57 protein-coding genes and 1 pseudogene (2 of these 58 running past the window's edge) are annotated in these 55980 nt (G+C 67.3%); 24 read left to right on the top strand and 34 right to left on the bottom strand.

Annotated features, from left to right (window positions below; all coding sequences use genetic code 11):
• Window positions 1-387 carry the start of a thiamine pyrophosphate-dependent dehydrogenase E1 component subunit alpha gene (locus WS49_RS15145; RefSeq protein ID WP_059529873.1) on the bottom strand. It extends 597 nt beyond the left edge of the window, so the window shows 387 of its 984 coding nt (coding positions 1-387); its start codon is at window positions 385-387; its stop codon lies off the left edge, out of view.
• A gap of 100 nt (window positions 388-487) precedes the next feature.
• Window positions 488-1546: an ATP-NAD kinase family protein gene (locus WS49_RS15140; RefSeq protein WP_059529870.1), complete on the bottom strand. Its 1059-nt coding sequence runs from the start codon at window positions 1544-1546 to the stop codon at window positions 488-490.
• A 522-nt stretch (window positions 1547-2068) separates the two neighbouring features.
• Here WS49_RS15140 and WS49_RS15135 point away from each other — a divergent pair.
• Window positions 2069-3985 carry a sigma-54-dependent Fis family transcriptional regulator gene (locus WS49_RS15135; protein WP_059529867.1) on the top strand — a complete coding sequence of 639 codons (1917 nt, stop codon included), beginning with the start codon at window positions 2069-2071 and terminating at the stop codon, window positions 3983-3985.
• A 19-nt stretch (window positions 3986-4004) separates the two neighbouring features.
• On the opposite strand, the gene WS49_RS15130 is transcribed toward WS49_RS15135, so the two are convergent.
• Window positions 4005-4439 (bottom strand): carboxymuconolactone decarboxylase family protein, encoded by a 435-nt coding sequence (locus WS49_RS15130; protein WP_059529864.1) that lies wholly within the window; start codon window positions 4437-4439, stop codon window positions 4005-4007.
• Complete coding sequence (locus WS49_RS15125) at window positions 4423-4884, bottom strand: MerR family transcriptional regulator (RefSeq protein WP_059529861.1); 462 nt, start codon at window positions 4882-4884, stop codon at window positions 4423-4425. Before WS49_RS15125 ends, WS49_RS15130 begins: the two co-directional genes overlap by 17 nt.
• Window positions 4885-5170: 286 nt before the next feature.
• Here WS49_RS15125 and WS49_RS15120 point away from each other — a divergent pair, with 286 nt between their 5' ends.
• Complete coding sequence (locus WS49_RS15120) at window positions 5171-5773, top strand: ComEA family DNA-binding protein (protein ID WP_059529859.1); 603 nt, start codon at window positions 5171-5173, stop codon at window positions 5771-5773.
• 88 nt (window positions 5774-5861) lie between these two features.
• A complete protein-coding gene (locus WS49_RS15115; protein WP_059529856.1) occupies window positions 5862-6290 on the top strand; it encodes a YidB family protein in 429 nt (142 codons plus the stop codon).
• Window positions 6291-6418: 128 nt separating this feature from the next.
• On the opposite strand, the gene clpB is transcribed toward WS49_RS15115, so the two are convergent.
• Together clpB and WS49_RS15105 are read right to left on the bottom strand one after the other, a co-directional pair.
• Window positions 6419-9016, bottom strand: coding sequence for an ATP-dependent chaperone ClpB (gene clpB / locus WS49_RS15110; RefSeq protein ID WP_059529853.1), 2598 nt, complete (start codon window positions 9014-9016; stop codon window positions 6419-6421).
• A gap of 156 nt (window positions 9017-9172) precedes the next feature.
• Window positions 9173-9691: an Rrf2 family transcriptional regulator gene (locus WS49_RS15105; RefSeq protein ID WP_059529849.1), complete on the bottom strand. Its 519-nt coding sequence runs from the start codon at window positions 9689-9691 to the stop codon at window positions 9173-9175.
• A gap of 264 nt (window positions 9692-9955) precedes the next feature.
• Between WS49_RS15105 and WS49_RS15100 the strand changes: the two genes are divergently transcribed.
• Window positions 9956-10516: a group III truncated hemoglobin gene (locus tag WS49_RS15100; protein WP_059529846.1), complete on the top strand. Its 561-nt coding sequence runs from the start codon at window positions 9956-9958 to the stop codon at window positions 10514-10516.
• Between the two features lie 69 nt (window positions 10517-10585).
• Here the strand turns inward: WS49_RS15100 and WS49_RS15095 are convergent, their stop codons facing one another.
• From WS49_RS15095 to WS49_RS15070, 6 genes are all read right to left on the bottom strand, one after another.
• On the bottom strand, window positions 10586-11062 hold the full coding sequence (locus tag WS49_RS15095; RefSeq protein ID WP_059529842.1) for a molybdenum cofactor biosynthesis protein MoaE: 477 nt from the start codon (window positions 11060-11062) through the stop codon (window positions 10586-10588).
• 110 nt (window positions 11063-11172) lie between these two features.
• Window positions 11173-11430 (bottom strand): molybdopterin converting factor subunit 1, encoded by a 258-nt coding sequence (gene moaD, locus WS49_RS15090; protein WP_006758354.1) that lies wholly within the window; start codon window positions 11428-11430, stop codon window positions 11173-11175.
• 19 nt (window positions 11431-11449) lie between these two features.
• Window positions 11450-12697: a molybdopterin molybdotransferase MoeA gene (locus WS49_RS15085; protein ID WP_059529840.1), complete on the bottom strand. Its 1248-nt coding sequence runs from the start codon at window positions 12695-12697 to the stop codon at window positions 11450-11452.
• A 267-nt stretch (window positions 12698-12964) separates the two neighbouring features.
• A complete protein-coding gene (gene thrC / locus WS49_RS15080) occupies window positions 12965-14416 on the bottom strand; it encodes a threonine synthase (protein WP_059529837.1) in 1452 nt (483 codons plus the stop codon).
• A gap of 14 nt (window positions 14417-14430) precedes the next feature.
• Window positions 14431-15759, bottom strand: coding sequence for a homoserine dehydrogenase (locus WS49_RS15075; RefSeq protein WP_059529834.1), 1329 nt, complete (start codon window positions 15757-15759; stop codon window positions 14431-14433).
• A 52-nt stretch (window positions 15760-15811) separates the two neighbouring features.
• Window positions 15812-17050 (bottom strand): pyridoxal phosphate-dependent aminotransferase, encoded by a 1239-nt coding sequence (locus WS49_RS15070; protein ID WP_059529831.1) that lies wholly within the window; start codon window positions 17048-17050, stop codon window positions 15812-15814.
• 316 nt (window positions 17051-17366) lie between these two features.
• Here WS49_RS15070 and WS49_RS15065 point away from each other — a divergent pair, with 316 nt between their 5' ends.
• The 9 genes from WS49_RS15065 to WS49_RS15025 all read left to right on the top strand — a co-directional run bounded on the left by WS49_RS15065 (window position 17367) and on the right by WS49_RS15025 (window position 25729).
• Window positions 17367-17741 (top strand): Mth938-like domain-containing protein, encoded by a 375-nt coding sequence (locus WS49_RS15065; protein WP_059529828.1) that lies wholly within the window; start codon window positions 17367-17369, stop codon window positions 17739-17741.
• Between the two features lie 134 nt (window positions 17742-17875).
• Complete coding sequence (locus WS49_RS15060) at window positions 17876-19552, top strand: glycosyltransferase family 39 protein (RefSeq protein WP_059529825.1); 1677 nt, start codon at window positions 17876-17878, stop codon at window positions 19550-19552.
• Between the two features lie 13 nt (window positions 19553-19565).
• Window positions 19566-19937 (top strand): EamA family transporter, encoded by a 372-nt coding sequence (locus WS49_RS15055; protein WP_014896865.1) that lies wholly within the window; start codon window positions 19566-19568, stop codon window positions 19935-19937.
• A 136-nt stretch (window positions 19938-20073) separates the two neighbouring features.
• Entirely contained in the window at window positions 20074-21225 is a 1152-nt protein-coding gene (locus WS49_RS15050) for a DegT/DnrJ/EryC1/StrS family aminotransferase (protein ID WP_059529822.1), read from the top strand.
• A 6-nt stretch (window positions 21226-21231) separates the two neighbouring features.
• Window positions 21232-22254: a glycosyltransferase gene (locus WS49_RS15045; protein WP_059529818.1), complete on the top strand. Its 1023-nt coding sequence runs from the start codon at window positions 21232-21234 to the stop codon at window positions 22252-22254.
• Window positions 22251-23198, top strand: a complete 948-nt coding sequence (locus WS49_RS15040; protein WP_059529815.1) for a formyltransferase — start codon at window positions 22251-22253, stop codon at window positions 23196-23198. Before WS49_RS15045 ends, WS49_RS15040 begins: the two co-directional genes overlap by 4 nt.
• Complete coding sequence (locus WS49_RS15035) at window positions 23195-24250, top strand: bifunctional UDP-4-keto-pentose/UDP-xylose synthase (protein ID WP_059529811.1); 1056 nt, start codon at window positions 23195-23197, stop codon at window positions 24248-24250. Before WS49_RS15040 ends, WS49_RS15035 begins: the two co-directional genes overlap by 4 nt.
• A 12-nt stretch (window positions 24251-24262) precedes the next feature.
• Window positions 24263-25159 (top strand): polysaccharide deacetylase family protein, encoded by an 897-nt coding sequence (locus WS49_RS15030; protein ID WP_059529808.1) that lies wholly within the window; start codon window positions 24263-24265, stop codon window positions 25157-25159.
• A 108-nt stretch (window positions 25160-25267) separates the two neighbouring features.
• Complete coding sequence (locus tag WS49_RS15025) at window positions 25268-25729, top strand: peroxiredoxin (RefSeq protein ID WP_006756046.1); 462 nt, start codon at window positions 25268-25270, stop codon at window positions 25727-25729.
• Between the two features lie 192 nt (window positions 25730-25921).
• Here the strand turns inward: WS49_RS15025 and WS49_RS36495 are convergent.
• Window positions 25922-26166: pseudogene (locus tag WS49_RS36495) on the bottom strand (hypothetical protein); the annotation flags it as partial.
• Between WS49_RS36495 and WS49_RS15020 the strand changes: the two are divergent.
• Both WS49_RS15020 and WS49_RS15015 read left to right on the top strand, forming a co-directional pair.
• On the top strand, window positions 26062-27870 hold the full coding sequence (locus tag WS49_RS15020) for a PhoH family protein (protein WP_059529806.1): 1809 nt from the start codon (window positions 26062-26064) through the stop codon (window positions 27868-27870). The pseudogene WS49_RS36495 and the gene WS49_RS15020 overlap by 105 nt on opposite strands.
• A 236-nt stretch (window positions 27871-28106) precedes the next feature.
• Window positions 28107-29165: a C40 family peptidase gene (locus WS49_RS15015; RefSeq protein WP_059529803.1), complete on the top strand. Its 1059-nt coding sequence runs from the start codon at window positions 28107-28109 to the stop codon at window positions 29163-29165.
• Window positions 29166-29289: 124 nt separating this feature from the next.
• On the opposite strand, the gene WS49_RS15010 is transcribed toward WS49_RS15015, so the two are convergent.
• From WS49_RS15010 to WS49_RS14965, 10 genes are all read right to left on the bottom strand, one after another.
• Window positions 29290-30300, bottom strand: coding sequence for an inorganic phosphate transporter (locus tag WS49_RS15010; RefSeq protein ID WP_059449911.1), 1011 nt, complete (start codon window positions 30298-30300; stop codon window positions 29290-29292).
• Between the two features lie 10 nt (window positions 30301-30310).
• A complete protein-coding gene (locus WS49_RS15005; protein WP_044847234.1) occupies window positions 30311-30937 on the bottom strand; it encodes a DUF47 domain-containing protein in 627 nt (208 codons plus the stop codon).
• A gap of 146 nt (window positions 30938-31083) precedes the next feature.
• On the bottom strand, window positions 31084-32466 hold the full coding sequence (locus tag WS49_RS15000; protein ID WP_044847233.1) for a replicative DNA helicase: 1383 nt from the start codon (window positions 32464-32466) through the stop codon (window positions 31084-31086).
• Window positions 32467-32601: 135 nt separating this feature from the next.
• Complete coding sequence (rplI, locus tag WS49_RS14995) at window positions 32602-33054, bottom strand: 50S ribosomal protein L9 (protein WP_047900882.1); 453 nt, start codon at window positions 33052-33054, stop codon at window positions 32602-32604.
• Window positions 33055-33081: 27 nt separating this feature from the next.
• Complete coding sequence (gene rpsR / locus WS49_RS14990) at window positions 33082-33357, bottom strand: 30S ribosomal protein S18 (RefSeq protein ID WP_004193360.1); 276 nt, start codon at window positions 33355-33357, stop codon at window positions 33082-33084.
• Between the two features lie 4 nt (window positions 33358-33361).
• Window positions 33362-33661, bottom strand: a complete 300-nt coding sequence (gene priB, locus WS49_RS14985) for a primosomal replication protein N (protein WP_006486250.1) — start codon at window positions 33659-33661, stop codon at window positions 33362-33364.
• Window positions 33662-33701: 40 nt separating this feature from the next.
• Entirely contained in the window at window positions 33702-34076 is a 375-nt protein-coding gene (rpsF, locus tag WS49_RS14980) for a 30S ribosomal protein S6 (protein ID WP_006755436.1), read from the bottom strand.
• 243 nt (window positions 34077-34319) lie between these two features.
• Complete coding sequence (locus WS49_RS14975) at window positions 34320-35219, bottom strand: zf-HC2 domain-containing protein (RefSeq protein WP_059529800.1); 900 nt, start codon at window positions 35217-35219, stop codon at window positions 34320-34322.
• Window positions 35209-35856: an RNA polymerase sigma factor gene (locus tag WS49_RS14970; protein WP_059529797.1), complete on the bottom strand. Its 648-nt coding sequence runs from the start codon at window positions 35854-35856 to the stop codon at window positions 35209-35211. Before WS49_RS14970 ends, WS49_RS14975 begins: the two co-directional genes overlap by 11 nt.
• Before the next feature lie 162 nt (window positions 35857-36018).
• Entirely contained in the window at window positions 36019-36930 is a 912-nt protein-coding gene (locus WS49_RS14965) for a LysR family transcriptional regulator (protein WP_059529794.1), read from the bottom strand.
• A gap of 172 nt (window positions 36931-37102) precedes the next feature.
• On the opposite strand from WS49_RS14965, the gene gcl reads away from it, so the two are divergent.
• The 4 genes from gcl (at window position 37103) to lysM (ending at window position 41593) form a co-directional block, all read left to right on the top strand.
• Window positions 37103-38878 carry a glyoxylate carboligase gene (gene gcl, locus WS49_RS14960; protein WP_059529790.1) on the top strand — a complete coding sequence of 592 codons (1776 nt, stop codon included), beginning with the start codon at window positions 37103-37105 and terminating at the stop codon, window positions 38876-38878.
• Between the two features lie 44 nt (window positions 38879-38922).
• Window positions 38923-39732 carry a hydroxypyruvate isomerase gene (gene hyi / locus WS49_RS14955; protein WP_059529787.1) on the top strand — a complete coding sequence of 270 codons (810 nt, stop codon included), beginning with the start codon at window positions 38923-38925 and terminating at the stop codon, window positions 39730-39732.
• 34 nt (window positions 39733-39766) lie between these two features.
• Window positions 39767-40666: a 2-hydroxy-3-oxopropionate reductase gene (locus WS49_RS14950; RefSeq protein WP_257127667.1), complete on the top strand. Its 900-nt coding sequence runs from the start codon at window positions 39767-39769 to the stop codon at window positions 40664-40666.
• 456 nt (window positions 40667-41122) lie between these two features.
• A complete protein-coding gene (gene lysM / locus WS49_RS14945; protein ID WP_021162125.1) occupies window positions 41123-41593 on the top strand; it encodes a peptidoglycan-binding protein LysM in 471 nt (156 codons plus the stop codon).
• An 83-nt stretch (window positions 41594-41676) separates the two neighbouring features.
• Here lysM and WS49_RS14940 read toward each other — a convergent pair whose 3' ends face one another.
• The gene (locus WS49_RS14940) at window positions 41677-42699 is read right to left on the bottom strand and encodes an asparaginase (RefSeq protein ID WP_059529782.1); all 1023 of its coding nucleotides are present in this window, start codon (window positions 42697-42699) and stop codon (window positions 41677-41679) included.
• A gap of 271 nt (window positions 42700-42970) precedes the next feature.
• Here WS49_RS14940 and WS49_RS14935 point away from each other — a divergent pair, with 271 nt between their 5' ends.
• From WS49_RS14935 to WS49_RS14925, 3 genes are all read left to right on the top strand, one after another.
• The gene (locus tag WS49_RS14935; protein WP_044843641.1) at window positions 42971-43261 is read left to right on the top strand and encodes a PsiF family protein; all 291 of its coding nucleotides are present in this window, start codon (window positions 42971-42973) and stop codon (window positions 43259-43261) included.
• A 311-nt stretch (window positions 43262-43572) separates the two neighbouring features.
• Window positions 43573-44034, top strand: coding sequence for a hypothetical protein (locus tag WS49_RS14930; RefSeq protein ID WP_059529779.1), 462 nt, complete (start codon window positions 43573-43575; stop codon window positions 44032-44034).
• 227 nt (window positions 44035-44261) lie between these two features.
• On the top strand, window positions 44262-44849 hold the full coding sequence (locus WS49_RS14925; protein ID WP_059449922.1) for a BPSL1445 family SYLF domain-containing lipoprotein: 588 nt from the start codon (window positions 44262-44264) through the stop codon (window positions 44847-44849).
• Window positions 44850-44948: 99 nt separating this feature from the next.
• Here WS49_RS14925 and WS49_RS14920 read toward each other — a convergent pair whose 3' ends face one another.
• From WS49_RS14920 to mltG, 9 genes are all read right to left on the bottom strand, one after another.
• Window positions 44949-46013, bottom strand: coding sequence for a glycosyltransferase family 4 protein (locus tag WS49_RS14920; RefSeq protein WP_059529776.1), 1065 nt, complete (start codon window positions 46011-46013; stop codon window positions 44949-44951).
• Between the two features lie 299 nt (window positions 46014-46312).
• Window positions 46313-47488, bottom strand: coding sequence for an AAA family ATPase (locus tag WS49_RS14915; RefSeq protein WP_059529773.1), 1176 nt, complete (start codon window positions 47486-47488; stop codon window positions 46313-46315).
• A gap of 33 nt (window positions 47489-47521) precedes the next feature.
• A complete protein-coding gene (locus WS49_RS14910) occupies window positions 47522-48694 on the bottom strand; it encodes a mechanosensitive ion channel family protein (protein ID WP_059529770.1) in 1173 nt (390 codons plus the stop codon).
• A gap of 96 nt (window positions 48695-48790) precedes the next feature.
• The gene (locus WS49_RS14905; protein ID WP_006755340.1) at window positions 48791-49147 is read right to left on the bottom strand and encodes a Rap1a/Tai family immunity protein; all 357 of its coding nucleotides are present in this window, start codon (window positions 49145-49147) and stop codon (window positions 48791-48793) included.
• 120 nt (window positions 49148-49267) lie between these two features.
• A complete protein-coding gene (locus WS49_RS14900) occupies window positions 49268-49978 on the bottom strand; it encodes an ankyrin repeat domain-containing protein (protein ID WP_059529767.1) in 711 nt (236 codons plus the stop codon).
• A gap of 43 nt (window positions 49979-50021) precedes the next feature.
• Window positions 50022-50801: a TatD family hydrolase gene (locus WS49_RS14895; RefSeq protein WP_059529764.1), complete on the bottom strand. Its 780-nt coding sequence runs from the start codon at window positions 50799-50801 to the stop codon at window positions 50022-50024.
• A 79-nt stretch (window positions 50802-50880) separates the two neighbouring features.
• Window positions 50881-51909: a DNA polymerase III subunit delta' gene (locus WS49_RS14890; RefSeq protein WP_059529761.1), complete on the bottom strand. Its 1029-nt coding sequence runs from the start codon at window positions 51907-51909 to the stop codon at window positions 50881-50883.
• Window positions 51910-51927: 18 nt separating this feature from the next.
• Window positions 51928-52548 (bottom strand): dTMP kinase, encoded by a 621-nt coding sequence (tmk, locus tag WS49_RS14885; RefSeq protein ID WP_059529758.1) that lies wholly within the window; start codon window positions 52546-52548, stop codon window positions 51928-51930.
• Window positions 52548-53567, bottom strand: coding sequence for an endolytic transglycosylase MltG (gene mltG / locus WS49_RS14880; RefSeq protein ID WP_059529755.1), 1020 nt, complete (start codon window positions 53565-53567; stop codon window positions 52548-52550). The genes tmk and mltG overlap by 1 nt, the downstream gene beginning before the upstream one ends.
• A 77-nt stretch (window positions 53568-53644) precedes the next feature.
• On the opposite strand from mltG, the gene ygfZ reads away from it, so the two are divergent.
• Window positions 53645-54679, top strand: a complete 1035-nt coding sequence (ygfZ, locus tag WS49_RS14875) for a CAF17-like 4Fe-4S cluster assembly/insertion protein YgfZ (RefSeq protein WP_059529752.1) — start codon at window positions 53645-53647, stop codon at window positions 54677-54679.
• A gap of 76 nt (window positions 54680-54755) precedes the next feature.
• Entirely contained in the window at window positions 54756-55601 is an 846-nt protein-coding gene (locus WS49_RS14870) for an NRDE family protein (protein WP_059529749.1), read from the top strand.
• 19 nt (window positions 55602-55620) lie between these two features.
• Here the strand turns inward: WS49_RS14870 and WS49_RS14865 are convergent, their stop codons facing one another.
• Window positions 55621-55980, bottom strand: the 3' portion of a protein-coding gene (locus WS49_RS14865; RefSeq protein WP_059529746.1) for a GNAT family N-acetyltransferase. It continues 81 nt past the right edge of the window; only the last 360 of its 441 coding nucleotides appear in the window; the start codon falls outside the window, past its right edge; its stop codon occupies window positions 55621-55623.

Below are 55980 nucleotides of genomic sequence, written 5' to 3'. Positions count from 1 at the left end.
GCCGCACACGAGCGGGCCGCCCGCGCCGACGATCCCGTTCGCGCCGAGCATCCCCATCGACAGGTCGGCGATGTGCATCGAGCCGCCCTTGCCGTGGCAGACGCCCGTCTTCTTGCCGTAGATCTCGGCCATCATCCCGTGCACGTCGACGCCTTTCGCGATGCAGTGGCCGTGCCCGCGATGCGTGGTGGCGACATAGTCTTCAAGTCCGAGGTGCAGCATCGTGCCGACCGCGGAGGCCTCCTCGCCCGCGTACAGGTGAACGAAGCCGGGGATTTCGCCGGTCGCGAACTCGACGTGCAGGCGTTCCTCGAATTCGCGGATCGTGCGCATCAGCCGGTAGGCGTCCAGCAGCGTGTCCCTGCTGAGCTGTGTCGAAACGGTCATGTGTGTCTCCTGGATAGGTCTGACTGCGAATGCCGCCGCGGCAACGCCCCGGCGACGGATTGCACGACGGCCCGGCCGTCGGCGAAACGTGAAGCCATCGTCAGTCGCGCCACGCGCCGGCATCGCGCAACAACTGCCGCGACGACGCGTAACGTAGCGTGCGGCCGACATCGACCGTCAGCGGCCCGCGCCAGTCGAGCGCGATCTCGTAGCGGTCGCCGCGCGCGACCTCGATCTCGCGCTCGCCATCGAACGCGAGCGTGCCGTGCTCGAACGGGATCGTCTGCCACGCACCCGGCTCGAGCCGCTCGCAACTGCGCATCACGACGCGATCGACGCGCCCGGGTGCGATCGGCGCGACGAGCGGCGTGCCGGCGGTCTTGCCGTCGACGGCGAAACGCATCGCGAGCCCGTGCGGCGCACCGCGCTCGAGCGGTGCCCACGCGCCGCCGAGCGCGGACAGGCCGATGCCGTCCGGCTCCGCGAAAGTCAGATAAAGCGTGTCGATGTCGTCGGGCCCCGAGATCGCGCGCGCGCCGATGAAGCGCTGGCGGGCCGCGCACACGTCGACGAGCGCGATCTCCTCGCGCCCCGCGTTCGCGCCCGCCGCGCAGCGCACGACGAGCCGCTTGTTGCGCGCGAACGCGACCTCGGCCGGCACGGCGCCGGTCGCGGCGAGTCCTGCCGCGACGCCCGCGACGGTCGCCTCGCGATGTTCGGGAAACGCGTTGTTGGTGCCGGTGGACAGCGCGACGAGCGGCGTCGCGCCGCAATGCGCAGCGACCGCGCGATGGGTGCCGTCGCCGCCGAGCACGACGATCAGCGCGACTTCCATCCGGTGCATGTAAGCGGCGCCGGCGTGCGTGTCGGCGACGGTATCGGAGATCGGCAGGTCGACGAATTCGACCTCGGGCCAGCGCTCGCGCGGCGCGACCGCGCGATGCGTGTCGAGCGCACGCATCAGCAGCGTCGCGATGCCCGTCTTGTCGCGCAAGGTCAGCACGCGCTCGACGCCCATCGCGCCGAGGCCGGCGAGCAGACGCACGACCATGTTGGCCTTTTCCGCCGTCGGGAACACGGATGCATGCGTCGTCAGGCGGCGAATGTCGCGCCCCGATGCGGGGTTCGCGATCACGCCGACGGTCACGGGCGTCGTCACGGGCTTGTCTCCATCCAGTGGACCGGCGCTCGCGCCGGCCCTGCATGTGTCGTCCGCCGTCATCGAGGGCAGCGGATCGTCGTCGCCGACGCGACCGCGCCGAGCTTGCCCGTGACATCTGCAAGCGGCGTGCCACCGTGCGGTCAACGACCACGGAACCCGCTTGCAGACTGGCGCGGCGGCCATGCCGGCCATCGCCTGCTGTTGCCGCGCCAGCCCGACGCCCCGCGAAACGGCCCATGCGTCTCACGCCGTCGATCTCCCGGCGCACCGGTTTCGGCACCTTCATCCGGATGGCGCTTCGGCCCGCAAGCCACGCGTATCGCGGCGCGGCGCGCAACGCCATGATGCGGGCCACCGTCGCACCCGGCATGCCCGTGCGTCTCAATCGCGCGAGACCGGCTGAGACGTCGCTGAGACGAACGTCTCACGCCGCGCGCGTGCTGCGACGCAATGTGATCCGCGCAGGCGGATGTGCTACAAGAACATCGAATTCCCCGCCGTACGGAACCGGAGCCGACCATGCCCTATGCCGTCCCCCAGGCCCAGCACGCCGACCGTGTGCTCGGCGCGCTCGCCGGACGCCTGCCCGCGCCGGCCGATTCCGCGCGTCTCGTGTCGTCGTGGCAGCGCTCGCTCGAGCGCTACGCGCTCGACCCCGCGTCGTCGATCGGCCCGCGCGTGCTGACCGCGGCCGAGCTGCGCGAGGTGCGCGACAAGGAGGAAGCCTTCCTGCGCGCGTCGGGCCAATGCCTGACGCGCCTGCACGACATGATTCGCGTCGCCGATTACTGCGTGATGCTGACCGACGCGCACGGCGTGACGATCGACTACCGCATCGACCGCGAACGCCGCAACGACTTCCGTCATGCGGGGCTGCACATCGGCTCGTGCTGGTCGGAAAGCGAGGAAGGCACCTGCGGGGTCGCGAGCGTGCTGACCGATCTCGCGCCGATCACCGTGCACAAGACGGACCACTTCCGCGCGGCGTTCACCACGCTCACCTGCAGCGCGGCCCCGATCTTCGCGCCGGGCGGCGAACTGATCGGCGTGCTCGACGCGTCGGCCGTCCAGTCGCCGGACGGCCGCGACAGCCAGCGGCTCGTATATCAGCTCGTGCGGCAGAGCGCGGCGCTGATCGAGGACGGCTATTTCGTGCACAGCACCGCGCAGCACTGGATATTGTTCGGGCATCCGAATCGTCACTACGTCGAGGCGCAGCCCGAATGGCTGATCGCGTTCGACGAGTGCGGCAACATCGTCGCCGCGAACCGGCAAGCGCGCGACGCGCTGCCGGCGCTGCGCGAACCGCGCCATATCGACGAGATCTTCGACGCAACCGAGATGCCGCTGCGCGACGCCGCGCGGCTCGACGCGATCGTCGCGCTGCGGCTGCGCGCGACCGGCGCCCCGCTCTATGCGCGGCTGCGCGCGCCGCTCCGGCGCACCGGCCGCGAAACCGGCACGGCGTCGCGCCGCCCCGGCACCGCGCAGCGCCACGTCGGCGCGCTGACGCCGTTCCTGCACAGCAGCGACGCGCGCGTCGCTCAACAGGCCGAACTCGCGCTGCGTGTCGCGAGCAAGCGGCTGCCGATTCTCGTGCTGGGCGAAACCGGTGCAGGAAAAGAAGTATTCGCCCGCGCGATCCACGATGCCGGTGCGCGACGCGCACGGCCGTTCGTCGCGGTCAACTGCGGCGCGCTGCCCGAGGCGCTGATCGAAAGCGAGCTGTTCGGCTATGCGGCCGGCGCGTTCACCGGTGCGCGCAAGCACGGCGCGCGCGGCAAGATCGCGCTCGCGGACGGCGGCACGCTATTCCTCGACGAAATCGGCGACATGCCGCTCACGCTGCAGACCCGCCTGCTGCGCGTGCTCGCCGACGGCGAGGTCGTGCCGCTCGGCAGCGATACGCCGGTGCGCGTCGATCTCGACGTGATCTGCGCGACGCACCGTGATCTCGCGCGCATGGTGGCCGACGGCACATTCCGCGAGGATCTGTATTACCGGCTGAGCGGCGCGACGTTCGAACTGCCGGCGCTGCGCGAGCGCGCGGACGTGCGCGACGTGATCGCCGCGGTATTCGCCGAAGAAGCGCAGGCGACCGGCCACGTGCTCACGCTCGACGCGTCGCTCGCCGAGCAACTCGCCTCGTACCCGTGGCCGGGCAACGTGCGGCAACTGCGCAACGTGCTGCGCTATGCGTGCGCGGTATGCGACACCGCACGCGTGACGCGGCGCGACCTGCCGGCCGATCTCGCCGCGCAACTCGGCGCCGGTCCGGCCGGCGCGCTGCCGGACGACGAACGCGGCCGCATCGTCGCGGCGCTCACCGCGCATCGCTGGCGGCCCGACGCGGCCGCGCAGGCGCTCGGCATCTCGCGCGCGACGCTGTACCGGCGGATCGCGAAACACCGGATCGTCGCGCCGCACCGCCTCTGACGTACCGGCACGCGTCGCATCACGCGGCGTGCGCGACCGCTTCGGCCGTGCCGCCGTCCCGGCCAGCCGCTTCATCGCGCCGCGTGAACACCTCGTGCGCCGCGAACAACGCGTTGAGCGCAGCAGGAAACCCCGCGTAGACGGCCATCTGAATGAACACCTCGACAATTTCGTCGCGCGTGCAGCCGACGTTCAACGCGGCCTCGATATGCACCTTCAACTGCGGCTGCGCGTTGCCGAGCGCGGCCAGCGCCGCGATCGTCGCGATTTCGCGCGACTTCAGGTCGAGCTGCGGCCGGCTGTAGATGTCACCGAACGGAAATTCGATCACCATCCGGCCGAAATCCGGCGCGATCGACGCAAGCGAGGCGATCACGCGCTCGCCCGCTTCACCGTCGATTTCCTTCAACTTGTCCCAGCCCCGCGCATAGCGATCGTCAACGCGTTGTTCCATGGTGTCCGTCCTGTTCCAATAAAGAGTGAGAAGAGGTCGCCCGTCGTTCCGTCTCGCGTTCCTGCGTCTCGTAATACGCGATCTTGTCGCCGATCGCGTCGAGGCTCGCCTGCAGTTCCGCGATATGCGCGCGCACCGCGTCGCGATGCTCGGTCAGCAACCGCCGCCGCGCACCGAACGTCGACTCGCCTTGCGCACGCAGCGCCGCGAACTGCTGCATCTGCGCGATCGGCATGCCGGTCGCCTTCAGGCGCATCACGAAGGCAAGCCAGTCAAGGTCGGCCGGCGCATAGAGCCGGTGCCCGGCCGCCGTGCGCGAAATCGCGCGCAGCAGGCCGGCCTGCTCGTAATACCGCAGCGTATGCGTCGACACGCCGGTCAGTTCGGCGACTTGCCCGATCGTCAGCGGACCGGCGGCGGAAGGTGTGGATACGGTTTTCGACATGGCAGGATCAAGGTTAGGAGTTAGAGTTCACTCTAAGTCAAGCGTTATCGATCGGCCAAGTACAACGATCTGAGATCACCGCCGCAGACACCGTAAAGAATGGTCAAAACCACCGCACGGCGCGGCTTTCTGTCTTTACAGCGACGCAAGCCTTCAGCAAGATTCGGTCAGCCTGTCTCAAAAAGGGCACGCATTTGTCCTATGCTTAACGGCGACGCCCGGCGAAGTCTCGCCCCGCCGTCCGTTGCAACAGCCATTCATCCGTCAGAACCAGGGAGCCTTTGCCATGCTGAAAAAGCTGCTGATGCTGTTCGTCGCGCTATCGCTGTCGCTTGCCGCCGGTCTCGCCGCGGCCGTCGAAGTCAACACTGCCGACCAGGCCGCGCTCGAATCGGTGAAGGGCCTCGGGCCCGTGAAGTCGAAGGCGATCATCGACGAACGCACCAAGAACGGCCCGTTCAAGGACGCGGACGATCTCGCGAACCGCGTGAAGGGTCTCGGCACGAAGTCGGTCGGGCATCTCGAGGAAAACGGCCTGACGATCGGCGGCTCGTCGACGCCGCCGAAGGGCGTGAAGCTGTCGAAGCCGGCCGCGACGACGTCCGCAACCCCGTCGGCCACGACGTCGGCAGGCACGGCTCCGGCGCCGACGACCGCAGCGCCGGCGCCAGCGCCGACCCCGGCCGCCAGCGCGCCGGAAGCGGCGTCGAAGCCGGCCAAGAGCAAGCGTGCGTCGAAGAAGGAAAAGGCGGCCGCGGCCGCGGCGGCATCCGCCGATGCGGGAGCGAGCGCGCCGGCAGCAGCGTCGTCCACGAAGGCGACGAAGGGTTCGAAGAAGAAGAGCAAGAAGGACAAGGCAGCCTCCGCCGCCGCGGCGTCGGGCGCCTGATGTGCGCCGCGCGTGCGATCGCGTGCGCGCGGCATTCGATCAACGGGCGCCGTCGTTGCGGCGCCCTTTTCAGTGAAGGTGAAGAACCATGGGTCTCCTCGACATCGTTGGCGGTCTGATCGGCGGCCAGGCCGGCGGCAACTCGCAAAGCGCGCTCATCACGACCGCGCTCGAATTCATCAACAACCAGCCGGGCGGCCTGAACGGCCTGATCGAGAAGTTCAAGGCCGGCGGCGCCGGCGACATCATCGGCTCGTGGGTCGGCAACGGCGAAAACCAGCCGATCTCGGCCGACACGCTGCAGAACGTGCTCGGTTCCGACGTCGTCGGCTCGCTGGCGAGCAAGGTCGGCATCGATCCGTCCCAGGCATCGTCGATCCTCGCGCAGGTGCTGCCGCACGTCGTCAACGGCGCGACGCCGAACGGCGAAGTGCCGGCCGGCGGCCAGGTCGATACGTCGAACGTGCTCGGCACGCTCACGCAGCTCGCCGGCATGTTCGGCGGCAAGCAGGCCTGAGCCCGCACCGCGCCGGCTGACGGCCTCGACGGCGGTTTCGGCCGCCCCATATGCAAACACCCCGCCTGAGCGGGGTGTTTGTTTTTGCACGCCTGGCGCGAACCGGGCGTGCGGCCGATCACCGGCAATCAGTGCACGACGCGGTCGAACACGAACTTGCCGTCGCTGACGTCGACCGGGATCACGTCCTTCGGACCAAAGCGGCCCGCGAGGATCAGCTTCGCGACCGGGTTCTCGATCTCCTGCTGGATCGCGCGCTTCAGCGGCCGCGCGCCGAACAGCGGATCGTAGCCGACCTTCCCGATCTGTTCGAGCGCCGCCGGCGACACGTCGAGCGCCATGTCGAGCTTCGCGAGCCGGTCGTGCAGGCGCGCGAGCTGGATCTTCGCGATCGATTCGATGTTGCTGCGATCGAGCGCGTGGAACACGACGACGTCGTCGATCCGGTTCAGGAACTCGGGGCGGAAGTGCTGCTTCACTTCGAGCCACACGGCGTCCTTGATCTCTTCCTGCGGTGCCCCCGTCATTGCCTGGATCACCTGCGAGCCGAGGTTCGACGTCATCACGATCACCGTGTTCTTGAAGTCGACCGTACGCCCCTGCCCGTCGGTCATGCGGCCGTCGTCGAGCACCTGCAGCAGCACGTTGAACACGTCCGGGTGCGCCTTCTCGATCTCGTCGAGCAGGATCACGCTGTACGGCTTGCGGCGCACGGCTTCCGTCAGGTAGCCGCCTTCCTCGTAGCCGACATAGCCCGGCGGCGCGCCGATCAGCCGCGCGACGCTATGCTTCTCCATGAACTCGCTCATGTCGATGCGGATCAGGTGCTCTTCCGAATCGAACAGGAACGCCGCCAGCGCCTTGCACAACTCGGTCTTGCCGACGCCCGTCGGGCCGAGGAACAGGAACGAGCCGTACGGGCGGTTCGGATCGGCGAGACCGGCGCGCGAACGACGGATCGCATCCGCGACCGCGCCGATCGCCTCGTGCTGGCCGACCACGCGTTCGTGCAGCTTTTCCTCGATGTGCAGCAGCTTCTCGCGTTCGCCCTGCATCATCCGCGACACCGGAATCCCGGTTGCGCGCGACACGACTTCCGCGATTTCTTCCGCGCCGACCTGCGTGCGCAGCAGACGTGGACGCGTCGGGTTGTGCTGCTCCTGCTCTTCGGCCTGCGTGACCTGCTTCAGTTGCGACTCGAGTTGCGGCAGCTTGCCGTACTGCAGCTCGGCGACCTTCTCCAGCTTGCCTTCACGCTGCAGACGCGCGATGTCGGCCCGCACCTTCTCGATCTCTTCCTTGAGCTGCGCGCTGCCCTGCACCGCGGCCTTCTCGGCGGTCCAGATCTCTTCCAGGTCCGCATATTCGCGGCCGAGGCGATCGATCTCTTCCTCGATCAGTTGCAGGCGCTTCTGCGACGCCTCGTCCTGCTCCTTCTTCACGGCCTCACGTTCGATCTTCAACTGGATCAGACGGCGATCGAGCTTGTCCATCTCTTCGGGCTTCGAATCGATTTCCATCTTGATCTTCGACGCAGCCTCGTCGATCAGGTCGATCGCCTTGTCCGGCAGGAAACGATCGGTGATGTAGCGGTGCGACAGCTCGGCCGCGGCGACGATCGCCGGGTCGGTGATGTCGACGCCGTGGTGCAGTTCGTACTTCTCCTGCAGCCCGCGCAGGATCGCGATCGTCGCCTCGACGCTCGGCTCGTCGACGAGCACCTTCTGGAAGCGGCGCTCGAGCGCGGCGTCCTTCTCGATGTACTTGCGGTATTCGTCGAGCGTGGTCGCGCCGATGCAGTGCAGCTCGCCGCGCGACAACGCCGGCTTCAGCATGTTGCCTGCGTCCATCGCGCCTTCGGCCTTGCCGGCACCGACCATCGTATGGATCTCGTCGATGAACACGATCGTCTGGCCTTCGTCCTTGGCGATGTCGTTGAGCACGGCCTTCAGGCGCTCCTCGAACTCGCCGCGATACTTCGCGCCGGCGAGCAGCGCGGCCATGTCGAGCGACAGCACGCGCTTGCCCTTCAGCGTCTCGGGCACTTCGCCGTTGACGATACGCTGCGCGAGCCCTTCGACGATCGCGGTCTTGCCGACGCCCGGCTCGCCGATCAGCACCGGGTTGTTCTTGGTCCGGCGCTGCAGGATCTGGATCGAACGGCGGATTTCGTCGTCGCGGCCGATCACCGGATCGAGCTTGCCCGCGCGGGCGCGCTCGGTCAGGTCGACCGTGTATTTCTTCAGCGCCTCGCGCTGGCTTTCCGCGTCCTGGCTGTGCACCTGCGAGCCGCCGCGCACCGCGGCGATCGCGGCTTCGAGCGCCTTGCGCGTGAGGCCATGCTGACGGGCGAGCTTGCCGGCGTCGCCCTTGTCGTCGGACACGGCGAGCAGGAACATCTCGCTCGCGATGAACGTGTCGTTGAGCTTCTGCGCTTCCTTGTCGGCCTGGTTCAGCAGCCCGGCCAGCTCGCGGCCGATCTGGATGTCGCCGCCCGTGCCCGTGACTTGCGGCAGGCGCGAAATGGCTTCGTTCAGCGCGCCTTGCAGCGCCTGCACGTGAACGCCCGCGCGCGACATCAGCGAGCGGGCGGAGCCGTCCTGCTGCGCGACCAGCGCCGCCAGCACGTGAACAGGTTCGATGTATTGATTGTCGCGGCCTGCCGCGAGGCTTTGGGCGTCCGCGAGTGCTTCCTGGAACTTGGTGGTGAGCTTGTCGATTCTCATTTGGCGAGACCTCCAATTTTCGATTAACACCAAGATGTGGATGGTTATACGGGTTTCAAGCGAAATTCGAGTTGATTCAGCGCAAAAATCGCCGGCTGGCGATGCGGCGGCCTGCGGGCCGGCCGCCGCCCGGATGGCGGCGATGGTGCCGGCGCGTCAGCCGACCTTCGACGGCGACGCGGCGGATGCCGGCGCGTCATCCCCGGACGGCTCGGCACGCACCAGCGCGATCGGACGAATGCCCAGCAGCGCCATGAGCGGCGACGCGGGCACGGTCAGTTCGCCGAGCGTGTGACGGTCGAGTTCGGCGAAGAATGCGTCGCGCGCGGCCGCCAGCACGCCCTTCAGGCGGCACTGCGGTTCGATCACGCAGCCGCGCGACTCGTCGCCGTCGGGCGCAAAGCAGCCGACCAGCGCGAAATCGTTCTCGGTCGCGCGCACGACCTGGCCGACCGTCAGCTTCAGCGAATCGGGAAACAGCCGCAGCCCGCCGTTGCGGCCGCGGACGGTATCGACCCAGCCGAGCTCGCCGAGCTGCTGCACGACCTTCATCAGATGGTTCTTCGAGATGCCGTAGGCGTCCGAGATCTCCTGGATCGTCGCGAGCCCCTCGCCGCGCACGGCCAGGTACAGCATGACGCGCAGCGAATAGTCGGTGTAGTCGGTGAGTCTCATGAGCGAATACGGAAAATGATCGATCGCGCCCCGATCAAGCGGGCCGGATCAATCGAGACGCGCGCCGGGACGGTTCTCGAGGCCGCTTGACGGCGCCGGGTTGCCGGGACGGCCGGCGCGCAATAAGATGCATGGCACCTACGCATTTTTCAGGCATCGGTGGACGCTATTTTGCGTGAAAATTCTGTCGGCGTCCTGCGCGTTGCCCACGCTGCCGTTCCGCCGACACGACGCTGACGCCCTGATTTCCCGGCCCTTTTTGCCATGACCGCCCTGCCCGCCTCGCCCGAAACCGCCCCGGCCCGCCCTCGCGACGCCGAACCGACCGAAGACAACATCCGCGACCTCGTGTACGCGTTCTACGAGCGCGTGCGCGCCGATCCGCTGCTCGGCCCCGTGTTCGACGCGAAGCTGGACGGCCGCTGGGACGACCATCTGCCGAAGATGGTGAGCTTCTGGTCGAGCCTCGTGCTCGGCACCAAGGGCTATCGCGGCAACGTGCAGCAGGCGCACCAGCCACTCGACGGGATCGAGCCCGCGCATTTCAGCCGCTGGCTGTCGCTGTTCCTGAAGACCGTCGAGGGGCGCTACACGCCGCCTGCGGCCATCCGTTTCATGGAGCCCGCGCTGCGCATCGCGCAGAGCCTGCAGTTGAGCCGCTTCGGCTGGGATTATCAGATTCCGCCCGAGCAGCAGGCGCTGCTCGACGCGATCGCGCCACGCCGTCGCGACACGGGCGACGATCCGCATGCGCTGCCGTCACGCGCCCGCGGCGAGCCGTTTCCGACGAAGATCATCGGGCGCGGAACCGATCCGGACGCCTGACACGACGATTCGCAGCGCCGGAGCGCTTGAGTGCCTGCGGCACGTCGCCGCACGACACGAACGCCGCGCTCAACGCGGCGTGTTGCCCGATTCGACGCCCCAGCGCGCGAGCGCCGCATCGTCGGTGCTGCGGGCGTCGACCCAGCGCTCGCCGTCCGGCGTCGTTTCCTTTTTCCAGAACGGCGCCTCGGTCTTCAGGTAGTCCATCACGAACTCGCACGACGCGAACGCGTCGCCGCGATGCGATGCGACCGTCGCGACCAACACGATCTGGTCGAGCGGCAGCAGCCGGCCGACGCGATGCACGATCGCGACGTCGATCCCGGGCCATCGCCGGGCGGCCTCGGCGGCGATCTTCTCGAGCGCCTTCTCGGTCATCCCCGGATAGTGCTCGAGTTCCATCGCGGCGACCGAATCGCCTTCGTTCAGGTCGCGCACGGTGCCGACGAAGCAGGCGACCGCGCCGATCTTCGGGTTGCGCGCGCGCAGCGCCGCCACCTCGGCGTTCAGGTCGAAATCGTTAGTCTGTACTCGTACCGTAGCCATCGTCTGCCTCTGTCGACCAGAGTTAGCGCTTTAGCGCTCTACTCTGGTCCCATGCTTCGCGGTCGACCAGAGTTAGCGCTTTAGCGCTCTACTCTGGTCCCATGCAAAGCTCAACCGCCCGTCACGGGCGGAAAAAACGCGACCTCGCAACCGTCGGTGAGCCGCGTATCGGGGTCGGTCATCTCGTGATTGCATGCCATGCGCAACGCGCGCCCTTCGGCGAGCGTCTCGGCCCACGCGCCGCCGCGCAGGCGCAGCCATGCGCGCACGTCGCCGACGGTCGTCACGCCGTCCGGCACGTCAGCCTGTTCGTCGGACACGCCCAGCGCCTCGCGCACGCTTGCAAAGAATTTCAGTTGAATCTTCATGGGTCAGGAAGCCGTCGCGTTACGACAGCAGTTCGGAAAACGGAATGAAACGCACGGTCTCGCCCGCGCTGATCGCATGCTGCGGCGGATTGTCGATCAGGCCGTCGCCCCAGACCGTCGACGTCAGCACCGCCGAGCTCTGGTTCGGGAACAGGTCGAGGCCGCCGGCCGCGTTGACGCGCGCGCGCAGGAATTCGTTGCGCCGATCGCCCTTGCTTTGCGAGAAGTCCGCGCGCAGCGACAGCGCACGCGGCGCGACGTCGCGCACGCCGGACAGGCGCAGCAGGAACGGCCGCACGAACAGCAGGAACGTGACGAAGCTCGACACGGGATTGCCCGGCAGCCCGATGAAATGCGCGTCGGGACGCGCGTCGCCGCGGCGCACCGCGCCGAACGCGAGCGGCTTGCCCGGCTTCATCGCGATCTGCCACAGCGCGAGCCGCCCTTCGGCCTCGACGGCCGGCTTCACGTGATCCTCGTCGCCGACCGATACGCCGCCGCTCGTCAGGATCACGTCGTGATCGCGCGCGGCCTCGCGCAGCGTGTCGCGGGTCGCGGCGAGCGAGTCGGGCACGATCCCGAAGTCGGTCACGTGGCAGCCGAGCCGCTCAAGCAGCCCGCGCAGCGTGAAGCGGTTCGAATTGTAGATCGCGCCGGGTTTCAGCGGCTCGCCCGGCATCGTCAGTTCGTCGCCGGTGAAGAACACCGCGACGCGAATCCGCCGCGCGACCGACAGCTGCGCACAGCCGACCGACGCGGCCAGCCCGAGCGCCTGCGGCGTGAGCCGCGTCCCGGCCGGCAGGATCACCGAACCCTGGCGGATGTCCGCGCCCTGCGCTGTGATCCATTCACCGGCCTTCGGCGTGTGGAGGATTTCGACCGCATCGCCGTCGGCCGACGTCTGCTCCTGCATCACGACGGCGTCGGCGCCGGGCGGCACCGTCGCGCCGGTGAAGATCCGCGCGGCCGTGCCCGCCGCGAGCGGCGCGGCCGGGTGGCCGGCCGGGATCCGCTGCGACACCGGCAGGCGCCGCTCGCCGTGCAGCAGGTCAGCGACGCGCACCGCATAGCCGTCCATCGCGCTCGTATGCATCGGCGGCACGTCGAGCGGCGAGCTCACGTCGGCCGCCAGCACACGGCCGAGACCGTCGAGCGTGGCGACGGTTTCGGCGCCGGGCAGCGGCTTCGCGGCTTCGAGCAGCGCGGCGAGCGCTTCGGCGGTCGACAGCATCGGCGCGCGCGGCGCCGCGGGATTCGGGTTCGACATCGATGGAATCGGGGATCGTTGGAATCAATACGTCATTGTAGCGACGCCATCGCGCCCACGTGCGATATGCCGGACATGCGGCAACTGTGATCGGCGCGAACGCGCTGCCCCGGCACTCGTTTCGCGCGCCATGCGGCAACGCGCCCGCGCGCGGCCGCCAGCAAACGAAACGGCCGGAACCCCGATCCGTGCGACGAATCGGCATTCCGGCCGTCCTGCGCCGCCGGGCTTGCGACCCCGCGGCCCGGCGCTGCCCCGGGTGCTACGTTATGCGCCCGTATGCGCGGCGATGAAGTCCTTCACCTGCTGCGCATCGGCCTTCACGACCTCGAAACGCTGCGGCAGCGCCTCGAGCCCGTCGAATGCGGCCGGCCGCTCGGCCTCGCGATCGAGCGCCTCACGGATCGTCTCGCCGAACTTGATCGGCTGGGCCGTCTCGAGCACGATCATCGGCACGCCCGCGTCGAGGTGCTCGCGCGCGACCTTCACGCCGTCGGCCGTGTGCGTATCGATCATCGTGTCGTAGCGCGAGAACACGTCGCGGATCGTCGCGATGCGGTCCGTGTGGCTGCTGCGACCCGACACGAAGCCGAACTCGGCGACGCGCGCGAAGTCGCCGCTCGCCGCGAGATCGAAACCGCCCTTCTCCTCGACGTCGCGGAACAGCTGCATCACGCGTGCCGGATCGCGGCCGAGCAGGTCGAACACGAAGCGCTCGAAGTTCGACGCCTTCGAGATGTCCATGCTCGGGCTGCTCGTGTGATACGTGTTTTCCGCGCTGCGCACGCGATATGCGCCGGTGCGGAAGAACTCGTCGAGCACGTCGTTCTCGTTGGTCGCGACCACGAGCTTCGCGATCGGCAGGCCCATCATCCGCGCGATGTGACCCGCGCAGACGTTGCCGAAGTTGCCCGACGGCACCGTGAACGACACGCGCTCGTCGTTGGACGTCGTCGCCGCGAAATAGCCCTTGAAGTAGTACACGACCTGCGCGACGACGCGCGCCCAGTTGATCGAGTTGACGGTGCCGATCTTCTGCTGCGCCTTGAACGTGTGATCGTTCGACACGGCCTTCACGATGTCCTGGCAGTCGTCGAACACGCCTTCGACCGCGAGGTTGAAGATGTTCGGATCCTGCAGGCTGAACATCTGGGCGGTCTGGAACGCGCTCATCTTCTTGTGCGGCGACAGCATGAACACGCGCACGCCGGCCTTGCCGCGCATCGCGTATTCGGCCGCGCTGCCCGTGTCGCCCGACGTCGCGCCGAGGATGTTCAGCGCTTCGCCGTGCTTCGCGAGCGTGTACTCGAACAGGTTGCCGAGCAGCTGCATCGCCATGTCCTTGAACGCGAGCGTCGGGCCGTTCGACAGTTCGAGCAGCGAGACCGGCGCGCCGTTCTCGGTGCCGAGCGTCTTCAGCGGCGTGATGTCGGACGCGTTCTCGCCGTGGCGCGTGTTGCTGTACACGGCGGCCGTGTACGTGCGGCGCGTGATCGCGCGCAGGTCGTCGGCCGGCACGTCGTCGCAGAACTTCGACAGGATCTCGAACGCGAGATCCGCGTACGGCAGCGTGCGCCAGCGGGCCAGTTCGTCGGCCGACACCTTCGGATACTCGGCCGGCAGGTACAGCCCGCCGTCCTTCGCGAGACCGCCGAGCAGGATGTCGGAGAACGTGTGGCGCTCGCCGATGCCGGCGCCGCGCGTGGAGATGTAGTTCATGTCGTTCCTGGTCCTCAGTTCAGCGCTTCCATGCGCAGCTTCGTCACCTTCGAGACCACCGTCGCGAGGCCTTCGATCTGCGCGATCGCCGCGTTCACGTGCTTCTCCAGCGTCTCGTGCGTGATCAGGATGATGTCGGTTTCGCCGTTCGCGTCGTCGACCTGCTCCGATTCCTTCTGCAGCAGCGCGTCGATCGAGATGCCCGTCGCGGCGAGGATGCGCGTGATGTCCGCGAGCACGCCCGTCTGGTCGGCCACGCGCAGGCGCAGGTAGTAGCCGCTCGTCACTTCCTCGATCGGCAGGATCGGCGTGTTCGACAGGCTGTCCGGCTGGAACGCGAGATGCGGGACGCGATGCTCGGGGTCGGCCGTGTGCAGGCGCGTGACGTCGACGAGATCCGCGACGACCGCCGACGCGGTCGGTTCCGCGCCCGCGCCCTTGCCGTAATACAGCGTCGTGCCGACCGCGTCGCCGTGCACGACGACCGCGTTCATCGCACCCTCGACGTTCGCGAGCAGGCGCTTCTCGGGAATCAGCGTCGGATGCACGCGCAGCTCGATGCCGTTTTCGGCGCGGCGCGTGATGCCGAGCAGCTTGATCCGGTAGCCGAGCTCTTCCGCGTAGCGGATGTCGGTCGCGTCGAGCTTGCTGATGCCTTCGACGTACGCGCGGTCGAACTGGACCGGCACGCCGAACGCGATCGCGCTCATGATGGTCGCCTTGTGCGCGGCGTCGACGCCTTCGATGTCGAAGGTCGGATCGGCTTCCGCGTAACCGAGCTCCTGCGCGGCCTTCAGCGCGGTCGCGAAGTCGAGGCCGCGGTCGCGCATTTCCGACAGGATGTAGTTCGTCGTGCCGTTGATGATGCCGGCGATGTACTGGATGCGGTTCGCGGTCAGGCCTTCGCGCAGCGCCTTGATGATCGGAATGCCGCCGGCGACGGCCGCCTCGAACGCGACCATCACGCCCTTTTCGCGCGCGGCCTCGAAGATCTCGGTGCCGTGCACCGCGAGCAGCGCCTTGTTCGCCGTCACGACGTGCTTGCCGTTCGCGATCGCGCGCAGCACGAGCTCGCGCGCGATGCCCGTGCCGCCGATCATCTCGGCGATGATCGAAATCGACGGATCGTCGACGACCGCGTTGAAATCGTCGGTGATCTGCGCGGCGCCGGCGTTACCGCCGAGCGCGGCCTGCGCCTTGGCCGGGTTGCGCACCGCGATGCGCGCGACCTCGATGCCGCGCCCCGCGCGTCGCTTGATTTCTTCCTGGTTGCGGTGCAGCACCGTGAAGGTGCCGCTGCCGACGGTGCCGAAGCCCAACAGGCCAACTTTGATCGGTTCCATGCTGCGTGTGATCGATGAGTAAGAATGAATGAATGCCGGGGACCTTGTCCGCTCAGACCGAATGGCGCTTGCGGTAGCCGTCGAGGAAGCGCGCGATCCGGTTGATCGAATCGGTCAGGTCGTCGAGGTTCGGCAGGAAGACCACGCGGAAGTGATCCGGCGCCGCCCAGTTGAAGCCCGTCCCCTGCACGAGCAGCACGCGTTCCTCGAGCAACAGGTCGAGGATGAACTGCTGGTCGTTCTGGATCGGATAGAGCTTCGGATCGAGGCGCGGGAACATGTACAGCGCGGCCTGCGGCTTCACGCAGGTCACGCCCGGAATCGACGTGAGCATGTCGTACGCCAGCTCGCGCTGCTTGTACAGGCGCCCGCTCGGCACGATCAGCTCCTTGATGCTCTGGTAGCCGCCGAGCGCGGTCTGGATCGCGAACTGCCCGGGCACGTTCGCGCACAGGCGCATCGACGACAGGATCCCGAGCCCTTCCAGATAATCCTTCGCGCGCCGGCGGTTATCGCCGCCGAGGCCCGACACGGCCATCCAGCCCGCGCGATAGCCGCACGAGCGATAGCTCTTCGACAGGCTGTTGAACGTGACGGTGATCACGTCTTCCGACAGCGAGCCCAGCGCCGTGTGCTCGAGACCGTCGTAGACGATCTTGTCGTAGACCTCGTCGGCGAACACGATCAGCCCGTGCTGGCGCGCGATCTCGAGCAGATCGCGCAGCAATTCGTCGGAATAAAGCGCGCCGGTCGGGTTGTTCGGGTTGATCACGACGATCGCCTTGGTGTTCGGCGTGATCTTGCTGCGGATGTCGTCGAGGTCGGGCATCCACGCGTTCTGCTCGTCGCACACGTAATGCACGGGCGTGCCGCCCGACAGGCTCACGGCGGCCGTCCACAGCGGGTAGTCGGGCGCCGGCAGCAGCACTTCGTCGCCGTCGTTCAGGAGCGCCTGGGTCGCCATCACGATCAGCTCGGACGCGCCGTTGCCGATGTAGATGTCGTCGAGGCCGACACCGACGACGCCCTTTTGCTGCGTGTAGTGCATCACGGCCTTGCGGGCCGAGAACACGCCCTTCGAATCCGAATAGCCGGACGACGCCGGCAGGTTGCGGATCATGTCCTGGATGATTTCGTCCGGCGCGTCGAAACCGAACGGCGCGAGGTTGCCGATGTTCAGCTTGATGATGCGGTGGCCTTCTTCCTCGAGGCGCTTCGCGTGCTCGAGCACCGGGCCACGGATGTCGTAGCAGACGTTGAGCAGCTTGTTCGACTTCTGAATCGGTTTCACGACGACACGGTTCCTGGGTTGGCCTTGCGGCCGGGGGACGGGATCAAAACTGGAGAGCGGCCGGTCTGTGCGCGCTGTCTAGACTGGGGAAAATGCGGGCGGTCGGACGCGGCTTGTGGCAACGCACGATGCAAGTGGCGCCCGGGGGCGACCAAAAAGTTATAATTTAGCGGATTTTGGCCGACTTTCGCAATGCACCATGGCCGCTCCGGGCCCGCGCCGTCAGGCGTCCCGCGCGCGGCGGTCGCGAAACCGGCCGCCCGGGCCCGTGCGGCCCTTGCCAGACACTCCCTCCACGGAACCGCGGAATACCGATTTGAAACTGCACCAGGACACGAGCGGCGCGCTCAATACCGTCACCGGCTACGGCCCCGATTATGTCGACGTCAACCTCCAACGCCACGAAGGAAGCGTCATCGTGCTGCCCGGCGCACCGGTGCGGGACTGGCCCGTGTCGTCGTTCGACGCGCTCGCGCCCGAGCATTTCGCGATGCTGCTCGACCCGGCGCCCGAGCTCGTGATCTTCGGCAGCGGCGCGCGGCTACGCTTCCCGCACCCGCGCCTCGTGGCCGCGCTCACGGCCCAGCGGATCGGCGTCGAGACGATGGATTTCCAGGCCGCCTGCCGCACCTACAACATCCTGATGGCCGAGGGCCGCAAGGTCGCCGCCGCGCTCTTAATTGAACGTTAATCACTGTTGCGGTAAAACTCGGGCCGGCACACCGGGTCGATCCCCGGATCGTCGTCCGGGTCGATGACCGGCAAGCCGACCGCCCCGGCGCAACCCGCCGGCGGCTCTCACAACAACCAACAGGCTGAAAATCCATGAACGATACGCCGTCGAGGCTACCGCTCAACCGCATCACGCTCGTCCTCCTGCTCGTCGCGCTCGCGATCGTCTGGTTCGCGCCGCTCGGGCTGCGCCACCTGATCCCGAGCGACGAAGGCCGCTACGCGGAAATGGCGCGGGAAATGTTCGTCACCGGCGACTGGATCACGCCGCGCTACAACGGCTACAAGTACTTCGAGAAGCCGCCGCTGCAAACCTGGCTGAACGCGCTGACGTTCGCGTGGTTCGGCATCGGCGAATGGCAGGCGCGCCTCTACACGGGCCTCGCCAGCTTCGCCGGCGTGCTGCTGGTCGGCTTCACGGGCGCGCGCCTGTTCAACCCGCTGTCCGGCTTCCTCGCGGCCGTGGTGCTCGCGTGCTCGCCGTACTGGAACCTGATGGGCCACTTCAACGCGCTCGACATGGGGCTCGCGTTCTGGATGACGCTGTCGCTCTGCTCGCTGCTGCTCGCGCAGCGGCCCGGGCTTCCGGCGGGCGCGGCGCGCGGCTGGATGTGGGCGTGCTGGGCCGCGATGGCGTTCGCCGTGCTGTCCAAGGGCCTCGTCGGCCTGATCCTGCCCGGCGCCGTGCTGGTGCTCTATACGCTGATCGCCCGCGACTGGGCGCTGTGGAAGCGGCTGTATCTGGTCAGCGGCCTCGTGATCTTCTTCGCGATCGTCACGCCGTGGTTCGTGCTCGTCCAGCAGCGCAACCCCGAGTTCTTCAACTTCTTCTTCATCGTCCAGCAGTTCCGCCGGTACCTGACCCCGGAACAGAACCGCCCGGGCCCGCTCTACTATTTCGTGCCGGTGCTGCTGGTCGGCTTCCTGCCGTGGCTGTCGGTCGCGTGGCAGAGCCTCCGCCATGCACTGCGCATGCCGCGTCAGCCGAACGGCTTCTCCCCGATGCTCGTGCTGCTGATCTGGAGCGCGTTCATCTTCCTGTTCTTCAGCGCATCGCATTCGAAGCTGATCTCGTACGTGCTGCCGGTCGCGCCCGCGCTCGCGCTGATGATCGGCGCGTACCTGCCGCTGATGAGCGCCGACCGGTTCCGCCGTCACCTGCTCGGCTACCTCGTGTTCTTCGTCGTCGCGGCATTCGGGATCATCTTCCTCGCGTATCAGGGCGACGCACGCACGCCGAACGCGCTGTACCGCGCGTTCCAGCTATGGCTGTACGCGGGCCTCGCGGTCGCGGGCGCGCTGACGCTGGCGGCCGCCTGGCTGAACCGTCGCGTGGGCGTCGCGGCCGCGATCACCGCGTTCGGCGCCGCGTGGCTCGCGTTCGGCACGATCGGCGGCACCGGTCACGACGAATTCGGGCGCTACAGCTCGGGCGCGCTGCTCGCGCCCGCCGTGCGCGCCGAACTGGCGAAGCTGCCGCCCGACACGCCGTTCTACTCGATCGAGATGCTCGATCACACGTTCCCGTTCTATATGGGCCACACGACGATCATGGTCCAGCGCCAGGACGAACTCGCATTCGGGATCTCGGTCGAGCCGAACAAGTGGATCCCGACCGTCGACCAATGGATCGAACGCTGGAAGCAGGAAACCCATGCGCTCGCGATCATGCCCCCCGGCCAGTACGACACGCTGGTCAAGCAAGGCGTGCCGATGCGCGTGATCGCGCGCGACAACCGCCGCGTGATCGTCGAGAAACCGCAATCGTAAGGACGCCCGCCGCATGAATCCCGTTTCGTTCGTCTGCATCATCACCGGCGTGATGCTCAACGCCTGTGCGCAACTCCTGCTGAAAGCCGGCGTCAACGCCGTTGGACACTTCGAATTCAGCCGTGCGAACATCATCCCGGTCGGCCTGAAGATCGCGACCCAGCTGCCGATCATCGGCGGCCTCGGCTGCTACGTGCTGAGCGTGGTCGTCTGGATTCTCGGGCTGTCGCGGGTCGACGTGTCGATCGCGTACCCGATGCTGTCGCTCGGCTACGTGGTCAACGCGTTTGCCGCCTGGTACCTGTTCGGCGAGGTGCTGTCGGTCCAGCGGCTCGTCGGCATCGGCATCATCCTGATCGGCGTGCTCGTGCTCGCGCGCAGTTGAGCGCGCCCGGCCCGGCGGCATTAAGCGTCCGCCTACAAAAAATCACGGTACGAATCCGGCAACCGGTGTTTAATGCCGGTTTCGGGCCGGATCGCCCGACCCCTTTATTACCAGCCATTACAGGCCACAAGCGTTCATGAGCCAGACTACCGCTCCGTTCCTGCCGTTCACCCGCCCCGAGATCGACGAGGAAACCATCCAGGGTGTCGTCGAAGTGCTGCGCTCGGGCTGGATCACCACCGGCCCGCAAAGCCAGAAATTCGAGGCAGCGCTGTCCGAATACTGCGGCGGCCGTCCGGTCCGCGCGTTCAATTCGGGCACCTGCACGCTCGAGATCGGCCTGCGCATCGCGGGCGTCGGCCCCGGCGACGAGGTGATCACGACGCCGGCGTCGTGGGTGTCGACCAGCAACGTGGTCCTCGAGACGGGCGCGACGCCCGTATTCGCCGACATCGATCCCGTCACGCGCAACATCGACCTCGACAAGCTCGAGCAGGCGATCACGCCGCGCACGAAGGCGATCATCCCGGTCTACCTGGCCGGCCTGCCGGTCGACATGGACCGCCTGTACGCAATCGCGCGCGCGCACAACCTGCGCGTGATCGAGGACGCCGCGCAGGCGCTCGGCTCGACCTGGAAAGGCAAGCGCATCGGCGCGATCGGCGACATCGTGTCGTTCAGCTTCCACGCGAACAAGAACCTGACGACGATCGAAGGCGGCGCGCTCGTGCTGAACAACGAGGACGAGGCGACGCTCGCGCAGAAGTACCGCCTGCAGGGCATCACGCGCACCGGCTTCGACGGAATGGACTGCGACGTGCTCGGCGGCAAGTACAACCTGACCGACGTCGCCGCGCGCGTCGGCCTCGGCCAACTGCCGCACCTCGAGCGCTTCACCGCGCAGCGCCGCGCTCTCGTGCGCGCGTACTTCGCCGCGCTCGACGGCGGCCCGGCCGTGAAGCTGGGGCTCGGCCTGCCCGTCGCCGATTTCGAGAACAGCAACTGGCACATGTTCCAGGTCACGCTGCCGCTCGACCGTCTGTCGATCTCGCGCGCCGATTTCATGGCGCAGATGAAGGAACGCGGGATCGGCACGGGCGTCCACTACCCGGCCATCCATCTTTTCACGCTGTATCGTGCACGCGGCTTCAAGGAGGGCATGTTCCCCCACGCCGAACGATACGGCGCATCGACCGTCACGCTGCCGCTCTTCACCCAGATGACGGAAGACGACGTGCGTCGCGTGGCCGACGCCGTCAACCAGATTTGCGAACAATACGGAAAATAAGCGTACATGAATCACCTTGAAGCACGCGCCGGGCATCCGGGCGCCGCGAACCCGGAGGTATCGGTCATCATCCCCGTGTACAACGAGGAAGAGGGCCTGGCCGCGCTGTTCGCGCGCCTGTACCCGGCACTCGACGCACTCGGCACGTCGTACGAAGTGATCCTGATCAACGACGGCAGCCGCGACCGCTCGGCCGCGATGCTGGCAGACCAGTTCCACGTGCGCCCCGACACGACGCGCGTCGTGCTGCTCAACGGCAACTACGGCCAGCACATGGCGATCCTCGCCGGCTTCGCGCAGTCGCGCGGCGACATCGTCATCACGCTCGACGCCGACCTGCAGAACCCGCCCGAGGAAATCGGCAAGCTGATCGCGAAGATGCGCGAGGGCTACGACTACGTCGGCTCGATCCGCAAGCAGCGTCAGGACAGCCTGTGGCGGCGCAAGGCATCGCAGATGATGAACCGGCTGCGCGAGCGCATCACGCGGATCAAGATGACCGACCAGGGCTGCATGCTGCGCGCGTACAGCCGCCGCATCATCGACACGATCAACGTGTGCGGCGAAGTCAACACGTTCATCCCCGCGCTGGCCTATACGTTCGCGCAGAACCCGACCGAAATCGAGGTCGCGCACGAAGAACGCTTCGCGGGCGAGTCGAAATACTCGCTGTACAGCCTGATCCGGCTGAACTTCGACCTCGTGACGGGCTTCTCGGTCGTGCCGCTGCAGTGGCTGTCGTTCATCGGCGTGATCCTGTCGCTCGGCTCCGCCGCGCTGTTCGTGCTGCTGCTCGTGCGTCGTTTCATCGTCGGCGCGGAAGTGCAAGGCGTGTTCACGCTGTTCGCGATCACGTTCTTCCTGCTCGGCGTGATCATCTTCGCGCTCGGCCTGCTCGGCGAATACGTCGGTCGCATCTACCAGCAGGTGCGTGCACGGCCGCGCTACCTGATCCAGGCCGTGCTCGAACAGCATGACGGCATGCCGGCGGTGCCGGCCGGCACGAATCGCACGGGGGTGTCGCAATGAAGCCGCGCGCCGTCGTCTTCGCGTATCACAACGTCGGCGTGCGGTGCCTGCAGGTGTTGCTGGCACGCGGCGTCGACGTCGCGCTCGTCGTCACGCACGAGGACAATCCGAACGAGAACATCTGGTTCGGCAGCGTCGCATCCGTCGCCGCCGAGCACGGGATCCCGGTCGTCACGCCGGCCGACCCCGCCGATCCGGCACTGCGCCGCGCGGTGGCCGACGCGCAGCCGGACTTCATCTTCTCGTTCTACTACCGCCACATGCTGCCGGTGGACCTGCTCGCGATCGCGCCGCGCGGCGCGTACAACATGCACGGTTCGCTGCTGCCGAAATACCGGGGTCGGGTACCGACCAACTGGGCCGTGCTGAACGGCGAAACGGAAACCGGCGCGACGCTGCACGAGATGGCCGCGAAGCCCGACGCCGGCGCGATCATCGGCCAGACCGCGGTGCCGATCCTGCCGGACGACACGGCCACGCAGGTGTTCGACAAGGTGACGGTAGCCGCCGAGCAGACGCTCTGGCGCGTGCTGCCCGCGCTGCTCGCGGGCGATGCGCCGCATCTGCCGAACGATCTCTCGAACGGCAGCTACTACGGCGGACGCAAGCCGGAGGACGGCCGCGTCGACTGGTCGAAGCCGGCCGCGCAGGTCTACAACCTGGTTCGCGCGGTCGCGCCCCCGTATCCGGGCGCGTTCACCGACGTCGGCGGCACGCGGTTCGTGATCGCCCGCGCGCGCCTCGCGGCGCCCGGCAGCGCGCTCGCCGCGGCCGCGGCGGATTTGCCGCCCGGCCTGCACGTAAGCGATAATGCGCTATTCGGCGTCTGCGGCGACAGCCGCGCCCTATCCATTCTCGAGCTGTGGCAGCAGCGCGACGGCAGCGAAACCGTCGTGACGCCCGTGGAATTCGCGCAGTTCATTCATTCTTCCCGTCATTCATGAAAGCAAAAAAAGTCCTGATCCTGGGTGTGAACGGCTTCATCGGCCATCACCTGTCGAAGCGCATTCTTGAAACCACCGATTGGGAAGTGTTCGGCATGGACATGCAGACCGATCGGCTGGGCGACCTCGTCAACCACGAGCGGATGCACTTCTTCGAAGGCGACATCACGATCAACAAGGAGTGGGTCGAGTATCACGTGAAGAAGTGCGACGTGATCCTGCCGCTCGTGGCGATCGCGACGCCCGCGACCTACGTCCAGCAGCCGCTGCGCGTGTTCGAGCTCGACTTCGAGGCGAACCTGCCGATCGTGCGTTCGGCCGTCAAGTACGGCAAGCACCTCGTGTTCCCGTCGACCTCCGAGGTCTACGGCATGTGCTCGGACGAGCAGTTCGACCCGGATGCATCGGCACTCACCTACGGCCCGATCAACAAGCCGCGCTGGATCTACGCGTGCTCGAAGCAGCTGATGGACCGCGTGATCTGGGGCTACGGGATGGAAGGCCTGAACTTCACGCTGTTCCGTCCGTTCAACTGGATCGGCCCGGGCCTCGACTCGATCTACACGCCGAAGGAAGGCAGCTCGCGCGTCGTCACGCAGTTCCTCGGCCACATCGTGCGCGGCGAGAACATCAGCCTCGTCGACGGCGGCTCGCAGAAGCGCGCGTTCACCGATATCGACGACGGCATCAGCGCGCTGATGAAGATCATCGAGAACAAGAACGGCGTCGCGTCGGGCAAGATCTACAACATCGGGAATCCGAAGAACAACTTCTCGGTTCGCGAGCTCGCGCACAAGATGCTCGAACTGGCCGCCGAATACCCGGAATACGCCGGCTCCGCGAAGCAGGTGCAGCTCGTCGAAACGACGTCGGGCGCCTACTACGGCAACGGCTACCAGGACGTGCAGAACCGCGTGCCGAAGATCGACAACACGATGCAGGAGCTCGCATGGGCGCCGCAATCGACGTTCGACGACGCGCTGCGCAAGATCTTCGAAGCGTATCGCGGCCATGTCGCCGACGCGCGCGCGCTGGTCGAGCAGCAGAACTGACGGGACGCTCGCTTGGCTCGTATCGTCCTCAAGATCGACGTCGACACGCTGCGCGGCACGCGCGAAGGCGTGCCGAACCTCGCGCGCATCTTCGACCGCTTCAGTGCGCGCGCGACCTTCCTCTTCAGCCTCGGGCCCGATCACACGGGCTGGGCGCTGCGGCGCGTGTTCCGCCCCGGTTTCCTGAAGAAGGTGTCGCGCACGTCGGTGGTCGAGCATTACGGCGTGAAGCAGCTGATGTACGGCGTGCTGCTGCCGGGCCCCGACATCGGCCGCCGCGCGATCGCGGACATGCGCGCGATCCACGAGGCCGGCTTCGAATGCGGGATCCACACGTGGGATCACGTGTACTGGCAGGACAACGTGCGCGTGCGCGATCGCGACTGGACCGCGCGTGAAATGCAGAAGAGCCACGCGCGCTTCGTCGACGTCTTCGGCGCGCCGCCCGTCACGCACGGCGCGGCCGGCTGGCAGATGAACGACGCGGCGTTCGAGCAGATCGACGCATGGGGGATGCGCTACGCATCCGACGGTCGCGGCCATTCGCCGTACCTGCCCGTGGTCGGCGGCCGCACGCTGTCGCACGTGCAGATGCCGACCACGCTGCCGACGCTCGACGAAGTGCTCGGCATCGACGGCATCGACACGCACAACGTCGCCGCGCATATCCTGAAGTTCACGGAGACCAATCCGCACGACCAGGTGTTCACGCTGCATGCGGAACTGGAAGGCCAGAAGCTCGCGCCGGTGTTCGAGCAGCTGCTCGCCGGGTGGCGCGCGCAGGGCCATACGTTTGCGACGATGGGCGATTACCACGCGACGCTGGACCGCGACTCGCTGCCATCGTACCCTGTCACGTGGGGCGAGATTCCCGGCCGCTCCGGCGAACTGATCGTCCAGCCCGACTGAGTTCGCGCGCGCCGGCGCCGCCCGCCCCGCCCTTGCGGCGTGCCGCCGCAACGTCCCGCCGTACCGCGCCGCCCGAGCGGCGCCTTTCCATAACAACAGGAGAAACACGTGTCCGTCGAAGTTGACCGTCAAGTTCCCGATTTCACCGCACCGGCTACGGGCGGCGACATTTCGCTGTCCGACCTGAAGGGCAAGAAGCTCGTCCTGTATTTCTATCCGAAGGACAACACGCCGGGCTGCACGACCGAAGGCCTGCAGTTCCGCGATCTCTATCCGAAGTTCAAGAAGGCCGGCGCCGAAGTCATCGGCGTGTCGCGCGACAGCCTGCGCTCGCATGACAACTTCAAGGCAAAGCTCGAACTGCCGTTCCCGCTGATCTCCGATGCCGACGAAGCGCTGTGCGCGCTGTTCGATGTCATCAAGATGAAGAAAATGTATGGCAAGGAAGTGCGCGGAATCGAGCGTTCGACGTTCCTGATCGACGCCGACGGCGTGCTTCGCCAGGCATGGCGCGGCATCAAGGTGCCCGGTCACGTGGACGACGTGCTAAGTGCTGTACAAGCGCTTTGAGCCGCGTTATATTGGGCCGCAATGAATGCCAGTTCGCCCCATATTTCTCGTAGCTGCACCGGTGCCCGTTGCGATGCTTTCCGGCACCTGACGCGCATTACGACGGTATCAGCCGAGCCGCATGTCCCTGTCGACGGGGCAGCGGCTTTTTTTATGGACTGCGCGCCGGCCCTCGGTCCGGCCCTCACCCCGTCAAGGAGCTGATCGACACTTAGGCGAACCGGCTAGACGATATTCCTGTGCGCCACCGCGCGCAAACTGCATGCGTGTACGTCACGCAGGATGCGATCAGCGGCGCACTTCATGCGACACGATTCCTCCCGAGGGACACCATGCCTTTGCCTACCCCCCCCAGCAAGCTCGGCAGCCTGCTGCCGCCCGACGAATACAAGGCGAAAGCGCGGCCCGCGAAAGCCGCGAAGAAATCCGCCGAAGGGGACGCATCCACAGCCGGTGACTATGGCCCGGCCAGCGTGGCCCAACCGATGACCGAAGCCGCGAACACGGCCGCGCCGCTGCGCGCCGTCGCGTCGTCGGCGCAAGAAGCCGCGAGCACACCGGCACGCGGCCGCAAGACCAAACAGACCGCGGCGCTGCTGCAGCCGATGCAGGCGCCGGTCGAAGCTGCGCCCATCGCGCCGGTCGAGGCACGCCACGACAAGCCCGCCGCCGGGAAACCGGCCGCGGCGCCCGCACGCGATGCCGGCGCCGCGACGAAGTCGCGCAGCCGCAAGCCGGCCGAGGCCGAACTGCAGAAGCTGTTCGTGCTCGACACCAACGTGCTGATGCACGATCCGAGCAGCCTCTTCCGCTTCGAGGAACACGACGTCTATCTGCCGATGATGACGCTCGAGGAACTCGACAACCACAAGAAGGGGATGTCGGAAGTCGCGCGCAACGCGCGCCAGGTGAGCCGCACGCTCGACGCGCTGGTCGCCGACGCGGGCCCGATCACGAACGGCATTCCGCTGTCGCGCCTCGGCAGCCGCGAGGCGCTCGGCCGCCTGCACTTCCAGACGACGCTCACCAACATTCCGCCCGTCGAAGGCCTGCCGGAAGGCAAGGCCGACAACCAGATCCTGGGCGTCGTGCGCGCGCTGCAGCGCGACCGGCCGGACCGTCAGGTCGTGCTGGTGTCGAAAGACATCAACATGCGGATCAAGGCGCACGCGCTCGGCCTGCCCGCGGAAGACTACTTCAACGACCAGGTACTCGAGGACAAGGACCTCCTCTATACCGGCGTGCGCGAACTGCCGCAGGACTTCTGGACCCGGCATGCGAAGGGCATGGAGAGCTGGCAGGACACGAAGACGGGCACCACGTACTACCGCGTGACGGGCCCGCTCGTCGCGTCGATGCTCGTCAACGAGTTCGTCTATCTCGAGCCGCAGAACGGCGAACCGACGTTCCATGCAATCGTCCGCGAGCTGAACGGGAAGACGGCGCTGCTGCAGACGCTGCGCGACTACAGCCACCACAAGAACAACGTGTGGGGCATCACCGCGCGCAACCGCGAGCAGAACTTCGCGCTGAACCTGCTGATGAACCCCGAGATCGACTTCGTCACGCTGCTCGGCCAGGCCGGCACCGGCAAGACGCTCGTCGCGCTCGCGGCCGGCCTCGCGCAGGTGCTCGACGACAAACGCTACAACGAGATCATCGTGACGCGCGCGACCGTGCCCGTCGGAGAGGACATCGGTTTCCTGCCCGGTACCGAGGAAGAGAAGATGCAGCCGTGGATGGGCGCATTCGACGACAACCTCGAAGTGCTGCAGAAAACCGACGACGCAGCCGGCGAATGGGGCCGCGCGGCGACGCAGGAGCTGATCCGTTCGCGCCTGAAGGTGAAGAGCATGAACTTCATGCGCGGGCGTACGTTCGTCGACAAGTACCTGATCATCGACGAAGCGCAGAACCTCACGCCGAAACAGATGAAGACGCTCGTCACGCGTGCGGGCCCCGGCACGAAGATCGTGTGCCTCGGCAACATCGCGCAGATCGACACGCCTTACCTGACCGAAGGCAGTTCGGGCCTGACCTACGTCGTCGACCGCTTCAAGGGTTGGGGCCACAGCGGCCACGTTACGCTCGCGCGCGGCGAACGCTCGCGGCTCGCCGACTACGCGTCGGACATCCTCTAACGCGCGACCGGCCGACCGCCGGCCGTCAACGCCATGCGGCGCTCCGTTTCCGGAGCGCCGTTTTTATTTTTGGGGTCGGAAACGTTGGTCACGCTTCGTTACGCAACAGCCTCACTTACGCGCGAAACTTCAAGTAAATTCTCAGGAATGGTTGCCTAAGCCCCGCCGGAACGTCTACCATCGGGTCTGTCTGTTGTCATACGATTCGCGAGCGTTCCGCGCTCGTCCGCCTTGTCATGCTTCGAATCTGGGTTCCCGTCGCCGTCGTTTCACTGCTCGCGGCCTGCTCCAGCGTGCCGCCGCAGTCGGCTTCGCGCACCTCCGGCATGAAGATCACGACGACGCGCGCGTTCCCGGCGCCCGCCAATTTCCCGAAATTCGTCGATCACAGCGTCGGTCAGGAAGAGATTTCGATCCAGGCGATGAGCCTCGTCGGCGTGCCGTATCGTTGGGGCGGCAACACGCCGACGAGCGGCTTCGACTGCAGCGGGCTCGTGCGCTACGTGATCGGCCGCGCGGCCGACGTGAACCTGCCGCGCACGACCGCCGACATGAGCAGCCGCGGCGTGTCGATCGACCCCGACCAGGTCGCGCCGGGCGACCTGATCTTCTTCAATACGACCGGCCGCCCGCACTCGCACGTCGGTATCTACGTCGGCAAGCTGCGCTTCGTCAACGCGCCGTCGACCGGTGGCACCGTGCGGCTCGACTACCTGACGAACCCGTACTGGGCCAAGCGCTTCGACGGCATTCGCCGCGTCGCGCCGCCGCGCGGCACGCCGGCGCCGTTCGATGCGCCGACCTACGAGGCACGACGCGATGCGCCGACGGCCGCACCGGCCCCGGTCGTCGCAGCCGCCGCGCCGCGGCAGCCGGCCTACGCTTCGTCACAAGCCGGCGCGGCCCCGTCGCCGGCTCCGGTCATCCAGGCGGCACCGGTCGTATCGACCGCAGCGGTCGCCCCGGCAGCCGCCACGGCCGCCGATCCGTACGAACCTCCGCCGCCGCACGTGCCGGCAGCCCAGCAGCAAGCGGCGTCCGCGAATGGCGAGATGACCGCGATGACGGCGACCACGGCCCCGACGGAAACCGGCACGCAGATTCCGACGACGGCACTGACGGCCGCCCAGGCTGCCGCGTTCGACGCGGAGCCCCCGCCCGCCGCCGCCGCGACGTCGCCGCGCGGCATCGAGCCCGTGCAGGTGCTGCGTGCGTCGACGCAATCCGCACCGCTCGGCCCGCGCACCGGCACCGCGGACGATCCGATCGCCCGCTTCGCGAACGGCAGTTACTGACCGGCCCCATCCCGGCGGCAATCCCGCCATTCCCGGCCCATCTGCGCCTTTCCCGATCACCAAAGAAAATGCGCCGCAACCTTTCGGTTTGCGGCGCATGTCGCGTCGTCAGTGAGCGTCGGAATCAGAAGATCTGATGCCCGACCCACCATCCGCCGGCGGCGATCAGCGCGGACGCCGGAATCGTCAGCACCCAGGCCCACACGATATTGCCGGCAACGCCCCAGCGCACGGCCGACAGCTTCTGCGTCGCGCCGACGCCGACGATCGCACCGGTGATCGTGTGCGTGGTCGACACCGGAATGCCGAGGAACGACGCGATGAATAGCGTGATCGCCCCGCCGCTTTCGGCACAGAAACCGCCGACCGGCTTGAGCTTCGTGATCTTCTGGCCCATCGTGCGAACGATGCGCCAGCCGCCGAACAGCGTGCCGAGACCCATCGACAGGTAGCACGCGCCGATCACCCACGCGGGCGGCGCATCGGAAGTCGCCGACGCATAGCCCGACGCGATCAGCAGCATCCAGATGATGCCGATCGTCTTCTGCGCGTCGTTGCCGCCGTGGCCGAGGCTGTACAGACCGGCCGACAGCAGCTGGAGCCGGCGGAAGCGCCGGTCGACCTTGCTGGGAGCGGTACGGAAATACAGCCACGACACGCCGAGCATGAACAGCGAGCCGAGGATGAAACCGAGCAGCGGCGAGATGAAGATGAACGCGACGGTCTTCATCAGGCCGTCGATGTTCAGCGAGCTCCAGCCGGACTTCGCGAGCGCGGAGCCGACGAGGCCGCCGATCAGCGCATGTGACGAGCTCGACGGAATCCCGTAATACCACGTGATCACGTTCCAGCCGATCGCACCGACCAGCGCGCCGAACACGACATAGTGGTCGACGATCTCGGGATCGATCGTGCCTTTACCGACCGTCTGCGCGACCTTCAGGTGGAAGATGAAATACGCGATGACGTTGAACGCGGCCGCGAACACCACGGCCTGCTGGGGTTTCAGCACCCCGGTCGACACGACGGTGGCGATCGAGTTCGCCGCGTCGTGAAAGCCGTTCATGAAGTCGAATACGAGCGCGACGAGCACGAGCGTCGCGACCATCCATAGGGCGAGTTGTATCGAATGCATCGTGATCCGCTCAGGCGTTTTCCAGCACGATGCCTTCGATGATGTTCGCGACGTCCTCGCACTTGTCGGTGATCTCCTCGAGCAGTTCGTAGATCGCCTTCAGCTTGATGAGCGTCTTCACGTCGTCTTCCTCGCGGAACAGCTTCGACATTGCCGCGCGCAGCACGCGATCGGCCTCCGACTCCCAGCGATCGATCTCCTCGCACTGCTTGAGGATCTGCGCCGACTGCTTCATGTCGGACAGCAATCCGACGGCCTGCTGCACGTGCTGCGCCGACTGCGTGACGATGTGCGCGAGCTGGCTCGCCTCGGACGTGACGGATTGCACGTCGTACAGCGATACGGCCGTCGCGACGTCCTCCATCAGGTCGAGGATGTCGTCCATCGTCGTGATCAGCTTGTGGATCTCGTCGCGATCGAGCGGCGTGATGAAGGTCTTGTGCAGCAGATCGATCGCTTCATGCGTCAGCTTGTCAGCGGCCTTCTCGGCGGTTTGCACGTTTTGCTTGTGAATCTCGGCGTCGGCGAGATTGTCGATCAGCAGTTCGAGCTCGCGGCCACCGGAAACGATGTGCTTCGCGTGCGCGTTGAAGAGTTCAAAGAACTTGCCCTCGGTGGGCATGAATCGACCGAACATGGGATTCCTGAGAGATTGTCAAACGACTGTCACGAAAACGGGCGATATTGTACCGTTTTCGGTTGCGACGCGACGCGCGCATATGCGCGCGCCGGGATTGGATACAACGCTTGGTGAAATAACGGTTTACATCTGGCGAAGAAGTGTTACTCGCCGTAGAAGTTCTGCGCCCCCGCAAAGTTGTCGAACTTCGTGTATTGGCCCAGGAACGTGAGCCGAACGGGTCCGATCGGGCCGTTACGCTGCTTGCCGATGATGATTTCGGCCGTACCCTTGTCCGGGCTGTCCGGATTGTAGACCTCGTCACGATAGATGAACAGGATCACGTCCGCGTCCTGTTCGATTGCGCCCGATTCACGCAAATCGGACATCACCGGGCGCTTGTTCGGACGCTGTTCCAGCCCGCGGTTCAACTGCGACAGCGCGATCACCGGCACGTCCAGCTCCTTGGCCAGACTCTTCAGCGATCGCGAGATTTCCGAGATTTCGGTCGCGCGGTTCTCGCCCTGCGACGAACCCGACATCAGCTGCAGGTAGTCGACGATGATCAGGCCGAGCTTGCCGCACTGCCGAGCCAGGCGCCGCGCGCGCGAGCGCAATTCCATCGGGTTCAGGCCGCCCGTCTCGTCAATGAAGAGCTGCGCCTCGCTCATCTTCTGCACCGCGTGCGTCAGCTTCGGCCAGTCTTCGTCCGTCAGCCGGCCGGTACGCATCCGGTGCTGGTCGAGCCGGCCGATCGAGCCGAGCATACGCATCACAAGCTGGGTGCCCGGCATTTCCATCGAAAACACGGCTACCGGCAACCCGTACTCGACCGCGACGTATTCGCCGATGTTCATCGAAAACGCGGTCTTACCCATCGACGGCCGCCCTGCGACGATGATCAGTTCGCCGCCGTGCATCCCGGACGTCATCCGGTCGAGGTCGACGAAGCCCGTCGGCGTGCCCGTGACGTCGCTCGGGTTCGCGGTGTGATACAGCGTGTCGATGCGCTCGACGACCTGCGTGAGCAGCGGACCGATCTCGAGGAAACCCTGGTTGCCGCGCGCGCCCTCTTCGGCGATCGAGAACACCTTCGATTCGGCCTCGTCGAGCAACTGGCGAACTTCCTTGCCCTGCGGATTGAACGCGTCGGCCGAGATTTCGTCGGCGACCGAAACGAGCCGGCGCAGCACCGCGCGGTCGCGCACGATTTCCGCGTAGCGGCGGATGTTCGCGGCGCTCGGCGTGTTCTGCGCGAGTGCGTTCAGGTACGCGAGGCCGCCGACGTCGTCGGCCTTGCCGGACGTGGTCAGCGCTTCGTACACGGTCACGACGTCGGCCGGGCGCGTCGATGCGATCAGCCGGCCGATGTGCTCGTAGATGATCCGATGGTCGTAGCGATAGAAGTCGCCCTGCGACAGGAAGTCGGCAATCCGGTCCCATGCCGCGTTGTCGAGCAACAGGCCGCCGAGCACCGACTGCTCGGCTTCGACCGAATGCGGCGGGACTTTCAGCGATTCGATTTGAGGATCTTGCGGCGCGTTCATGGGTTGGGATTATCGCGAATTGATCGCGGCAGCGCTACCGCTCCGGCGATCGGGCAATAAAAAAGGCAGGCCCCGGTTGCCCGGGCGCCTGCCCTTGTCCGGACGGCGGAAGCCGCCCGGAAAGCTTGCATACGCTTACGCGTGGTCGCCGATCACGTTGACCGTGACGTCGACGACGACGTCCGTGTGCAGCGCGACCTGAACGTTGTGCTCGCCGATCATCTTCAGCGGGCCTTCCGGCATGCGAACTTGCAGCTTCTCGACTTCGAAACCTGCCTTCTTCAGCAGTTCCGCGACGTCGCCGTTCGTGACCGAGCCGAACAGACGGCCGTCAACGCCCGACTTCTGCGTGATTTCGAACGACTGACCGTTCAGCTTCTCGCCGACTGCCTGCGATGCCGCCAGCTTTTCAGCGGCGATCTTTTCGAGTTCAGCGCGGCGAACTTCGAATTCGGCGATCGCTTCCTTCGTTGCACGGCGAGCCTTGCGGTTCGGGATCAGGAAGTTGCGAGCGTAACCGTCCTTGACCTTGACGATATCGCCCAGGTTGCCCAGATTGGCGACTTTTTCCAACAGAATGATTTGCATTCGAATTCTCCTTATTGCGTCGCCTGATTACGCCTTGTGCTGATCGGTGTACGGCAGCAGCGCGAGGAAACGCGCACGCTTGATTGCCGTGTCCAGCTGACGCTGATAGTGCGCCTTCGTACCCGTCAGACGAGCCGGCGTGATCTTGCCGTTTTCGCCGATGAAGTCCTTCAGCGTTTCCGTGTCCTTGTAGTCGATCTGCTCGACGCCGGCAGCCGTGAAACGGCAGAACTTCTTGCGCTTGAAGAGCGGGTTTTGTTGCTGACGACGCTTGTCGAATTTCTTACCAGTCGGGCGGGCCATGATTTCAGTCCTTTCCTATGTCCTGCAATGCAGTGATGTGAAACACCAAGGTTCTCGCGTTGCGGCTCTTCTTTGCCAGAAAGCCCGTGAACAGCGTTTCGACGCCCATCTCACGACTTTCCAGCTTGCCGCTCGCCTCACCGGCCGCCACCGCCTCGATCGTCATTTCGACCTGACGGGGAATGCCTGCTTCGACGACTTCCGTGCGGTGATGCAACGTGGCGCTTGCGATCGGAACACCTGCCGGCGTATATCGCACCGGTGCGCGTTCGACGACGCTCGCCGTCAATTGCAACCTGTTCACGTGAGTGGCGCGCTCCTTGATGGCTTAATGAGTGACGAACTTAAGCCTGCGCTTCGGTCGGCTGAGCTGCAGCCGCCTTCTTGGCTTCTTCGCGCTGAACTTCCTTCATCATCGGCGACGGGCCGGTCTCGGCCTTCTTCATCTTGACGATGAGGTGACGCAGCACGGCGTCGTTGAACTTGAACGCGTGTTCGAGTTCGTCGAGCGTCGTCTGGTCGCACTCGATGTTCATGCAGACGTAGTGAGCCTTCGCGAGTTTCTCGATCATGTAGGCCAGCTGGCGACGGCCCCAGTCTTCGACACGGTGGATCTGGCCGCCGTGCGTCGTGATCGTGGTCTTGTAACGCTCGATCATCGCGGGCACTTGCTCGCTCTGATCGGGGTGCACGATGAATACGATTTCGTAATGACGCATTACACACTCCTTGTGGATTAAAGCCACCCGGGCGTCTGAACCGGTGTGGCAAGTGAGAAGCCGAAGATTCTAACCCGGATACGGGGCGCATGCAACACCGATCGACGATTTCCGACCGGATTCGGCCATGTTTTCAAAGACTTGAACGGCGCCGACAGCCGAAAAGGCCGTCGGCGCGGCTGTTCATGAATCGGGGACGGAGCATCGCGCACGGGATGACGTGCCCGACGACGCGGCCTGCCGTCACTCGCTGCGCGCCCCGCCCAGCCGCGCGTCGAGCGCCGTCCTGAACGCGTCCAGCGCCGACGGTTCGGCGTCGGTCACGGCCCACCACGTCATCCCGGCCGCATCCCAGCGGTCGAGCGCGTAACCCTGCGACACGGCCGCATACGGCGCAGCCTGCCGCCCGACGCCGGCCGGCCACACGTACACGTCGATCACGTGTTGCCGGTACCGGTAGACGAGCACTGCGACGCGGCGCCGCCCGACGTAGTCGAGCCGCCCGCCGGCCAGCGGAAAACCGCTCGCCGACAGGTCCTCGACCGGCGGCGCATAGTCGAGTCGGCCGTTGAACCACGGCTTGACCGTATGCCGATCGGTCGAGATCACGTCGATGTCGCGCGCCGACAGGCCGGCCCGAACGTGGCTCGCGACCAGTTCGTCGACCGTCTGGCCGGTTTCGGCGTGGCGCGTGGACACCACCATCCCGGCGGCCGCGGCCAGCGCGATCACCAGCGCCATGCCCCAGCCGAGCCCCGGCAGCGCCGGGACACGCGGCCCCGGCCCGGCAGGCGCCGGGCGAGCCGGCTCGCCGCGCCCGGTCGGCCATGAAAACCAGCGGCGACCGTTCGGTCGAGGCCGCGGCCGCGCCGCCGCGTCAGGCCTCGGTTCCGCGTGGGCTTGGCTGCGCTCCCCCGCGCCGCCCGCCGCCGGCAGCCCCGCGAGGATGCTCGCCCGCAGCGCATTCGGCGCGCGGTGATAGTCGGCCTGCCGCACGATCCGCCCCAGCGCGACGATTCGTTCGCGTTCGCGGCGGCACGCGTCGCACCCTTCGACATGCCGCTGGATGCGCAATGCATCGGGCGCCGACAGCTCGCGGTCGACGTCCGCGTCCAGCAACGCTCGCGCTTCGTTACAGTCCATCGATCGCCTCCGATGCGGTTCCGCTTGCCGACGCTCGTCCCGGCGCGGGTTTGGACGTCGACGCCGGCGCCGCCGCGTCGCCCAGCAGCGCGGCGAGCCTGCGCCGGCCGCGCGCAAGCCGCGACATCACGGTGCCGACGGGCACGTCGGCGATCGCCGCGATCTCGCGGTAACTCAAATCCTCCATCTCGCGCAGCACCAGCACCTCGCGATATTCGGGCGCCAGCTTCGCGAGCGCCGCATTCACGAGCCGCACGTTCTCGCCGCGCAGCAATTGCGCGAGCGGATCCTCGGTCGCCGGCTGCCAGTCGTCGGGCACCTCCGTGTCGTCGAGCGTGTCGGGCAATGCAACCTCGTGCGCGTGGGTGCGGCGGCGCCATTCGGTGTACCAGGTGTGGCGCACGATCGTCAGCAGCCACGGCCGCGCGTTGTCGCCGCGGCACGAGTCGACGAAGCGCAGCGCGCGCATGCACGCGTCCTGGACGACGTCGTCCGCGTCGCCCGCATTGCCGCTCAGCCAGCGTGCGAGGTTGTACGCGGCGTCGAGATGCGGCAGCACGAGCGCGCGAAACCGCTCGCCGCGCGCGACCGCGTCGTCCTCCGTCCGTTCGTCGACCGCCTGTCCGGCTTGCCCCACATGGCCTCCCTCGTCCCGGCGGCCGAAGCCGCGCCCGTTCCGCGCCCGGTGCCCGGACAGACCGGCAGCGTGCGCACTCGATGACCTTACCGCCGCTGCGTCGAGTTTATTCCCGCATGCAGCCGACGATGCGCAAAAAAATGCCGGAACCTGCCGCGCCCGTTACGGTGTGGTGCTCCAGTAGCCGGGGCGCGCATACGCTTCGCGCAGGTAGTCGATGAAGTAGCGCACGCGCGCGGGCACGTAGCGCTGCTGCGGATAGACCGCGAGGATGTCGTAGTCCGGCAGCGCATATTCGTCGAGCACCGTCTCGAGTTCGCCCGTCTCGAGCTGCGCGGCAATTTCCCAGGTCGAGCGCCAGCCGAGCCCGAGGCTTTCCGCCACCCAGCGGTGCAGCAGTTCGCCGTCGTTGCAGTCGAGATTGCCGGCCACCCGCATCGTCACGATCTTGCCGTGGCGCTGGAAATACCAGCCGCGGTTCTGGCCCCCCTGCAGGTTGAACGCGAGACAGTTGTGCCTGAGCAGGTCGTCGAGCGACTTCGGCCGGCCGTGGCGGCGGAAATAGTCGGGCGTGCCGCACACGACACGCCGGTTCGACGCGAGTTTGACCGCGACGAAGTTCGGGTCGACCGAGCCGCCGATCCGGATCGACAGGTCGTAGCCTTCGCGCACGAGATCGACGACGCGATCGGTCAGGTTGAACGACAGCTGCATTTCCGGCTTGTCGACGAGGAAACCGGGCGCGTGCGGCGCCACGTGCTTGCGGCCGAACGCGGCCGGCGCGGACACGATCAGGTGCCCGCTGACCGCGCGGCGGCCGGCGGCCAGCTCGTTCTCGGCCTGGTCCCATTCGGACAGCAGCCCGCGGCAGCGCTCGAGGAACGCGGCGCCCTCCTCGCTCACCACCAGCCGCCGCGTCGAGCGGTACATCAGCTTCACGCCGAGGCGCTTCTCCAGCGCGTCGATGCGCCGCCCGAGCACCACCGGCGACACGCCCTCCTCGAGCGCGGCCGCCGCGAGGCTGCCCGCGTCCGCGACCCGCACGAACGTCTCGATCTGCTTGAAACGATCCATCTCCCGTCTCCGTCCCGGCTCCGACACCGGCGGGAAAGCCCCGTCCGGCCGTCATTCCATACTTTTAGTTTCGAAATAAGCGACTTCGGCTGATCTTATCAAACCTTTCCTGCGTCCCTAAAGTGTTCCCAACAGACCGATTCGCAAGATCCGCACATTCAAGGAGACATTCATGGCCAAGATGAGAGCCGTCGACGCAGCCGTACTCGTGCTCGAGAAGGAAGGCATCCAGACCGCATTCGGCGTGCCGGGCGCGGCAATCAACCCGTTCTATTCCGCGATGCGCAAGTCGGGCGGCATCAGCCACGTGCTGGCCCGCCACGTCGAGGGTGCGTCGCACATGGCCGAAGGCTTCACGCGCGCCGCGCCGGGCAACATCGGCGTGTGCATCGGCACGTCGGGCCCCGCCGGCACCGACATGATCACCGGTCTCTACTCCGCATCGGCCGACTCGATTCCGATCCTCGCGATCACGGGCCAGGCGCCGCGTGCGCGCCTGTACAAGGAAGACTTCCAGGCCGTCGACATCGAGTCGATCGCGAAGCCCGTCACCAAATGGGCCGTCACGGTGCGCGAGCCCGCGCTGGTGCCGCGCGTGTTCCAGCAGGCGTTCCATCTGATGCGCTCGGGCCGCCCGGGCCCGGTGCTGGTCGACCTGCCGATCGACGTGCAGCTCGCCGAGATCGAATTCGACATCGACACGTACGAACCGCTGCCGGTCTACAAGCCCGCGGCGACCCGCGCGCAGATCGAGAAGGCGCTCGCGATGCTCAACGACGCGGACAAGCCGCTGATCGTGTCGGGCGGCGGCGTGCTCAACGCGGCGGCCGAAGACCTGCTCGTCCAGTTCGCCGAAACGATCGGCGTGCCCGTGATCCCGACGCTGATGTCGTGGGGCGCGATTCCGGACGACCACCCGCTGATGGCCGGCATGGTCGGCCTGCAGACGTCGCACCGCTACGGCAACGCGACGATGCTCGCGTCCGACTTCGTGCTCGGCATCGGCAACCGCTGGGCGAACCGCCACACGGGCAGCGTCGAGGTCTACACGAAGGGCCGCAAGTTCGTGCACGTCGACATCGAGCCGACCCAGATCGGCCGCGTGTTCGGCCCGGATCTCGGCATCGTGTCGGACGCGAAGGCCGCGCTGGAGCTGTTCGTCGCCGTCGCGCAGGAATGGAAGGCCGCCGGCAAGCTGAAGGATCGCAGCGCGTGGGTGTCCGAGTGCCAGGAACGCAAGCGCACGCTGCAGCGCAAGACCCACTTCGACAACGTGCCGGTCAAGCCGCAGCGCGTGTACGAAGAAATGAACAAGGTGTTCGGCCGCGACACGTGCTACGTCAGCACGATCGGCCTGTCGCAGATCGCCGCCGCGCAGTTCCTGCACGTGTTCAAGGCGCGCAACTGGATCAACTGCGGCCAGGCCGGCCCGCTCGGCTGGACGATCCCCGCCGCGCTCGGCGTGCGTGCGGCCGACCCGCGCCGTCCGATCGTCGCGCTGTCGGGCGACTACGACTTCCAGTTCATGATCGAGGAGCTGGCCGCCGGCGCGCAATTCAAGCTGCCGTACGTGCACGTCGTCGTGAACAACTCGTACCTCGGCCTGATTCGCCAGGCGCAGCGCGCGTTCGACATGGACTACTGCGTGCAGCTCGCGTTCGACAACGTCAACGCACCGGAGCTGAACGGCTATGGCGTCGACCACGTGGCGGTCGCCGAAGGCCTCGGCTGCAAGGCGCTGCGCGTGTTCAAGCCGGAAGAAATCGAGCCGGCGCTGAAGCAGGCGCAGGCGCTCGCGGAAGAGTTCAGCGTACCGGTCGTCGTCGAAGTGATCCTCGAGCGCGTGACGAACATCTCGATGGGCACCGAAATCGACGCGATCAACGAGTTCGAGGAACTCGCCGAGAAGGCCGAACACGCGCCGACCGCGATCTCGATGCTCGACTGATCCGCACGACATTTTTTGACTGACCGACCGAAGAGGCTTAGCTCATGCCGAAGTTTGCTGCAAACCTGACCATGCTGTTCAACGAAGTGCCGTTCCTCGACCGCTTCAAGGCGGCCGCCGACGCTGGCTTCGACGCCGTCGAGTTCCTGTTCCCGTATCCGTACGCGAAAGAGGAACTCGCCGAGCGGCTCGAGACGCACCGCCTGCGCCTCGTGCTGCACAACCTGCCCGCCGGCAACTGGGACCAGGGCGAGCGCGGCATCGCGTGCCTGCCCGATCGCGTCGGCGAGTTCCAGGAAGGGGTCGGCCGTGCGATCGAGTACGCGAAGGCGCTGAAGGTGCCGCAGCTGAACTGCCTCGTCGGCATTCCGTCGGCGAGCACGGCGCGCGACAAGACGTTCGTCACGATCGTCGACAACCTGCGCTTCGCCGCCGACGCGCTGAAGCGCGAAGGCATCCGCCTGCTGGTCGAGCCGTGCAACAGCTTCGACATCCCCGGTTTCGCGCTGAACCGCTCGTCCGAAGGGCTCGACGTGATCCGCGCGGTCGGCTCGGACAACCTGTTCCTGCAGTACGACATCTATCACATGCAGCGCATGGAAGGCGAACTGGCCGCGACGATCGAACGCAACCTCGCATCGATCGGCCACGTCCAGCTCGCGGACAACCCGGGTCGCGCCGAGCCGGGTACGGGCGAGATCAATTACGCGTTCCTGTTCGCGCTGCTCGACCGGCTCGGCTACGCCGGCTACGTCGGCTGCGAATACAAGCCCCGCACCACCACGACGGAAGGGCTCGGCTGGCTGCAAAGCGTCGCCGGCTGCGCACCGGGCTCGGCGCGTCGCGCCGCCTGAGATCCGCCTTTCCCTTTCGCCCCCTATAGGAGACATTCACATGGCAACCATCGGTTTCATCGGCCTCGGCATCATGGGCGCGCACATGGCGCGCAACCTGCTCAAGGGCGATCATCAGCTCGTCGTGAACGGTGCGTTCCCGATTCCCGACGACCTGCGCGCCAGCGCGAAGGTCGTCGCGAACTCGACCGAAGTCGCGCGGAACGCCGACATCATCATCTCGATGGTGCCGGACACGCCCGACGTGCGTAACGTGCTGTTCGCCGACGACGGCGTCGCGAAGGGCCTGACGGCCGGCAAGCTCGTGATCGACATGAGCTCGATCTCGCCGCTCGACACGCAGGAGTTCGCGAAGCAGATCAACGCGCTCGGCTGCGACTACCTCGACGCGCCGGTGTCCGGCGGCGAAGTCGGCGCCCGCGAAGCGACGCTGACGATCATGGTCGGCGGCCCGGAGAAGGCCTTCGAGCGCGCGAAGCCGCTGTTCGAGAAGATGGGCAAGAACATCACGCTCGTCGGCGACAACGGCGCGGGCCAGACCTGCAAGGTCGCGAACCAGATCATCGTCGCGCTGAACATCGAAGCGGTCGGCGAAGCGCTGCTGTTCGCCGCACGCTCGGGCGCCGATCCGGAGCGCGTGCGCCAGGCGCTGATGGGCGGCTTCGCCGCCTCGCGCATCCTCGAAGTGCACGGCGCGCGCATGACGAAGCGCACGTTCGATCCGGGCTTCCGCATCGAGTTGCATCAGAAGGACCTGAATCTCGCGCTCGACGGCGCACGCAAGCTCGGCCTCGCACTGCCGCACACGGCGAGCGCGCAGCAGCTGTTCAGCGTGTGCGCATCGCACGGCGGCAAGGCGTGGGATCACTCGGCACTCGTGCGTGCGCTCGAGATCATGTCGAACTTCGAGATCGGCCAGACGCCGGCCGCGTAACGCCGACGCAACGACGCGCGTATCGCTGCAACGGCGAACGCGCGACGCACACACGCGATCCGGCTGCGGCCGGTCGCATCGATGCGCGCCTGCGCGTGCATCACGGTGGGGCGCCCCGCCGCGCATTGCTGAAATGCGTGCGCGGCGGGGCGAAAAACGCCGCTCTGGGCTGAGAGCGGTGTGGTGGGGTCCGCAGCGGCACCCGGCGACGCCGGGGAAGCCTTGGTCGGTCAGACGTCGTCGTCGGGTGTCCGCCTGTCGGATTTCGCGTATTACATTTCTTTACGTTCGGGCGTGCGATTTTTCATGCAATCGTCGCGATGAACGCCTACACTTTCGCCACGCCTTTCGAGAAATCCGCCGCGCCTGCGCTCACTCCGGTGATTGCACCCAGCGCGGTGTTTTTTTCGCCACTTCACGGCGCGTTTTCTTTTCAACCACCTAGGGAGTGCAGCGATGGGTCTTCTTTCGTTTATCAAAGAGGCGGGTGAAAAACTGCTGGGTCACGCCGATGCGCAAGCAGCGGAAGATCCGAATGCCGCGAACCAGACCGCGGCCGATGCGATCAAGAACTACATCAACACACAAGGTCTCGACACGTCGAACCTGACCGTTGCGTTCGACGGCGCATCGCGCACCGTCACGCTGTCGGGCAGCGTCGCCGACCTCGACACGAAGGCGAAGGTCAAGGTCGCGGCCGGCAACGTGCAAGGCGTCGCGGGCGTCAACGACGACGATCTGCAGCCGGACGATCCGGAAGTTCAGTACCACGACGTGAAGCCGGGCGACACGCTGTCGGCGATCGCCAAGGAAGTGTACGGCGACGCGAACAAGTACCCGGCGATCTTCGAGGCGAACAAGCCGATGCTGTCGAGCCCGGACCGGATCTATCCGGGCCAGAAGCTCGTGATTCCGCCGCAGTCCTGAGCATTCGCGCAGCACTGACGCAAAAAAGGCAGGCCGATGGCCTGCCTTTTTTTCATGCGCGCCGCCCGATCGGCGGCCAGCGGTCACAGCGTGTCGAATGCGCGTTGCAGCGCGTCGCGCCCGTGCATGCCGTTCGCGAGCGCGAGCATCAGCAGCACGCGTGCCTTGAACGGGCTCAGCGACCCGGCGCTCACGAAACCGAGCGCGTCGTCGTTCGCGGCGCCGTTGCGCATCACGTGCCCCGAGCCGACGCGCGACGCACGCACCACGGCGACACCCGCTTTCGCCGCATCGGCGAGCGCCGCCTGCAGCGTCGCGTGGATCGACCCGTTGCCGGTGCCCGCGACGACGAGGCCGCGCACGCCGGCCGCGACGAGCGCGTCGACGGCCGTGCGCGTCACGCCCGCATAGCTCGCGACGACTTCGACCGGCGGCCACGTGGCCGCGATCGCCAGATACGCATCGCGCGAACGCGTCATGCGGCGCGCGAATTCGACGCGGCCGTCCTGCACCCAGCCGAGCGCGCCCAGTTCCGGCGACTGGAATGCGTCGACCGCGTAAGTGCTCGTCTTCACGACGTCGCGCGCGCCGTGGATCCGGTTGTTGAACGCGACGAGCACGCCCTGCCCGCGCGCGGCCGGGTGAGCGGCGACCGTCACCGCGTTCAGCAGGTTCAGCGGCCCGTCGGACGACAGTGCGGTGGCCGGCCGCATCGCGGCCGTCAGCACGACCGGCTTGTCGCCGGTCACGACCAGATGCAGCGCGTACGCAGTCTCCTCGAGCGTGTCGGTACCGTGGGTGATCACGATGCCGTCGATCGCCGGATCGGCCATCAGCGCGTCGATGCGCGCGGCGAGCGTATTCCACAGCGGCAGCGCGAGATCCTTGCTGTCGATGCTGGCGACCTGCTCGGCATCGATGCGCGCGACCGACGCGAGCGCCGGCACCGCGTCGAGCAGGAAATTGACGCCGAGCGCGCCGGCCTGATAGCCGGCCGTGCTGGCGGCGTCCGGCGCGGCGCCGGCGATCGTGCCGCCGGTGGCGAGTACGGCGATGCGCGGCAGCGCCGGCGCGGACGAAGAAGTTGCGGAGTTCGGAGTATTCATGGCCGCGATTGTAATGGCTCGCGGCGGGCATCCGGTAGGTCACGTGCGCGCGACCGGAGCCGAACGCGTCGCGTCATGGTTTGTCCCGATCGCCGGCGCGCGCGCGCCGTCAACGGCCACGCCGCCCGCCGCGTTATAGGAATGCCGTTTTGGTGTTTTCACATTGATTTGCCATAATCGGAGCGCGCGGCGCGATGTGACCCTGTTCCGTTGCGCCGGGCTTCGTGACGGCGTCGATATAAAACGCAATTCACCCCATGGGAGTGTCGAAATGAAAATCCAATCGCTCGTAGCCGCAGTGCTTCTCGGCGGCATGCTGGCTTCCCCCGCTTTCGCGGCGAACAGCCAGCAGGACAAGATGAAGGCCTGTAACACCCAGGCCGCCGGCAAGACGGGCGACGAACGCAAGGCGTTCATGAAGGACTGCCTGTCGGCCAAGCCCGCGAAGAAGATGTCGCAGCAGGAAAAGATGAAGGCCTGCAACACCCAGGCCGCCGACAAGAAGGGCGACGACCGCAAGGCGTTCATGAAGAGTTGCCTGAGCAGCCAGCCGGCCGCCTGAGTTCCGGCGCTCCCGCGCGAATGCCGCGCACCGCTTCGGCGGGCGCGGCATTTTTCTTTTCGTTGCACGCGCATCGACGCGCGCGATGACGCCGGATGCGTCGCCGTGCCGTCCGGACGACGGCATCGCCGCCGTCGCCATATGCTCCACCGCCCTCCCGCCGCAGCCCCGCGCGCGCCGTGCCGCCACATGGTGCGGCAATTCGCCGCGATTTCTTCTATGATGGCTGCAACGCGGCCCACCCAAGTACAAGAAGCGCCATCGGGCCGCCCTCGAGACGGACGCGCACGCCGCGTCAAACGGAGGCATGGATGGCATGGAGACAACACCGCTGGTTCCGCCGCTGGCTGATCGTGATCGTGTTCTGGGCCGTGCCCGTCGCGATCGTCGCCGTGCGCGAGATCCGCGAGGAAATGGCGTACAACAAGGCCGACCTGCAGCTCGCGCTGACCACCTGGCAGCTCACCGATGCACAGCAGGCGGCAGGCGCCGCCGCGAAGTGCCACGGCGACCCTGACGAGGCGCGCGCCGCCGGCTGCCCGGCCGACGTGCTGGCCGCCAACGCGGCACGTCAGCAGGCGGCCCGGGACGAATACGTGGTGCGCCGCAATACGCTCGCCGGTTATCTGTGGCACGCATTCGTCGGCTACTGGGTCGTGCCGGCCGCGTTCCTGTTCGCGTGCGGGGTCGTGATCGCGCTGATCCGCCGCGCGCTGCGGCGCCCGCCGATCAAGCCGCCCGCCCCGCCGGCGCCGCCCGTCACGCCGCACTGACGCGCAGCAACGCCCCCTTTCCCTTTTCCTGCCGTCCCCGGCCGGCCGCGCGACGTATCGCCGTACGCGCGCCGGTCCGTCCGTTGGCGCGCCGCGACACCCCAAAACGATTTGACGCCTTTTCATGCGCGAATGAAAAGGGGTTGTAATCCACTGTGATATAACTGCCGACGTGATCCGCTCCTTGAGCGAGACTCACTCCGAACATCACCCGATGGAGAAGAACGATGCAAAAACGGAACCTTGTGCTGAAAGCCGCCGCTGCGCTCATCGTCGGCAGCCTTGCGCTCACCGGTTGCACCACCACCCCCGACAAGCCCGACAATGCCGCGACCAACGCGTCGAAGCGTCAGGCGATCGACTCGAGCGTCGATGCAACGCTGTCGCGCATGTATTCCACGGTCAAGGGTTCGCGCGAACTCGTCGCGAAGTCGCGCGGCGTGCTCGTGTTCCCGGACGTGATCCAGGCAGGCTTCATCGTCGGCGGCCAGACGGGCAACGGCGCGCTGCGCGTCGGCGGCAGCACGGTCGGCTACTACAACACGTCGTCGCTGTCGGTCGGCCTGCAGGCCGGCGCGCAGTCGAAGGCGATCGTGTTCCTGTTCATGACGCAGGAAGCGCTCGACGAATTCCGCGGCTCGGACGGCTGGGCAGCCGGCGCCGGTGCATCGGTCGCGCTCGTGAAGATGGGCGCGAACGGCGCGGTCGACACGACCACGGCCACCGCGCCGGTCCAGGTCATCGTGCTGACCAATGCCGGCCTGATGGGCGACGTGTCGATCAACGGCACGAAGGTCACGAAGCTGAAGATCTGACGCCGAGGCGTCCTCGCCCGTGCGCACCGCGCGCGGGCGATGTACAAACGGCGATGTCCTTACGGGCATCGCCGTTTTTTTATCCGCGCGCGTGACGCGTCAGGTCGTCGAATCGATCACCTTGAAGCGCGAGCGCTTCTGCGCGCGAATCAGCGACTGGTACACGTCGACATACTGCTGCGCCATCCGCCGCGACGTGAAGCGCTCCTCGAAGCGCTGCCGCACGCGTGCGCGCGGCAGCAGGTGCAGCCGGTTCACGGCGGCCACCGCGCTGATTTCGTCTTCGACGATGAAGCCCGACACGCCTTCGTCCAGCACCTCCGGCACCGCGCCGCGATTGAACGCGATCACCGGCGTGCCGCACGACATCGCCTCGATCATCACCAGCCCGAACGGCTCCGGCCAGTCGATCGGAAACAGCAGCGCATGCGCGCCCGACAGGAATTCGGCCTTCTGATGGTCGGCGATCTCGCCGATGTATTCCACGTGCGGGAGGGCGAACAGCGGCTTGATCTCGCGTTCGAAGTATTCCTGGTCCGCCGCGTCGATCTTCGCTGCGATCCGGATCGGCAGCCCGCACTGGCGTGCGATGCGGATCGCCGTGTCGACCCGCTTCTCCGGCGAGATGCGGCCGAGGAACGCGAGATAGCGCGGCTCGACGGGCTGCGGCAGGTACAGTGCGTCGGGCAGCCCGTGGTACACGGTCGTCAGCCATTTCGCCTGCGGCAGCGGCTGGCGCTGCGAATTCGAGATCGAGATCACCGGCGCGGTGTTGAACGTGTCGAACACCGGTTGCTGCTCCGGCAGGTCGAGCCGGCCGTGCAGCGTCGTCACGTACGGCGTGTCCTGCCGGTTGAAAACCGAAAACGAGTAGTAGTCCATGTGGAAATGGAGCACGTCGAAATCCTTCGCGCGGCGCGCGACCGTCTCCATCAGCAGCATGTGCGGGGCGACGCGATCGCGGATCGACGAGTCGAGCCGCAACGCGCGCGGCCACACCGGTTCGAGCCTGGCCCGGGTCGTCGAATCGCCGCTGGCGAACAGCGTCACGTCATGGCCGAGGTCGACGAGCGCCTCGGTGATGTAGGACACGACGCGTTCCGTGCCGCCGTACAGCTTCGGCGGCACGGATTCGGTCAGCGGGGCGATCTGGGCAATTCTCATGGTCCACGTCTCCTGTGTCCTCGGTCGGCCGGCACGGGGGGCAGATGCACGCCGCGCTGCGTGCGGCATGCGGCCGGCATCGCGCCGGCCGAATATCTCATTATTATTCGCGATCCCGATGCCCGGAAGCACCGGGCTTTCATTTTATGGGCGTTGTTACAGACAGGATACATTCGCCCGCAGGCCGCCCATACCGCTTCGGGGCGGCCGGCCCGGCGCGACGGGCATCCGGCGACGGGCATCCGACGGCGACCGTCCGACGGCCTGTCGCCGGCGGGCCGCGCACACCGCCCCGCCCGTCAGCGCGACGGCCACTTCCACGGCGGCAGGTCGCGCGTATCCGCGTCGACGAGCACGGTCGCGCCGAGCTGCTTGTCGAGCACCAGCGACTCGCAGCCGGCCTCGCGTTCGAGCGTCGCGATGAGCCGCGCCGCGTGCGACACGACCAGCACCTGCGAACGTTGCGCGGCCTGCGCGATCAGGCGGCCGAGCGCCGGCAGCAGATCGGGGTGCAGGCTCGTCTCGGGTTCGTTCAGCACCATCAGCGCGGGCGGCCGCGGCGTCAGCAGCGCGGCCGCGAGCAGCAGATAGCGCAGCGTGCCGTCCGACAGCTCGGCGGCCGACAATGGCCGAAGCAGCCCCGGCTGGCGCATCAGCACGTCGAAGCGGCCGCGGCCGCCCGGATTGTCGATGTCGATCGAGGCGCCGTGAAACGCGTCGTCGATCGCCGCATCGAGCGCGGCGGCATCCCCGATTTCGCGAATCGTCTGCAGCGCGGCGGCCAGGTCGGCACCGTCGCCCGCGAGCACCGGCGTGTGGGTGCCGATGTGCGACTGCCGGGCCGGCGCCTGCGCATCGGTGCGGAAATGGTCGTAGAAGCGCCACGACCGGATCCGCTCGCGCACCGCGATCATCTCCGGCGCGCCGACCGGATCGGCGAACTCGGTCATCATGCTGTCGAAGCTCGCGACCGGCTGCGGCACCGTGCGCCAGTCGCCCGCCGCGGTGCGCGCGCGAATCTGCGCGCCCTGCCGGTCGACCAGCATCGTCGACGGGCGCAGCAGCGCGCCGCCCCAGATGCATTCGCGCTTCACGACGGGATCGAGCGAGAACTGCGAACGGCTCGGGACCGGCAGGCCGAGATCGATCGCATAACCGAAATCGTCGCCCGCGAAACCGAGCTTGAGGCTCACGGGCCCGTTGCGCACCGTACCGGTCACCGGCATTTCGCCGCTCAGCATGGCGCGCGAAAAGCGCTCGGGGCCGGCCCACAGCGTCGACGGCAGCCCGCCTTCGCGCGCGAGCGACGGAATCACGCGCCCCTGCGCCGTATCGGCAAGCAGCCGCAGCGCGCGGTACACGCTCGACTTGCCGCTGCCGTTCGGCCCCGTGACGACGGTGAGCGCCGCGAGCGGCACGATCAGCTCGCGCAGCGAGCGGTAGTTGGCGATGGCGAGCGTGTTCAGCGCGGTCATGGAAAGGAAATGGCGGCGGGTGTCGGCACGCGTTCAGCGGCCTTCGGTGGCCTTCGGATCGGCCGCGGTGTTGGCCGCCGTGCTGGCGGCGGGCGGCCGCGCATGCGGCCGTTCGGGGTTCGGCTCGTCCAGCGCCGCATCGTGCGGATACAGCTCCATCCGGCTGCGCGGCAGGCATTGCGGAAAACGCGCCTGCAGGTAGGCGATCAAGCCCTCGCGCACGCGACAGCGCAGATCCCAGCACGCCGACGAGTCGGCCGCGCTGACGAGCGCGCGCAACTGCATCGTGCGCTCGGTCGCGTCGGTCACCTGCAGCACCTGCACGCGGCCGTCCCACTCGGGCGCCGCATGGACGAGCCGCGCGAGCTCCTCGCGCAGCGGCGCGAGCGGCGTGCGGTAGTCGACCGACAGGTACACCGTGCCGATGATCTCCGAGCTGCTGCGCGTCCAGTTCGTGAACGGATTTTCGATGATCCACTGCAGCGGAACGACGAGCCGGCGCTGGTCCCACAGCCGCACCGACACGAACGAGCCCGTGATTTCCTCGATGCGGCCCCACTCGCCCTGGATCACGACGACGTCGTCGAGCCGGATCGGCTGCGTGAGCGCGATCTGCAGCCCGGCGATCAGGTTGCCGAGCACCGGCCGCGCGGCGATGCCGGCAACCAGCCCCGCGACGCCGGCCGACGCCAGCAGGCTCGCGCCGACCTGGCGCACGTTCGGGAAGGTCATCAGCGCGGCGCCGGTGCCGATGATCACGATCAGCACCATGACGGTCCGCACGAGCACCTTGGCCTGCGTGTGGACGCGTCGTGCGTGGAGATTGTCGGCCGCGTCCATCGGATGGGCCTGGATGATCGCGTCGCCGACGCCGGCCGCGAGCCGCACCAGCAGCCAGGTCAGCGACACGATGGAGCCGACCGCGGCCGCGGTGCGCATCCCGCCCACGAACGACATGCCTTCGTCCGCCTGGATCCACAGGAACTCGAGCGCGAGCAGCGCGAGCGTGACGAGCGACGGTTTGTCGATGTAGCGCAGGATCACGCTCATCAACGGATACGGTTGCGCGATGCGCTTGACGATGCGTGCGCCGACACGGTGCACGATCACGACGACAAGCACGACGATGACCGACACGCCCAGCGTGCCGAGCCACGCATGCAATGGCGCATCGGCGATGCGCTGCAATTCCTCGATTGAAATCATCGGCGCCCGGGATGCTTCGGTTATGAGGCGCGGCGGCCTCGTCCTGGATGCGTCGGCGACGTCCGGGCAACGCGCGCGCCCGGCCGCGGCGTCAGATCAGCTGCCGCCCCTGCACGGGAACGCCTTGCCGAGACCGAGCGACACCGCGGTGCTCGCGTTGTAGTCGGCCAGCTTCGGGTTCTCCGCGATGTACTTGCGCACCGCGTCGGTCATCTGCTGCGCCCGGATGTCGGGCGGCAGGCAGAAATACTGCCCGACGCGCGGCCCCGTGGTGCCGCCGATCGCGTCGATCGTGTTGTAGACGCCATCGGCGGCGCCTTCGATGTAGGCCGCGCACGACGCCCGCGACTTGACGTCCGTCTTCGCGCACAGCCGGTCGAGATCCGCGCCCGTGAAAGCCGCCGCCGACAACGGCACGGCGAACGCCGCGGCACAAAACATAGCCCGCAACATGGTGTTCCTTATGTCAATGCGGCCCGGGGGCCGCTTGCTGCGCTGACCGGCGCGGCGGCCTCACGCCCGCGGACGGCCGGATTCCAGCCGTCCGGGCGCTGCGCCACCGCGCCGAAACCGTCATTTTGCACTCTTTTGGGCATCTGCCGGCGCCGACGCACCGATGCGCACCGTCCGCTTGCTCAGGATGTCGATCGCGTCCGGCGCCTTGTAGTGCTTCGCGAACTCGAGCGCGGTGATGCCGAGCTGGTTCTTCACCTGCGGATCGGCACCCTGGTCGAGCAGCAGGTTGACCGTCGTCGCGTGGTTCCCGCGCGCGGCCATCATCAGCGGCGTCGTGCCGTTCGGCGATGCGGTGTCGATATACGCGTCGTGGTCGAGCAGGATCTTGACGACCTCGTCCTGGCCGTTAGTCGCCGCGTAGTGCAGCGGCGCCCAGCCCTTCTTGCTGACTTCCGCGCCCTTGTCGATCAGCAGCTTGACGAGCCCGACGTCGCCGTTCAGCGACGCGAGCATCAGCGCGTTCTCGCCGGCCTTGTCTTCCTTCTCGAGGTCGACGTTCGGCGTCGTGGCGATCGCGGCGGCAACCTTGTCGGACTTCTCGCGCGCGGCGATCACGAGGATCGGGTCGCCGTTCGGCGCGAGCGTGTTCGGATCGAGCTTGCCGCTCTTGAGCTGCTTGCCGATGTCGGCGATGTCGTCGAACTTGACCGCCTTGACGATCGCGTCGAGCGACTCGGCATGCGCGCCGGCGGCGGCGAAGAGGCCGCTCGCGACGAGCGCGGCGGCGACGAGTGCGCGCTTGGGCAGATATGTGGTCGGCTTCGTCATTGTTGTGGGCTCCTTCCCTGGGTTGTCGGCTGGCCGCGCGTCGTTAGCGGGCGATCTTGAACAGCCGGAAAAAGTTCTGTGTCGTCGCATCGGCGAGCGCCTCGACGGCAATCCCGCGCTCGGATGCGATAAAGCGTCCGACATGGCTGACGTACGCAGGTTCATTCGGCTTGCCGCGATACGGCACCGGCGCGAGGTACGGCGAGTCGGTTTCGATCAACAGCCGGTCGAGCGGCACGCGCCGCGCGACGTCCTGCACGTCGGTCGCATTCTTGAACGTGACGATCCCCGACAGCGAGATATGGAAGTTCTGCGCGAGCGCCTGCTCGGCGACGGGCCACGGCTCGGTGAAGCAGTGCATCACGCCGCCCGGCACGTCCGCGCGCTCCTCGGCCATGATCCGCAGCGTGTCCTCCGACGACGAGCGCGTGTGGACAATCAGCGGCTTCATCGTCGCGGTCGCCGCGCGGATGTGCGTGCGAAAGCGTTCGCGCTGCCACTCCATGTCGGCGATCGAGCGGCCCTCGAGGCGATAGTAGTCGAGGCCCGTCTCGCCGATCGCGACGACCTTCGGGTGCGCGGCCAGCTCGATCAGTTCCGCGAGCGTCGGCTCCCGCGCGTCCTCGTGGTCCGGGTGCACGCCGACCGAAGCGTACACGTTGTCGTGCGCCTGCGCGATGGCGAGCACGTCGGGCAGCGTCTCGAAGTCGACCGACACGCACAGCGCGTGCGTGACGTCGTGCTCGCGCATGTTCTCCAGCACGGCAGGCAGGCGGTCGGCGAGACCCTTGAAATTGATGTGGCAGTGAGAGTCGACGAACATCGTGGTTCCTGAATACGGTTGGCGGGCGCTCATGCGCTCGCCGGCAATCGTTTCCTCACGCGAAGGAAACAATACGCGCTCACGCGAACATTTCCCGATAACCGAGAAACAGTTCCTCGAATACGAGCCGGGCATTGAGCGGATGGTTCTCGACCGTCCGCTGGCGCGTCACGGCCTTCATGAAGCGCGCGAACGCATTCGCGTCGACGCCTTCCGCGCACCGCGCGAGCGCGGCCGCCTGCATCGGGAAGTAGCGCGGCGCGCCCGCCATCCGCTGCGCGAGCAGATCGTACAGCCAGCGCTGCAGCCAGCCGAGCACCAGCGGCACCGGCAGCTTCTGCAGCGTCTCGCCGCACGCGAACGGATCGCACGCGGCGCCGGCCGCGAGCTGGCCGAGCGTGAAATCGCGCAGCGGGCGGTTCTCGTCGCTCGCGAGCGCCAGCGCGGCGAGCGGCGCGCCGCCGGCCTCGGCGAGCAGCGCGCGCGCATCGCCGATGCCCTGCGCCGCGAGCCACGCCGCGGCCGCGTCGGGCGCCGGCACGGTCATCGGCCACTGCCGGCAGCGGCTGATGATGGTCGGCAGCAGCCGGTCGATGCGCGCCGACACCAGCAGGAACACGACGCCGGACGGCGGCTCCTCCAGCGTCTTCAGCAGCGCGTTCGACGCGGCGACGTTCAGCGCCTCGGCCGGATACAGCACGACGACGCGCGCGCCGCCGCGGTGCGAACCGACCCCGCAGAAGTCGAGCAACGCACGCACCTGCTCGATCTTGATTTCCTTGCTCGGCGTGCGCGTCTTCTTGCCGCCTTCGTCCGCGTCGGCCGGCTTCGCGTCGTCGATGACGCCCGGCGCCTCGCCCGCGAGCGCCTCGGGCAGCACGATCCGGTAGTCCGGATGGTTGCCCTGCGCGAACCACGTGCAGGCCGCGCAGGTGCCGCACGGCTCGCCGTTCGGCTGCGGCGCCTCGCACAGGAAGCCCTGCGCGAGATGCTGTGCGAACTGCAGCTTGCCGATCCCGGCCTGGCCGTGCAGCAGCAGCGCATGCGGCCACTGCGCACGCAGTTGCTGCAGGCGGTTCCAGTCGTCGGTCTGCCACGGATAGATCATGTGGTGCGTTCCTTCGTGTTACAGCGCGGCGAGCACGCGTTCGAGCTGCTGGCGGATTTCGGGAATCGTCTGCGTCGCGTCGACGATCGCGAAGCGATGCGGCGCTTCTTCCGCGCGCCGCAGGTATTCGCCGCGGGTGCGCGCGAAGAATGCGTCCGACTCGCTTTCGAACTTGTCGGGCATGCGCGCGGCGCCGCGGCGCTCGCTCGCCACTTGCGGCGCGACGTCGAACAGCACCGTCAGGTCGGGCTGGAAACCGCCCTGCACCCAGCGCTCGAGCGTCTCGAGCTTGTCGCGCGGCAGCCCGCGGCCGCCGCCCTGATACGCGAACGTGGCGTCGGTGAAGCGATCGGACACGACCCAATCGCCGCGCGCGAGCGCGGGCTCGATCACGAGCGCGAGGTGCTCGCGGCGCGCGGCGAACATCAGCAGCGCTTCGGTCTCGAGATCCATCGGCTGGTTCAGCAGGATTTCGCGCAGCTTCTCGCCCAGTTGCGTGCCGCCCGGCTCGCGGGTCACGACGACCTGCCGGCCGCTCGCGGCCAGCCTGGCCTGGAGGCGTTCGCAGAACCATTGCAGGTGGGTGGTCTTCCCCGCCCCGTCGATGCCTTCGAACGTGATGAATTTACCGCTCGCCATTATTGACCTCGTATGTACTTGTCCACGGCCTTGTTGTGGTCGCCGAGCGTGTCCGAGAACACGCTCGTGCCGTCGCCCTTCGCGACGAAATAGAGCGCGCTCGTCTGGGCCGGATTGATCGCCGCCTGCAGCGCGGCGACGCCCGGCAGGGCGATCGGCGTCGGGGGCAGCCCGCGGCGCGTGTAGGTATTGTAGGGAGTGTCGGCCTGCAGGTCGCGCTTGCGCAGGCGGCCGTCGTACGCATCCCCCAGGCCATAGATCACCGACGGATCGGTCTGCAGCGGCATCCCGATGCGCAGCCGGTTCGCGAACACCGCCGCGACGAACGCGCGATCGGCCGCGTGGCCCGTTTCCTTTTCGACGATCGACGCGATCGTCAGCGCTTCGTAAGGCGTCTTGTACGGCAGTCCGGGCACGCGCGCGGCCCACGCTTCGTCGAGGCGCGTCTGCATCAGGTGGTACGCACGCCGGTAGATGTTCAGATCGCTCGTGCCCTTGTCGAACAGGTAGGTGTCGGGGAAGAACAGCCCCTCGCCGCTGCCGCGCTGGATCGCGTTGTCCGGCGCCCCGATCGCGCGCAACAGTTCGGCGTCGCTCATGCCGGCCGTCGCGTGCGCGAGATCGGGATTGCCGTCGAGTTCCGCGCGCATCCGCTTGAAGGTCCAGCCTTCGATCACCGTCGCGACGTATTCGTTCACGTCGCCCCGTGCGATCTTCTGCAGCACGTCGTACGGCGTGATGCCGGTCTTGAATTCGTAGTTGCCGGACTTGAGCCGGCTCGACAGCCCGAGCAGGCGCGTCATCGCGACGAAGCCGAGCGGCTCGACCGGGACGCCGCCGCGCTTGAGCTGCAGCGCGACGCTCTTCACGCTGCTGCGCGGCTTGATCGTGACGTCGAGCGACGCGGCACCCAGCAGCAGCGGCCGGGTCGCCCAGTAATACCCGCCGCCCGCGCCGGCAGCGGCCACAACGACGGCCAGCGCCACGACAGTCGCGGCGCATTTCTTCAGTAGGGACATGGAAACGTGACTCAGGTAAGACCCATATAATACTTGCTCGCCTTCGTCAAAGTCAGGGTTGACTGTTCCCTCATTCCATGAGCACACCGTTCGCTTCACCGGCTGCCCAGCCCGCATCCGTCTCGCTCCCCGTTTTCCCCCGCCCGTCCGCCGCCGATTTCGACGCGCCGGGCGCCTGCATGCCGCTCGCGCAGTTCGGCGTGATCGACGTGGCCGGCGACGACGCCGCGACGTTCCTGCACAGCCAGCTCACCAACGACATCGAGCATCTCGATGCCGCGAGCGCGCGCCTGTCCGGCTATTGCTCGCCGAAGGGCCGCCTGCTCGCGTCGTTCCTCGCGTGGCGCGCCGGTCACGGCGTGCGCCTGCTCGTCTCGAAGGACGTCCAGGCCGCCGTGCAGAAACGACTGTCGATGTTCGTGCTGCGTGCGAAAGCGAAACTGACGGACGCGAGCGACGCGCTCGCGGTGGTCGGCTTCGCGGGCGACGTGCGCGACGCGCTGTCGGGCATCTTCGACGCGCTGCCGGACGGCGTGCACGTGAAGGTCGACGGCCCGGCCGGGGCGCTGATTCGCGTGCCGGATGCGGCTGGCCGCAAGCGCTACCTGTGGATCGGGCCGCGCGCGGAAGTCGACGCGCGTCTCGCCGCGCTCGCCGGCACGCTGCCGGTCGTGTCGCCGGCCGTGTGGGACTGGCTCGACGTGCGCGCGGGCGAGCCGCGCATCACGCAGCCGGCCGTCGAACAGTTCGTGCCGCAGATGGTCAACTTCGACGTGATCGGTGCCGTTAACTTCCGCAAGGGGTGCTACCCGGGCCAGGAAATCGTCGCGCGCAGCCAGTACCGCGGCACGATCAAGCGCCGTACCGCGCTCGCGCACGTCGTCGGCGAGACCGACACCGTGCATGCCGGCGTCGAGCTGTTCCACAGCGACGACCCGGGCCAGCCGTGCGGGATGATCGTCAACGCGGCGGCCGCGCCCGCGGGCGGCGTCGACGCGCTCGTCGAGATCAAGCTGGCCGCGCTCGACAACGGCACGGTGCACCTCGGTGCGGCCGACGGTCCGGCGCTCGCGTTCGACGCGCTGCCGTACGCATGGCCGACGGAAGCGTGACGCACTGACAACCCGTTCGCACGCCGGCTCGCACATGGCGGCCGGCGCCCGACGTTTCCTGCGAGAGATTCGCCCGATGTGTCTGATTGCCTTCGACTGGCAGCCTGATGCCGCCGCCGGTCCCGTCTTTACCCTGACCGCCAACCGCGACGAATTCTTTCGTCGCACGAGTGCGCCGCTTTCGTGGTGGGAGGATGTGCCGGGCGTGCTCGCCGGCCGCGATCTCGAAGCGGGCGGCACGTGGCTCGGCGTGTCGCGCGACGGCCGCTTCGCGGCGCTGACCAATTACCGCGCGCCGTTCGACATTCGCGCGGGCGCGCCGACCCGCGGCAAGCTCGTGTCCGATTTCCTCCGCGGCCCGTCCGTCGCGCCGCTCGACTACCTCGGCGAGCTGGCCGAGCACGCGGCTGTCTACAACGGCTTCAACCTGCTGGTCGGCGACTGGAAGCGGCGCGAACTCGCGTGGCTCTGCAATCGCGCGGCCGAAGGTGAAACCGGGATCGCCGCGCCGGTCTCGATCGGCGCCGGCGTGCATGCGCTGTCGAACGCGCGGCTCGATACACCTTGGCCGAAAGTCGTGCGCAAGCGCGCCGAACTCGGCACGCTGCTGACCGACAACCCGACCCCGTCGCTCGACGAGCTGATCGATCTGATGCGCGATCCGCATGTCGCGGACGACGACGCACTGCCGCATACCGGCATTCCGGTCGAGCGCGAGCGGGCGCTGTCGGCTGCGTTCATCGAGACGCCCGAATACGGCACGCGCGGCACGACCGCGCTGCGCGTGACGATGAAGGAAGGCGTGCGGCTGACGGTCGACATCAAGGAACGTTGCGACGACGACGGCTCGCACCGCACCGTTCGCCCGGGCAGTTTCGAGCGCGCGTTCACGTTCGACATCGACGCGACGCAACCGCGCTGAGCCTGCCGCCCGCGCGGCACTAGGGCGCGCGCGCCATCTCGACGTGCGGCACGCCGATTTCGACGAACGGTTCGCCGATCGCCGCGAAGCCGTGCCGCGCGTAGAACGACACCGCGGCATCCTGCGCGTAGAGCCGCACGACCGGCTCGCCGCGATGCCGCGCCGCGTCCAGCAGCGCATGCAGCACGGCCGATCCCGCGCCCTGCCCGCGCGCGTCGGCCAGCACCGCGACGCGGCCGATCGTGCCGGTGCGCAGCAGCCGTCCCGTCGCGACCGCGCGGCGCGCGCCGGTCGCCGCATCGACACGGTAAGCCACCGCGTGCAGCGACAGCGGATCCTCGTCGTCGAGCTCCCATTCCGGCGGAATCCGCTGCTCGCG

It is taken from the genome of Burkholderia sp. RF7-non_BP4 (genome assembly GCF_001521935.1).
GTDB classification, from domain to species: Bacteria; Pseudomonadota; Gammaproteobacteria; order Burkholderiales; family Burkholderiaceae; genus Burkholderia; species Burkholderia diffusa.
This window is presented reverse-complemented; position numbering and strand designations above follow the sequence as displayed.

Excerpts from the sequence above, each read along its gene's own strand:
- WS49_RS15075 (WP_059529834.1), bottom strand. The coding sequence starts at position 15,759 with ATGGAACCGATCAAAGTTGGCCTGTTGGGCTTCGGCACCGTCGGCAGC.
- WS49_RS15105 (WP_059529849.1), bottom strand. The coding sequence starts at position 9,691 with ATGAGACTCACCGACTACACCGACTATTCGCTGCGCGTCATGCTGTAC.
- WS49_RS15000 (WP_044847233.1), bottom strand. The coding sequence starts at position 32,466 with ATGAACGCGCCGCAAGATCCTCAAATCGAATCGCTGAAAGTCCCGCCG.
- clpB (WP_059529853.1), bottom strand. The coding sequence starts at position 9,016 with ATGAGAATCGACAAGCTCACCACCAAGTTCCAGGAAGCACTCGCGGAC.
- moaD (WP_006758354.1), bottom strand. The coding sequence starts at position 11,430 with ATGAAGATTCAACTGAAATTCTTTGCAAGCGTGCGCGAGGCGCTGGGC.
- WS49_RS14925 (WP_059449922.1), top strand. The coding sequence starts at position 44,262 with ATGCAAAAACGGAACCTTGTGCTGAAAGCCGCCGCTGCGCTCATCGTC.
- WS49_RS15130 (WP_059529864.1), bottom strand. The coding sequence starts at position 4,439 with ATGGAACAACGCGTTGACGATCGCTATGCGCGGGGCTGGGACAAGTTG.
- thrC (WP_059529837.1), bottom strand. The coding sequence starts at position 14,416 with ATGAACTACATCTCCACGCGCGGCGCCGGCATCGGCGAGCGCCACACG.
- WS49_RS15010 (WP_059449911.1), bottom strand. The coding sequence starts at position 30,300 with ATGCATTCGATACAACTCGCCCTATGGATGGTCGCGACGCTCGTGCTC.
- tmk (WP_059529758.1), bottom strand. The coding sequence starts at position 52,548 with ATGGCGAGCGGTAAATTCATCACGTTCGAAGGCATCGACGGGGCGGGG.
- rpsF (WP_006755436.1), bottom strand. The coding sequence starts at position 34,076 with ATGCGTCATTACGAAATCGTATTCATCGTGCACCCCGATCAGAGCGAG.
- lysM (WP_021162125.1), top strand. The coding sequence starts at position 41,123 with ATGGGTCTTCTTTCGTTTATCAAAGAGGCGGGTGAAAAACTGCTGGGT.
- WS49_RS15135 (WP_059529867.1), top strand. The coding sequence starts at position 2,069 with ATGCCCTATGCCGTCCCCCAGGCCCAGCACGCCGACCGTGTGCTCGGC.
- WS49_RS14905 (WP_006755340.1), bottom strand. The coding sequence starts at position 49,147 with ATGTTGCGGGCTATGTTTTGTGCCGCGGCGTTCGCCGTGCCGTTGTCG.
- WS49_RS15095 (WP_059529842.1), bottom strand. The coding sequence starts at position 11,062 with ATGGCTACGGTACGAGTACAGACTAACGATTTCGACCTGAACGCCGAG.
- WS49_RS14940 (WP_059529782.1), bottom strand. The coding sequence starts at position 42,699 with ATGAATACTCCGAACTCCGCAACTTCTTCGTCCGCGCCGGCGCTGCCG.
- WS49_RS15115 (WP_059529856.1), top strand. The coding sequence starts at position 5,862 with ATGGGTCTCCTCGACATCGTTGGCGGTCTGATCGGCGGCCAGGCCGGC.
- WS49_RS15020 (WP_059529806.1), top strand. The coding sequence starts at position 26,062 with ATGCCTTTGCCTACCCCCCCCAGCAAGCTCGGCAGCCTGCTGCCGCCC.
- WS49_RS15035 (WP_059529811.1), top strand. The coding sequence starts at position 23,195 with ATGAAAGCAAAAAAAGTCCTGATCCTGGGTGTGAACGGCTTCATCGGC.
- WS49_RS15045 (WP_059529818.1), top strand. The coding sequence starts at position 21,232 with ATGAATCACCTTGAAGCACGCGCCGGGCATCCGGGCGCCGCGAACCCG.
- ygfZ (WP_059529752.1), top strand. The coding sequence starts at position 53,645 with ATGAGCACACCGTTCGCTTCACCGGCTGCCCAGCCCGCATCCGTCTCG.
- WS49_RS15005 (WP_044847234.1), bottom strand. The coding sequence starts at position 30,937 with ATGTTCGGTCGATTCATGCCCACCGAGGGCAAGTTCTTTGAACTCTTC.
- WS49_RS14935 (WP_044843641.1), top strand. The coding sequence starts at position 42,971 with ATGAAAATCCAATCGCTCGTAGCCGCAGTGCTTCTCGGCGGCATGCTG.
- WS49_RS14890 (WP_059529761.1), bottom strand. The coding sequence starts at position 51,909 with ATGATCTATCCGTGGCAGACCGACGACTGGAACCGCCTGCAGCAACTG.
- WS49_RS14915 (WP_059529773.1), bottom strand. The coding sequence starts at position 47,488 with ATGACCGCGCTGAACACGCTCGCCATCGCCAACTACCGCTCGCTGCGC.
- hyi (WP_059529787.1), top strand. The coding sequence starts at position 38,923 with ATGCCGAAGTTTGCTGCAAACCTGACCATGCTGTTCAACGAAGTGCCG.
- WS49_RS15100 (WP_059529846.1), top strand. The coding sequence starts at position 9,956 with ATGACCGCCCTGCCCGCCTCGCCCGAAACCGCCCCGGCCCGCCCTCGC.
- WS49_RS14920 (WP_059529776.1), bottom strand. The coding sequence starts at position 46,013 with ATGAGAATTGCCCAGATCGCCCCGCTGACCGAATCCGTGCCGCCGAAG.
- WS49_RS14870 (WP_059529749.1), top strand. The coding sequence starts at position 54,756 with ATGTGTCTGATTGCCTTCGACTGGCAGCCTGATGCCGCCGCCGGTCCC.
- WS49_RS15125 (WP_059529861.1), bottom strand. The coding sequence starts at position 4,884 with ATGTCGAAAACCGTATCCACACCTTCCGCCGCCGGTCCGCTGACGATC.
- rpsR (WP_004193360.1), bottom strand. The coding sequence starts at position 33,357 with ATGGCCCGCCCGACTGGTAAGAAATTCGACAAGCGTCGTCAGCAACAA.
- WS49_RS14930 (WP_059529779.1), top strand. The coding sequence starts at position 43,573 with ATGGCATGGAGACAACACCGCTGGTTCCGCCGCTGGCTGATCGTGATC.
- WS49_RS14900 (WP_059529767.1), bottom strand. The coding sequence starts at position 49,978 with ATGACGAAGCCGACCACATATCTGCCCAAGCGCGCACTCGTCGCCGCC.
- WS49_RS15015 (WP_059529803.1), top strand. The coding sequence starts at position 28,107 with ATGCTTCGAATCTGGGTTCCCGTCGCCGTCGTTTCACTGCTCGCGGCC.
- WS49_RS15120 (WP_059529859.1), top strand. The coding sequence starts at position 5,171 with ATGCTGAAAAAGCTGCTGATGCTGTTCGTCGCGCTATCGCTGTCGCTT.
- mltG (WP_059529755.1), bottom strand. The coding sequence starts at position 53,567 with ATGTCCCTACTGAAGAAATGCGCCGCGACTGTCGTGGCGCTGGCCGTC.
- WS49_RS15085 (WP_059529840.1), bottom strand. The coding sequence starts at position 12,697 with ATGTCGAACCCGAATCCCGCGGCGCCGCGCGCGCCGATGCTGTCGACC.
- WS49_RS15055 (WP_014896865.1), top strand. The coding sequence starts at position 19,566 with ATGAATCCCGTTTCGTTCGTCTGCATCATCACCGGCGTGATGCTCAAC.
- WS49_RS14975 (WP_059529800.1), bottom strand. The coding sequence starts at position 35,219 with ATGGACTGTAACGAAGCGCGAGCGTTGCTGGACGCGGACGTCGACCGC.
- rplI (WP_047900882.1), bottom strand. The coding sequence starts at position 33,054 with ATGCAAATCATTCTGTTGGAAAAAGTCGCCAATCTGGGCAACCTGGGC.
- WS49_RS14965 (WP_059529794.1), bottom strand. The coding sequence starts at position 36,930 with ATGGATCGTTTCAAGCAGATCGAGACGTTCGTGCGGGTCGCGGACGCG.
- WS49_RS14895 (WP_059529764.1), bottom strand. The coding sequence starts at position 50,801 with ATGTTCGTCGACTCTCACTGCCACATCAATTTCAAGGGTCTCGCCGAC.
- gcl (WP_059529790.1), top strand. The coding sequence starts at position 37,103 with ATGGCCAAGATGAGAGCCGTCGACGCAGCCGTACTCGTGCTCGAGAAG.
- WS49_RS15060 (WP_059529825.1), top strand. The coding sequence starts at position 17,876 with ATGAACGATACGCCGTCGAGGCTACCGCTCAACCGCATCACGCTCGTC.
- WS49_RS14910 (WP_059529770.1), bottom strand. The coding sequence starts at position 48,694 with ATGATTTCAATCGAGGAATTGCAGCGCATCGCCGATGCGCCATTGCAT.
- WS49_RS15050 (WP_059529822.1), top strand. The coding sequence starts at position 20,074 with ATGAGCCAGACTACCGCTCCGTTCCTGCCGTTCACCCGCCCCGAGATC.
- WS49_RS15040 (WP_059529815.1), top strand. The coding sequence starts at position 22,251 with ATGAAGCCGCGCGCCGTCGTCTTCGCGTATCACAACGTCGGCGTGCGG.